The organism is Streptomyces sp. NPDC001717 (assembly GCF_042892775.1).
Classification (GTDB): Bacteria; Actinomycetota; Actinomycetes; order Streptomycetales; family Streptomycetaceae; genus Streptomyces.
The window spans coordinates 712,219-769,889 of the sequence record NZ_JBIAUK010000001.1 but is presented as its reverse complement, the minus strand read 5'-3'; the positions used below and the strand labels follow the sequence as shown (position 1 = coordinate 769,889).

Below are 57,671 nucleotides of genomic sequence, written 5' to 3'. Positions count from 1 at the left end.
CGAGAGACTCCGACCCTCAGGTTAAGGTCGCAGATGAGGCGGGGGGGCCGCCGAAGGAGGAAAGAGCAGGATGCTGCGACTGGGCAGGCGCGAGTTCGACACCCATGAACCGGTGATCATGGCCATCGTGAACCGCACCCCGGACTCCTTCTACGACCAGGGCGCGACGTTCCGCGACGAACCGGCCCTGGACCGGGTCGAGCAGGCGGTCGCCGAGGGCGCCGCGATCATCGACATCGGCGGGGTCAAGGCGGGCCCGGGCGAACACGTGGACGCGGCCGAGGAGGCCCGGCGCACGGTCGGCTTCGTCGCCGAGGTCCGCCGCCGCCACCCCGACGTGGTGATCAGCGTGGACACCTGGCGGCACGAGGTCGGCGAGGCGGTCTGCGAGGCCGGGGCGGACCTCCTGAACGACGCGTGGGGCGGGGTGGACCCCAAGCTGGCCGAAGTCGCGGCGCGCTACGGCGCCGGGTTGGTCTGCACCCACGCGGGCGGGGCGGAGCCGCGGACGCGGCCGCACCGCGTGGAGTACGAGGACGTCATGGCCGACATCCTGGAGGTCACGGTGGGCCTCGCGGAACGGGCCGCCTCGCTGGGCGTCCGGCGGGACGCGATCATGATCGACCCCGGCCACGACTTCGGGAAGAACACCCGCCACTCGCTGGAGGCCACGCGGCGGCTGGGCGAGATGACGGCGACGGGCTGGCCGGTCCTGGTCTCCCTGTCCAACAAGGACTTCGTCGGCGAGACGCTCGACCGGCCGGTCAAGGAACGGCTGTTGGGCACGCTGGCCACGACGGCCGTGTCGGCGTGGCTGGGGGCGCAGGTCTACCGCGTGCACGAGGTCGCCGAGACCCGGCAGATCCTCGACATGGTCGCGTCGATCCAGGGCCACCGCGCCCCGGCTGTGGCCCGCCGCGGCCTGGCCTGACCCCACCGCCCTTCCGGTCCCGCGGGGCGTCGAACGCCGGTGCTCGGCGAGGCGGGCCCACGCCCGTACCCCCGCGCCGTCGGGGTCGGGTGTGCGGCGGGGCGCCCCCGCAGGGCGTCGAACGCACCACGTCATACGTGTCCGCTGCCCCTGCCCGTTCGACGCCCGAGGAGGTGCCCCGGCGCGCGCCCGGCCCCGACGGCACCCCCCGTGGCCCGGCCCTGGCCGGGGTGCCGCTGCGCGGAGCCGTCCCCTACCCGCCCTTCCACCGTTCCCCGGGCTCCGCCCGGACCCGGTCCTCAAACGCCGGACGGGCTGAAAAGACCCGGGGCTCCGCCCCGGACCCCGCGCCTCAAACGCCGGCGAGGCTGAGATGGGCTGCGGCTACTTGCCCACTTCCTTCGTCACCAGGGCGATCGCCTCGTCCACGTCGTCCGTGACGTGGAAGAGGTACAGGTCCTTCTCCGAGGCCTTGCCCTGCGCGATCACCGTGTTCCTCAGCCAGTCGACCAGGCCGCTCCAGTACTCCGATCCGAACAGCACGATCGGGAAGCGGGTGATCTTCTGCGTCTGGACCAGGGTCAGTGCCTCGAACAGCTCGTCCAGGGTGCCGAGGCCGCCCGGAAGGACCACGAAGCCCTGGCTGTACTTCACGAACATCGTCTTGCGGACGAAGAAGTACCGGAAGTTCAGCCCCAGGTCGACGTGCTGGTTCAGGCCCTGCTCGAAGGGCAGCTCGATGCCGAGGCCGACCGAGATGCCGCCCGCCTCGCGGGCGCCCTTGTTGGCCGCTTCCATCGCGCCCGGCCCGCCGCCGGTGATCACCGCGAAGCCGGCGTCGACCAGCGCGCTGCCGATCCGCACGCCCGCCTCGTACTCGGGCGTGCCCGCGGCGGTGCGGGCCGAGCCGAACACGCTGATCGCGGGCGGCAGCTCGGCCAGCGTGCCGAAGCCCTCGATGAACTCCGACTGGATGCGCAGGACCCGCCAGGGATCGGTGTGCACCCACTCGGAGGGCCCGGCGGAGTCCAGCAGCCGCTGGTCCGTCGTGCTGCCCGCCTGCACCTGGCTCCGCCTCCTCAGCACCGGCCCGAGCTGCTGCTCCTCGGGCCGACGACGGGCGGAACTCTCGGGGTTGCCCATGATGTGCTCCCTCCTGCTGATCGTTGGATCAGGGTAGGCGCACGAAGGTGACGGGAAGCGGAATTCAGTCGGTCAGCCAGGCGCGGAGTCGTTCCTCGCAGTGCAGGATCGCCTTCGTCTCCACCCGCTCGTCGACCTTGTGGGCCAGCAGGGCGTCGCCCGGGCCGTAGTTGACGGCCGGGACGCCGAGCGCGCTGAAGCGGGAGACGTCCGTCCAGCCGAACTTCGGCATGGCGTGACCTCCGACGGCCTCCATGAAGGCCGCGGCGGCGGGGTGGGAGAGGCCCGGGAGGGCACCGGGGGACGAGTCGTCGATCACGAACTCGGCGATGTCGCAGTCCGCGAAGACCTCACGGACGTGTGCGACGGCGTCGGCCTCGCTGCGGTCCGGGGCGTAGCGGAAGTTGACCGTGACCGTGCACGCGTCGGGGATGACGTTGTTGGCTACGCCGCCCTCGATGCGGACCGCGCTGAGGCCCTCGTGGTACTCCAGGCCGTCGATGACCGGCTTGCGCGGCTCGTACGCGGCCAGCCGGGCCAGGATCGGGCCGGCGGCGTGGATGGCGTTGGAGCCCATCCAGCTGCGGGCGGAGTGGGCGCGCTCGCCGGTCGTGCGGAGCAGGACGCGCAGGGTGCCCTGGCAACCGCCCTCGACCTCGGCGTTGGAGGGCTCCAGCAGCACCGCGAAGTCACCGGTCAGCCAGTCGGGATGGGCTTCGGCGACCTTGCCGAGGCCGTTGAGGTCGGCGGCGACCTCTTCCTGGTCGTAGAAGACGAAGGTGAGGTCGCGGTTCGGCTCGGGCACGGTGGCCGCGATGCGCAGCTGCACGGCGACGCCGGACTTCATGTCGGTGGTGCCGCAGCCCCACAGCACGTCGTTCTCGTCGAGGCGGGACGGAACGTTGTCGGCGATCGGCACGGTGTCGAGGTGGCCGGCGAGTACGACGCGCTCGGAACGGCCGAGGTTCGTGCGGGCCACGACGTTGTTTCCGAAACGGTCCACGGTGAGGTGCGGCAGTGCGCGCAGCGCGTGTTCCACGAGGTCGGCGAGCACCTTCTCGTCGCCGCTCACGGACGGAATGTCGACGAGCCGGGCGGTCAGCTCGGCGGCGTCCAGGGTGAGGTCCAGCTCGGATTCGGACATGCCACTGACCCTAACGCCCCGGGGTGTGGCGAACCTTCCACGTCCGCCCGGTGGACGCGTCATGTGGCTCAAGTACGGTGGGCCGCGTGTCCCAGAGCGATCACTCCCGCCCCCGCCGCCGCCGCCGGCTGCTGCGGGCCGCCGCCGGCCTGCTCGTCCTGCTCGCGGTCATCGGCTACTTCGCCGTCCAGCAGGACTCCACGGGCGGCATGGGTGCGCCGCACTGCGTCGTCCGGGCCGCGGACGGAGGAGAGGGCGGAGGCGACGGCGCTTCGTACTCGATGACTCCCGAGCAGGCGGGGAACGCGGCGACGATCGCGGTGGTCGGCACGGGCAAGCCGATGCCGGAGCGGGCGGTGACGATAGCCATGGCCACCGCGATGCAGGAGTCGGCGCTGCGCAACCTCGACCACGGCGACCGGGACTCACTGGGCCTGTTCCAGCAGCGGCCCTCGCAGGGCTGGGGCACGCCCGCGCAGATCCAGGACCCCGTGTACTCGGCCGGGATCTTCTACGACCGGCTCAAGGAGGTCAGGGGGTGGGCCCGGCTGCCCCTGACGGAGGCGGCGCAGCAGGTCCAGCTCAGCGGCTTCCCGCAGGCGTACGCGAAGCACGAGCCGGACGCGACGCTGCTGGCGGCGGCGTTCACGGGCAGTGCGCCGGGGACGCTGACCTGCACCGGCCCCGCCCCGCAGCCCGGTTCGGGCGATCCGGAGAAGGTGAAGGCGGAGCTGACCCGGGTGTTCGGGCCCAAGGCGGCGCCGCAGCTCGGTCCGCCCGCGGCGTCGCTGGGCCGCTCGGGCCCGGCGGACGGGGCGGAGGTAGCCGTGCCGGTGAAGGACAAGAAGGGCACGGTCGACCGGCAGCGCGGCTGGGAGGTCGCGCACTGGGCCGTGGCGAACGCGGCGAAGCTGAACATCACGCGGGTCGGGTACGACGGCAAGGCGTGGGTCGCGGGCGAGAACAAGGGCCGCTGGATCGAGAAGCTGCCGGGCAAGTCGGGCTCCGGCGATCCGCTGGGCGCGGGGCCGGACGACGTACGGATCTTCACGGCCCGCTGAGTCGCTGGGACCGCTGGGCCGGTGTTCCGTGCCCCGGACCCGAACGGCCCGAGCCCTCCTGGACCGTCCCGGAGCGCCCGCCGGTACCGAGCCGCTGCGCGGGGCCTTTCCCCACCCCGCCCCTTCCCGAACCGGGGCGGAGCCCCGGGGAACGGTGGAAGGGCGGGTAGGGGACCCGGCCCCGCGCAGCGGCCCCACCCGCAGGCAGCGGGTGCCCGCGCACAGTGGTGGGCCGGGCCCGGTCAGGCGTCCGGGTCGTCACCCTCGCGGGGGTGAGCCGGTGGGTGGGCCGAGAGGGCCGGAGCCCGAAAGAAGCCCTGGTCGGTGCGCATTCAATGGGCTTTTCGCGGAAGCCGATTAAACGATGCGTTACCGATCCTTTACCCGGCGGCTCCGCAACTCATGGCCCCCCACGAGCGGTTGTACACGGCGTACTCAGCCGCTACCGCTTAGGAGCATCATGTCCCTCCCCCTGACCCGTCGGATCGCCCGTGCCGCGCTGCTCGTCGCAGCCGGGGCAGCGCCCGTGGTCGGTGCGGCCGGCGCGGCCAGTGCCGCCGGCCTGGAGCCCGTGCAGCAGCTGGGCGCCCTGACCGCCCCGGACGCCGCCGACGCCACCGCGTCGGCCGCCGAGACCGCGTCCACGGCCACGGGCACCGCCACCAAGGCCGTCCCGGCCGCCGACGTGGCCGGCCAGGCGGGCGGTCTGCTCGGCGGGCTGCCCGTGCCCGGCGCGCAGGAGCTGCCGCTCGGATCGCTGCCCGGCGGCCTGCCGGGTGGGCTGCCCGGTGGGCTGCCGCTCGGCTGATCGGCGTACGGACGCAGGAACGCGGGAACGCGAAGGGGCCGGGAGCACGAACTCCCGGCCCCTTCGGGCGTGGTGATCAGCCCGCGAGGCGCTTGACCGCCGCCTCCACGCGCTCGTCGGTGGCGGTGAACGCGACGCGCACGAAGCGGGCGCCGGCCTCGCCGTAGAAGTCGCCCGGCGCGACCAGGATGCCCAGCTGCGCGAGGTGGGCGACCGTGTCCCAGCACGGCTCGTCCCGGGTCACCCACAGGTACAGGCTGGCCTCGCTGTGCTCGACGCGGAAGCCGTGGGCCTCCAGCGCCGCGCGCAGGGCGGCGCGGCGGGCGGCGTAGCGGACCCGCTGCTCCTCCACGTGCGCGTCGTCGCCGAGCGCGGCGACGGTGGCGGCCTGGACGGGGGCCGGGGTCATCATGCCGCCGTGCTTGCGGATCTCCAGCAGTTCGCCGAGGACCGCCGCGTCGCCGGCGATGAAGGCCGCGCGGTAGCCGGCCAGGTTGGAGCGCTTGGAGAGGGAGTGGACGGAGACGATGCCCTCGTACGAGCCGCCGCAGACCTCGTCGTGGAGGACGGATACGGGTTCGGCCTCCCAGCCCAGCTCCAGGTAGCACTCGTCACTGAAGATCAGGATGCCGTGCTCGCGCGCCCAGGCCACGATCCGGATCAGCTCCTCCTTGGAGAGGACCTTCCCGGTGGGGTTGGACGGGGAGTTGAGCCACAGCAGCTTCACGCCGGCCGGGTCGAGCTCGGTCGGGTCGTCGTAGACGACGGCCTCGGCGCCGCAGAGCCGCGCGCCGACCTCGTACGTGGGGTAGGCGAGTCGCGGGTAGGCCACCTTGTCGCCCGCGCCCAGCCCGAGCTGGGTCGGCAGCCAGGCCACCAGTTCCTTGGAGCCGACGACGGGCAGGACGTTGCGGTGCCCGGCGGCGCTCGCGCCGAGGCGGCCGCGCACCCAGCCGGTGATCGCGTCGCGCAGGGCGGGCGTGCCCCACACCGTCGGGTAGCCCGGGGAGTCGGCGGCGCCGACCAGGGCGCTCTGGATCAGCGCCGGGACCGGGTCCACGGGGGTGCCGACCGACAGGTCGACGATGCCGTCCGCGTGGGCCGCAGCCGTGGCCTTATAGGGCTCCAGCTTGTCCCACGGGAAGGCGGGAAGACGGTCGGATACTGCGGCCACGGTGGTCTCTGCTCTCTCTCGGTACTGGCTGGTAGCGGGTCGGAAAACGCCTCGGTCCCGTGCGGCCGGCAGGCCGTACGGGACCGAGGGGCGCCTCTGACCGAAAGGTCAGTGCTCGCCGTTGATGCCGGCGGGCAGCGCAGCGATGAAGGGGTGATCGCGCTCGATCAGGCCCAGCTTGGAAGCGCCACCGGGCGAACCGAGCTCGTCGAAGAACTCGACGTTCGCCTTGTAGTAGTCCTTCCACTCCTCCGGGGTGTCGTCCTCGTAGAAGATGGCCTCGACCGGGCAGACCGGCTCACACGCACCACAGTCGACGCACTCGTCCGGGTGGATGTACAAGGACCGCTGGCCCTCGTAGATGCAGTCGACGGGGCACTCTTCGATGCATGCCTTGTCCTTGACGTCGACACAAGGCTCCGCGATGACGTAGGTCACGCTCTCGTTCCTCCTCGGTAGGGCTGTCCATATCGCGCGGGAGCGCGGCGTCGTCGATGCCCACACCTAGTATCTCCGTTCCCGGGCACGATCCGAACAGGAGGGGCGGACAGAGCTGTGGAATTCACTGCGGGCGGACTGCTGGAGGTCCGTATCACCCCGGCTGACGTGGGCAAACGAGTGTCCGTACGGCGGTCGGAGAGCGATCTGGGCGGATCACCCCAGTTCACGGACACGGTCGGAGTTCTCACATCCTGGGACCGGGGTGTGCTGCTGATCACACGAAAGAACGGCGAATCCGTCCGCATCGCGGAATCCTCGCTGGTCGCGGGCAAGGTCGTGCCCCCGGCGCCGGCCCGCAGACGGGGTCCGGCGACCTCCTTCGAGGAGCTTTCGCGGGTCGCGGCGCGGTCCTGGCCGCCGCTGGAGAGCGAGCCGCTCGGCGAGTGGACGCTGCGCGCGGCCGCGGGATTCACCCGACGGGCCAACTCCGTGTTGCCGCTCGGCGACCCGGGCATACCGCTGGACGATGCACTCGCCCGAGTGACCTCCTGGTACGCGGAACGTGACCTTCCGGCCTATGTGCAGGCCGCGACGGGCGCCGCCGGGACCCAGGAACTGCTGTGCGCGGAGCTGGAGCGGCGGGGCTGGGTGTCCGAGGTGTCGGCGGAGGTACGGATCGGGGCACTGGCGCCGGTGGCCGACGTCGAGGCGCCCGAGGCCGGGTCCGTACGCCTGACCCGCGTCCCGGACGAGGCGTGGCTCGGGCGCTACGGGAAGGTCTCCGACCCGGAGGTGGCGCGCCGGATGCTCGTCGAGGGGCCGTCGGTGTGGTTCGCGGCGCTTCCCGGGGGCCGGGCCATCGGCCGTCTGGTGGTCGACGGGCGCTGGGCGGGCTTCGCGGCGGTGACGGTGGATCCGGAGCACCGCAGGGAGGGCCTGGCGACGGCCGTGATGGCGGCGCTGGCGCGCCGGGCGCTGGAGGAGGGCGCGTCGGCGGCGTGGCTCCAGGTCGAGACGGACAATGCGCCGGCGCGGGCGCTGTACGACGGCCTCGGCTTCTCGACGCACCACACCTACCACCACTACCGGGCGGCGGGGTCGTGACCTCGCGGTGGCGCGAGCAGTTCGCGGCGGAGGCCCGGGCGGAGCGGCCCGATCTGGCGGTGCTGTGCCTGCTGCTGGCGGCGGAGGGCGACCCGGAGCTCGACGAACGCGTCATGGACTGGGCCCAGATCGAGCTGGACCGACTGGCCGGGATGCTGCCGTACGGGCTGCGGGGCGCGCGGGAGTGGGCCTCGGCGGTCACGGAACTGCTGGGCGGCCGGCTGGGCTTCCACGGCACCCCGGCGGACTACGACCGCCTCTCGTCCTCGCTGCTGCACGAGGTGCTGAGGCGCCGGCGCGGCCTGCCGATCCTGCTGTCCGTCGTCTGGCTGGAGGTCGCCCGGCGGGCGGGCGCGCCGGTGTACGGGCTGGGCCTGCCGGGGCACTTCGTGGTGGGCTTCGGGGACCCGGAGGAGGGCGTGGTGGTCGACCCGTTCGCGGGCGGCGCGTCGCTGGGGGCGGGTCCGGCGGAGCTGGCCTCGGGGCCGCGGACGCCCGCGCGGACGCTGGACATCGTGCTGCGGATCCTGAACAACATCCGCGCGTGGGCGTCGGCCCGTCCGGAGCACTCGGGGGTCGCGCTGTGGGCGCTGGAGCTGTCGCTGCTGTTGCCGTCGCATCCGGCGGCGCTGCGGTACGAGCGGGCGCGGCTGTTGGTGGAACGCGGTTCCTTCCGGGAGGGGGCGGCGGAGCTGGACGCCTACGCGGAGGTGGTGTCGGTGATCGACGCCGATGCGGCGGCCCGCATCCGCTCCGAGGCCTCGGCCGCCCGCGCCCTGCTGAACTGACCCCCTCCGCTGCGCGGGGCTGTCCCCTGCCCGCCCTTCCACCGTTCCCCGGGCGCTGCCCGGACCCGTCCCGGGGGCTCCGCCCCCAGACCCCCGCGCCTCGAACGCCGGCGGGGCTGGAGTTGCCCTGCGGGCAATCCAGCCACGCCGGCGGGGCTGGAGTTGCCCTGCGGGCAATCCAGCCGCGCCTGGCGGACGGCAGCGGCCGAAACCAGCCCCGCCGGCTAGAGCCAGCCCTTTTCGCGGGCCGTGCGGACCGCTTCCGCCCGGTTGCGGGCGGCCAGTTTTTGGATGGCCGTCGAGAGGTAGTTGCGGACCGTGCCCTGCGAGAGGTGGAGGCGGGTCGCCAGTTCGGCGTTGGTGGCGCCCGCCTCCGCCGCCCGCAGGACCTCCCGTTCCCGGTCCGTGAGGGGGTTCGCGCCCTCCGCGAGGGCCGCCGCCGCCAGGGTGGGGTCGATGACCCGCTCCCCGTCCAGGACCTTCCGTACGGCCGCCGCCAGCTGCGCGGCCGGCGCGTCCTTGACCAGGAACGCGGAGGCGCCCGCCTCCATCGCCCCGCGCAGGTATCCGGGCCGGCCGAAGGTGGTGAGGATGACGATGCGGATGTGCGGGAGCGCCGCGCGCAGCGCCGCGGCCGCCGCTATGCCCGTCATGCCCGGCATCTCGATGTCCAGCAGGGCCACGTTCACGTCGTGCGCGCGGGCCGCCTCGACCACTTCGTCTCCGCGGGCGACCTGCGCCAGTACCTCGATGTCCGGCTCCAGTCCGAGCAGCGCGGCGAGGGCCTCGCGGACCATCGACTGGTCCTCCGCCAACAGGATGCGGATGGGTCGTGGGCTCATGACCGCGATCCTAGGGGGACCCGGGCGACCAGTCGGAAGCCGGATGTGCCGGCCGGGCCGGCCGACAGGGTGCCGCCGACCGCCTCCAGGCGTTCCGTCAGGCCCGTGAGGCCGTTTCCGGGGGCGGCCTGGCCGCCCGCGCCGTCGTCCCGGACCACGAGCTCCACCACCGGGCCCTCCAGCGTCTGCGGCGTCTCCAGGCTGACCGCGCACCGCTTCGCGCCGCTGTGCCGGACCACGTTCGTGACCGCTTCGCGCAGCGACCAGGCCAGGGCGGACTCCTGTTCCTCGGTCAGTTCCCCGGGCAGGTCGGCGCACTCCCCCGCCGGGAGCTTCGCGACGACCCCGGCCGCGGCCAGCGCGGTCCGGGCGCCCGCGAGTTCGCCGGGCAGGGTGGGCCGCCGGTAGCCGCTCACGGCTTCGCGTACGTCGACGAGCGCCTGCCGGCTGACCTGCTCGATGTCCGCGACCTGCTGGGCGGCCCGGTCGGGGTGGTCGGGCAGCATCCGTCCGGCGAGCTCGCTCTTGAGCGTGATCAGGGACAGCGAGTGGCCCAGCAGGTCGTGCAGGTCGCGGGCCATCCGCAGGCGTTCCTCGTTCGCGGCGAGCTGGGCCACCGTGGCCCGTGCCTCCCGCAGTTCCATGGTGGTGCGGATCATCGCGCGGATGCCGACCATCGCGAATCCGCCCATCAGGGCCGGGATCAGCAGGCCCGCCAGGTAGGCGTCCCCGCCGGGTACCGCGTAGGCGGTGGCCGTCAGCAGCGCGGTGGCGGCCGGGACCGTCCAGCGGGAGACCTCGGTGGGCAGTGCGGCGCCGGAGGAGATGGACACGTAGACGAAGAGGACCAGCCATTCGCGGCCCAGCGACAGCGACAGGACCGTGGCCTGTGCGACGAGGACGGCCAGCGAGGCCAGGACCCGCGCCACGGACATCTGCCGGACGGTGCGGAAGACCAGCACCAGGTACCAGGCGACGAAGGCGGTCAGGCCCAGCGACCCGAGTACCCGGGCCCCGGTGGAGTGCCCGCCGCGGACCAGGTCGGTGACGGGCGCGCTCAGGTAGAACAGCCACATGCCGACCCACAGGGCCTTCACCAGCTGCTGGCGGAGGGTCAGCGGCTTCACGCCGATCCCGACCCCCCGGACCTCTTCGCCTTCCTTCGTCAGCGCCACGGCGTCACGCCTTCAGTGAGTCCTTGCGGTACAGCCAGGCGGCCGCACCGGTGAACAGTACGAAGTACACCGCGAGGATCGCCACGTCCTTCGCGTGGGGGGCGCCGCCGAGCTCGATGGCCTGGCCGAGGCCCGCGTAGGCGTGGGTGGGGAGCCATTCGCAGATGTTCTGGAGCCACTGCGGGAAGGCGGCGGTCGGCATCCACAGGCCGCCGAGGATGGAGAGGCCGAAGTAGACCAGCATCGTCAGGGGGCGGGCGGTGTCCCCGCCGGCCAGGTAGCCGAGGGCGACGCCGAGCGCGGCGAAGACCAGGCTGCCCGCCCAGATGGCACCGGTGAGGGCGAGCCACTGCCAGGCGTCGAACCGTACGTCCTTCACGGCGGCGGCCACGGCGAAGACGACGAGGATGGCCGGGAGGGACAGGACCCCGGCTCCGGCGGTCTTGGCGAGGACGTAGCCGCGGCCGGGGAGGGGGGTGAGCCGCAGCTGGCGGACCCAGCCCTTCTCGCGTTCCTTGGCGATGCGCTCGCTGTTGCCCATCAGGACGGCGGTCAGGGCGCCGAAGGAGGCCATGGCGACCATGTAGAAGGCGGGCATGGTCAGTTCGGTGCCCATGACCTTGGTGGTCCCGTTGAGGGTGCCGCCGAGCATCAGGAAGAGGGCGGCCGGGTAGAGGACCGTGAAGAAGAGGTACTTCTTGTTGCGCAGGGCGCGGACGATCTCGAGCTTGATGAGGGCGTTCACTTCGTGGCCTCCTCGGCCTCGGTGAGGGCGATGAAGGCCTGCTCCAGGCCGAGGCCCGCGACCTCCAGGTTGCGGGGGTAGAGCCCCAGCCCGTACAGGGCGTGGACGGTCGCGTCGGCGTCGCGGGACTGGAGCCGCACGGTGTTGCCGCGCTGCTCGAAGGAGGTCAGGAAGGGCAGCTCGCGCAGGTCGGCGGTGTCCGTCCCGTCGGTCACGTCGAAGGTGATCTTCCGGGCTCCGGCCTTCGCCTTGATCTCGGCGGCGGTGCCGTCCGCGAGGACGCGGCCCTTGGAGAGGACGATGACGCGGTCGGCGATCGCGTCGGCCTCCTCCAGGTAGTGGGTGGCGAAGAGGACGGTGCGGCCCTGGTCGGCCTGTTCCCGCATGGTGGCCCAGAAGGACTGGCGGGAGGTCACGTCCATGCCGGTGGTCGGCTCGTCGAGCACGATGAGGTCGCTGTCGCCGACGGTGGCGAGTGCGAAGCGCACCCGCTGTTCCTGGCCGCCGGAGAGCTTGTCGACCTTGCGGTCGGCGATCTTGTCGATGCCGGCGCGGGAGAGGACCTGGTCGATCGGGTGCGGCCGGGGGTGCAGGGCGCAGCCGAGCGCCACGATCTCCCGTACGGTCACCTCCTCCATGAGGCCGCCGCTCTGGAGCATCGCGCCGACGCGGCCGGCGGCGACCGCCTCGCGCGGGGTGGTGCCGAAGAGCCGGACGGAGCCGGAGTCGGCGGGGCGCAGGCCGAGGAGGAGGTCGAGGGTGGTGGATTTGCCGGCGCCGTTGGGGCCGAGGAGTGCGACGGTCTCGCCCGGGTGGAGTGCGAGGGAGAGGCCGTCGACCGCCCGGACCGTGCCGTAGCTCTTGGTCACGTTCTCGAAGCTCACCACGGTGTCGGTGGCGGGCTGCGCGGTGCGTGTCGCGGTCGTCGTCATGGGAAGAGCTTCGCCGTCGGGGGGTGCCGCGCGGCAGTGTCGCCCGTCGTGAGGGCCGCATGACGGATGTCATGCGGCGGACATGACGGTGCCCCGCCCGGGGTTCCGGACGGGGCACGGTCGTACGCCGTACGCCCTAGGCGGGGTTGGTGTCGACGACCACGGTGCGCTCGGCCGTGGTCTTGCCGCGCAGGGCCTTGGTGAGGGCTCCGGCCACGTCCTGGGGGGTGACCGGGGTCTTCTCGCCGGTGCCCCGGGTGATCAGGATCCCGTCCCAGGTGTTCCCGTACGTGGCCTTGAGCGCGTCGAGGTCGTACTTCTCGACCAGGTGGCCGTCCACGGGCTGCATGCTGAGGATCTTGGGCAGGGACTTGGCGCCGAAGGCGATGGGCTTGTTGCCGATCTTGACGATGGCGTTGGCGGACATCGCGGGCTCGGCGAACTCCTTCATCGCCCGGTCGATCTCGCCCTGCTCGATGGTCGGCGCCTTGGTGGTGACGGGCAGTTCGGGCGGGGCCGCCTTGCCGGTCGCGACCATGTCGCGGAAGGCCTTGGTGACGATGGCGACGGAGGCGTCGACGTCGAGGGTGGTGCCGGCCTTGCCGGGGACGGCGACGGCCTTGCCGGTGTCGAACTTGATCGTCGCCTCGGTGGCCGTGCCCGCGGTTCCGGCGATCTCCTGGAGGGCCGCCTGGAGCTTCTCCTCGTCGACCGGCATCACCGGGTCGGCGACGCGCTGGTTGCCGAGGAGCGAGCCGATGACGGTGATGGGGTTGTAGTCGCTGCCGGCGGCGTTGCGGACGGTGGTCTGGGCGTCGAGGCTCAGACCGGCCTTCTCGGGCTTCAGCTCGGCCTGCTTGCCGCCGACGCTGACCTGGAGCGGGGCGGCGGCGCGGGTGCCGAAGGCGGTCTGGAGCTTGGCCACGGCCTCGTCACGGCTGCCGCTGATGTCGGTGCCGAGGACGGTGGTGCCCTTGGGGACGTCGGAGTGGTTCAGGAGCAGGCCCGCCCCGTAGGCCACGCCGAACAGGAGGATGACGCCGCCGCCGATGAGGACCGTCTTGGAGCGGCCCTTCTTCTTGGCCGGGGCGGACTTCTCCTGCGCGGGGGCGGGGCGCGGTGCGGCCGGTCCGGGGGCCGGTACGCGGGCCGTGGACGGGGAGGGGGTGTCCAGGCCGGGACCGGGCCAGCCGTGCGCGTCCGCGCCGCCGGGACCGTTGCCGAGGCCGGGGCCGGCGGTGGGGCCGGCGGGGGCTCCGCCCTGCTCGGCCCGGAACGCCTGGAGGGGCTGCGTGGAGCCGACGCCGGGCGCGTCGGGGCCGGGAGCGCCGGGGACCAGCCCGCCGGGCACGGGACCCGCGGGCGCCGGGGCGCCGGGCACGGGGCCGGGGCCGAACCCGTGGGCGAGGTCCGACATCGGCGCGGCGGGCGTGGGCGGCTGGGGCGCGAAGCCGGCGCCGGGCACGGCCGGGTTCGGCGGCATCGGCGCCCGTCCGGGCACGGGGGCCGCCATCGGGCCGCCGGGGAGCGGAGCGCCGGGGAGCGAGGCGCCGGTGGGCCGGGTCGGCAGCTGCGGGGCGGGCCCGGGCGCCATGGCGCCGGCGGACCGGGTCGGCAGGGGCGCGGGCCCGGGGGCCGGAGCCGGCGCGGGCGGCGGTGTGGCTGCCTTGCGGGGGGCGAACCAGTTGCTGGACGGTGCCTCGGCTTCGGCGGCCGGCTCCGGCTCGGCCTGGATCCGGGTCGGCTGGGGCTTCGGCCGCTGCTCCAGGCGCGGCTCGGCCTGGGCGGGCGCGGCCGGCAGGGCCGGGCGCGACGCCTGCTCGGGGCCCTGCGGCGCGTCGGGGCCGTCGTCCGCCGAGCCGGAGTTGGCGCCCATCGGCGTGCGTACGACCACGGGCGGGATCGGCCGCGAACCCGGGATGTTGATCCGGATCCGGGTCGTCAGCGTCGTCTCGGTCTTGGGCCCGTCGGGATCGGGCGTAGACGGGTTCGAGGTCACAGGGTTCTCCTCCGGGGACTGGCCGGTTCCATACGGCGGCGTACCCGAGGGGTAGGCGGCTCCACCGGGCCCTTTGGACCCGGAGGACGAACTGGCGGTTTCACGACTCAAGGCAGGTTCTCCCGGTTGGCTCCGCCGCCCGTCATACCGTGCGCGGGCTGCTCGGCGGCCCGTCCACCATACTGGCCGCCGCCCGGACGCAACTGACCCCGGGGATTCAGGGGTTCCCCGGACCCCTCATCGAACCCCCGCGCGGGGGCCCGCGAGCCCCTCGTCCGCCCCCTCCCCGGATCCCTCTACGGAGTCCGACACCACGTCACTTGGCGGGCCGTCCGGCCGAAACCGGCCGATCCAGCGGGCCGCGCAGGGTGGCACACATCACAGCGAGCACCGTACCGCCCAAAAGGTAGGCGTACATGCCGATTCCGGACGAACTCAGCAGGAAGTCGCCCTCGGGGCGCGGGACACCGAGCATCACGTACGCGAGGAACCAGCCGACCACGGGTGCGCCCACGCCGAGTCCGGTCCCGAGGGCGATCCGGCCGCCGAGGAAGAGCCCGAAGAGGCCCGCCAGCCCGAGCAGCAGCCCGAGGGGGAACCACAGGTCCACCACGAGCCAGCCGGCGAGGCCGGTCAACGCGCCGAGCACCAGCAGGCCCAGGGCCGCGGCGATCCGCACCGGGGTGAGCGTCGCGGTCATGCCCCGACCCCCGCGAACAGGTCGTGCTCGCGCTCGCCCGCCGGGGCACCCGGCTCGCCTTCGACGAGTTCGTAGTACTCGCGGACGAACAGCGGCTGCCCGAGGTCGTTGGAGAGCGCGAAGAAGGGCCCGTCCACGGCGATCTGGGTGACGTGGGCGCGCATCGCGGCCGCCTTCGCCGCCGCGAGTTCCGCGGGCACCTCGATCTCGGCGGTGATCCGCTCGTCCGCGACGACCCCGGGCACGTCCTTCGGGGAGGCGATCCCCGGGAAGGGCGACTCGGTCCCGGTCGCGCGCAGTTCGGCGAAGCCCTCCTCGACCACGGAGAGCGGGACGCGGTTCCAGTAGACCTTCGCGATCCGGTGCGGCTCGCCGAGGTCGCGACGGTAGGCGCCCTCCGCGGCCAGTTCGGCGGCGCGCGTGGCGACCCGGTGGGCCTGGATGTGGTCGGGGTGCCCGTATCCGCCGTCGGGGTCGTAGGTGACGAGCACCTGCGGGCGCACCTCGCGGATCACCTCGACGAGGTAGGCGGCGGCCTCGTCCACGTCGGCGGACCAGAAGGCCTCGGGACGGTCGTTCTGCGGGGCGCCCATCATCCCGGAGTCCCGGAAGCGGCCGGGGCCGCCGAGGAACCGGTGGTCGGTGACGCCGAGTTCCGCCATGGCGTCGGCGAGCTCGCCGACGCGGTGGGCGCCGAGGGAGTCGTCGCGGTCGGCCGTGAGGTGCGCGAGGGCGGGCGGGATGACCTCGCCCTCCTCGCCGAGGGTGCAGGTGACCAGCGTGACGTGGGCGCCCTCGGCCGCGTACTTGGCCATGGTGACGCCGTTGTTGATCGACTCGTCGTCCGGGTGCGCGTGCACCAGGAGCAGCCGACGGGCGGGGAGACCGTTCATGGGCCCAGCCTAGGGCCTGTCTTTTCGATCAGGCCGGACCCGGGGAGGCGCCCCCGCGGGGCGGCCTCAGAACTTGAGGCCGCTGATCATGCTCGCCACGTTGGAGGTGAGCTGGCTGAGGGTCGGAGCGATCGTGGAGCTCGCCAGATAGAAGCCGAGCAGTACGCAGACCACCGCGTGTCCCGCTTTCAGGCCCGACCTGCGGACCAGCAGGAAGACGACGATCGCCAGCAGCACCACGGCCGAGATCGAGAGTGCCACGGCGGTTCACCTCCACGTCGAGCGGACATCGGTAAGCGCATTCGTGCTCGGTAGGACTCATACCCACCGTGCGCTACGGATCATAACTATCCGTACCAGCGCATCGATCGAATTCCGGCAGCACGAGGGGCGCACGCCGCGCATGGGCTGGGTCACACCAGAGGCCGACCGGAGGGGTTCTGGCCCCCTCCGGTCGGCTGTCGGCACCCGCACGGCCGCACGTCACACAGGCTGCATGCCCCGGATCTCGGGGCAGAAACGGTCAAGTTGCCTACATGTTAACCGAGTTGCTCGCACGCTCGGCCATCCCGAACGGTCGGCCGGACGGCTTCGGGCGTGGCCGGAAATGATCGACCCTTCGGCATGTCCGGCGCGGCGGGGCGCACTGGGCCGGAACGGCCCGACCGTGCGCCCCGAACGGGCGCCCTGCGCCGGGTCATACGCCCCCGCCGCCCAGGGTCTTGCCGGCCGCACCGCCCTCCGGCGGGGACGGGGGCACCACCTGCTTCTCCGCCGCGAAGTGGCAGGCCGAGGGGTGGGCCGCCGGGCCCGAGGGGAAGGCCGCGGGGACGGCCAGCAGCGGGACCTCGGTCGTGCAGCGGGGCTGCGCCTTCCAGCAGCGGGTGCGGAAGCGGCAACCCGACGGCGGGTTGGCCGGGGAGGGCACGTCGCCGCTGAGGATGATCCGCTCGCGGTGGGCGCGGGCCTCCGGGTCCGGGACGGGCACCGCCGAGAGCAGGGCCTGGGTGTACGGGTGCGTCGGGTGGTCGTAGATCTCGGCGTCGGAGCCGATCTCCACGATCCGGCCCAGGTACATCACGCCGACCCGGTCGGAGATGTGCCGCACGATCGACAGGTCGTGCGCGATGAACACGTAGCTCAGGTCGAACTCGTTCTGGAGCCGCTCCAGCAGGTTGATCACCTGGGCCTGGACGGAGACGTCGAGCGCGGACACCGGCTCGTCGGCGACGATGATCTCGGGCCGCAGGGCGAGGCCGCGGGCGATGCCGATGCGCTGGCGCTGGCCGCCGGAGAACTGGTGCGGGTAGCGGTTGACGTACTCGGGGTTGAGGCCGACCACGTCGAGGAGTTCCTGGACCTTGCGCCGCCGGTCGCCCTTCGGGGCCACCTCGGGGTGGATCTCGTACGGCTCGCCGATGATGTCGCCGACCGTCATGCGCGGGTTGAGCGAGGTGTACGGGTCCTGGAAGACCATCTGGATGTTGCGGCGGACGGCCTTGAGGGCCCTGCCCGACAGCTTGGTGATGTCCTCGCCCTTGTACGAGATCGCGCCCGCGGTCGGGCGTTCCAGGTTCACCAGCATCTTGGCGACGGTGGACTTGCCGCAGCCGGATTCGCCGACGATGCCGAGGGTTTCGCCGGCCCGCAGCGCGAAGGAGACCCCGTCCACGGCCTTGACCGCGCCGACCTGTTTGCGGAAGACGATGCCCTGGGTCAGGGGGTAGTACTTGACCAGGTCCTTGACTTCGAGAAGGGACTCAGCCATGGAGGCACTCCTTCCAGAAGTGGCAGGCGCTGGTCCGCGCCTCGGGCGTCCCGGTCACCCCGTACAGCGGCGGGACGTCGGTGCGGCACACGGCCTGCGCCATCGGGCAGCGCGGGTTGAAGGCGCAGCCGGACGGGATGGCCAGCAGGTTGGGCGGCAGGCCCTTGATGGCGTAGAGCTCCTGGCCCTTCTGGTCCAGGCGCGGGATCGAGTCCAGCAGGCCGCGGGTGTAGGGGTGGGCCGGGGCCTTGTAGATGGCGTGGACGGGGGCCGCCTCGACGATCCGGCCCGCGTACATGACGGCGATCTTGTCGGCCACGTCGGCGACCACGCCGAGGTCGTGGGTGATCAGGATGAGACCCATGTGCAGTTCGCGCTGGAGCTCGGCCAGCAGGTCCATCACCTGCGCCTGGACGGTGACGTCGAGGGCGGTGGTCGGCTCGTCGGCGATGATCAGCGAGGGCTCCAGGGCCAGCGCCATGGCGATCATGATGCGTTGGCGCATGCCGCCGGAGAACTGGTGCGGGTAGTCTCCCACCCGCTCCCTGGCGGCGGGGATCTTCACCCGGTCCATCAGCTCGACGGCCATGCCCCTGGCGTCCTTGCGGGACATCCCGCGGTGCACCTCGTACATCTCGCCGAGCTGCGCGCCGACGCTCAGCACGGGGTTCAGGGAGGACAGCGCGTCCTGGAAGATCATGGCCATGCCGGCGCCGCGGACCTTGCGCCGTTCGTCCTCCTTCATCTTCAGGAGGTCCTTGCCGTTGAACAGGATCTCGCCGCTCGTGATGCGGCCCGGCGGCATGTCCAGGATCCCCATCACGGCCTGGGCGGTCACCGACTTGCCGGAGCCGGACTCGCCGAGCACGGCGAGGGTCTCGCCCGCGTCCACCGAGTAGTCGACTCCGTTGACCGCCTTCGCGACTCCGTCGCGCGTCTTGAATTCCACGTGCAGGTCGCGGACTTCGAGCAGCATGTGCGGGGCTCCTCAGCGCAGCTTGGGGTCGAGGGCGTCGCGCACCGCGTCGCCGAGCATGATGAAGGCGAGCACCGTGATGCTCAGCGCGGCCGCCGGCCAGAGCAGCATGTGCGGGGCGTTGCGGATCTGCGAGGCGGCGTTGGAGATGTCGATGCCCCAGGAGACGGTGGGCGGGCGCAGGCCCACGCCGAGGAAGGACAGGGTGGCCTCCAGGGCGACGTACGTGCCGAGCGCGATCGTGGCGACGACGATGACGGGGGCGACGGCGTTGGGCGCCACGTGCCGCAGCAGCATCCGGCCGTTGCCGGCGCCCAGGGCGCGGGCGGCCTGGACGTAGTCGTTCTGCTTGGCGGTGATCACCGAGCCGCGGGCGATGCGGGCGATCTGCGGCCAGCCGAGCAGCACGATGAAGCCGACCACGGGCCAGACGGTGGTGCCGGTGACGACCGACAGGAAGACCAGGCCGCCGAGGATGACGGGGATGCCGAAGAAGATGTCGGCGACCCGGGAGACCAGGGAGTCGCCCCAGCCGCCGAAGAACCCGGCGAGGCCGCCGAGGGCGGAGCCGAGCAGGGCGGCGCCGAGGGTGGCGCAGACGCCGACGGTGATGGAGGCGCGGGCTCCGTAGACGGTGCGGGTGTAGACGTCGCAGCCCTGGGTGTCGTAGCCGAAGGGGTGGCCCGGTGCGGAGCCCTCCTGGGACTTGGACAGGTCGCACTGGAGGGGGTCGCCGCTCGCGATGAGCTGCGGCCAGATCGAGATGACGACGAGGAAGAGGATCACCAGCGCGGAGAGGATGAAGACGGGGTTGCGGCGCAGTTGGTGCCAGGCGTCGGACCACAGGGAGCGGGCCTTGTCCTTCGGGCCGGTGGCGTCCGGACCGGCGGTCTTCTCGATGCCTTCCACGCTTTCGGCCTCGTCCAGCGCGAGATCCATGGGTCCCCCCTGGCCCGTGGGGGAGACGGCCTCCTTGGGGCGGGGGCCCACCGGGTCGTAGCCGCCCGGTTCGGGGCGCTCGGGATCAGGCATAACGGATCCTCGGGTCCAGGACCGCGTAGAGCAGGTCGACGAGCAGGTTCGCCAGCAGGAAGACGATGACGAGGATGGTCACGAAGCCGACCACGGTGGGCGCGTTGTTGCGCAGGATGCCCTGGTAGAGCTGGTAGCCGACGCCTCGGATGTTGAAGATCCGCTCGGTGATGATGGCCCCGCCCATGAGGGCGCCGATGTCGGTGCCGATGAAGGTGACCACCGGGATCAGGGAGTTGCGCAGCAGGTGGCGGGTGACGATCCTGCGGCGCGGCAGACCCTTGGCGACGGCGGTGCGGATGTAGTCGGCCTTGACGTTCTCGGCGATGGAGGTGCGCGTGAGCCGGGTGACGTACGCCAGGGAGACCAGGGCGAGCACGAGGCCGGGCAGGATCAGCTCGTTGAAGGGGACGTCCGGGGAGACGGTGGGCCGCACCCACTGGAGTTTGACGCCGAAGACGAACTGGAGGACGTAGCCCGTCACGAAGGTGGGCACGGAGATGACCACGAGGGTCAGCACCAGCAGGGAGGTGTCGGTGGCCTTGCCCCGGCGCAGTCCGCTGATCACGCCGAGGGTGATGCCGATGACGATCTCGAAGAAGATCGCGACCAGGGTCAGGCGCAGGGTGACGGGGAACGCCGAGGCCATCAGCTCGGTGACGGACTGGCCGTTGAAGGCCGTGCCGAAGTCGCCCTGGAAGATCTGCCCCATGTAGTGGAGGTACTGCTGCCACAGGGGGCGGTCGAGGTAGAGGTCCTTGCGGATGCGCGCGGCGGTGGCCGGGTCGGGGGCCTTGTCTCCGAAGAGGGCGGCGACCGGGTCACCGAGCGCGTACACCATGAAGAAGATCAGGAACGTGCTGCCGATGAACACGGGGATCATCTGGAGCAGCCGCCGGATCACATAACGTCCCATGGACTGCTCCAGGTTCGATCCGGTGGGTGGTCAGCTGACCTTGATCTGGTCGTACACGGGGACGCTGAACTGGTTGAGCGTCACGTCCGAGAGCCGCTCGGAGTAGCCGGCGCTGCCGTTCTGGTACCAGAGGGGGATGGACGGCATCTGCTGGGCGAGGACCTTCTCGGCGTCCTGGAACTTGGCGATGGCCTTGGCGGAGTCGCTCTCCCGGTTCGCCTCGTCGACGAGCTTGTCGAAGTCGGCGTTGCTGAACTTCCCGTAGTTGGAGGAGGCGCCGGTGTAGTACAGCGGCTGGAGGAAGTTCTGGATGAGCGGGTAGTCGGCCTGCCAGCCGGAGCGGAACGGGCCGGTCAGCTTGTAACTGCTCTGCTGGTTGCGGAAGTCGGCGAAGGTGCCGACCGGGTTGACCGTGCAGACGGGGCCCTCGCCCAGCGCGTTGTTGATGCTGTTGCAGACGGCGTCCATCCATTCCCGGTGCGAGCCGGTGTCCACGTTGGAGGTCAGCGTGACCTTGCCGCCGGGCAGGCCACCGCCCTCCTGGATGAGCTTCTTGGCCTCGGCCGGGTCGAAGACGCACGCGTCGCCGCAGATCGTCGCGGAGAAGCCGCCCTTCTCGCCGAGGGCCGGGGAGGTCCAGTCCTTGGCGGGGGTGCGGGTCTCGCGGAAGATCTGCTTGGTGATCTCGTCGCGGTTGATGGCCCGCGAGATGCCCAGGCGGACCTTCTCCGATCCCTCCTTGTTCCACTGGGGGTCGTACAGCGGGAAGGTGAGGGTCTGGATGATCAGGGCCGGCTGGTTGATGTAGCGGTCGCCCAGGTCGTTCTTGACGTTCTTCAGCTGCTGCGCCGGGACGTCGTCGACGAGGTCGAGGTTGCCGGAGATCAGGTCGGTGTAGGCGGTGTTGTTGTCGGTGTAGACCTTGAGGTCGACCCCGTTGTTCTGCGCCTTGTCCGGGCCGCCGTAGGCGTCCCACTTGCGCAGCTGCATCCCGGTGCCCTTGGTGTACGAGTTCACCGTGTAGGGGCCGTTGCCCACGGGCTTGTTCAGCCAGCCGGAGTGGTCGGTGAAGAAGGACTTGGGCAGCGGGGAGAAGGCCTGGTAGCCGAGGGTCTCGGGCCAGGTGGAGAACTTGTCCTTCAGGGCGACCGTGAAGACGGTGGGGCTCTTGACGACCAGCCCGGACATCGTCTTGGCCTTGGGCTCGCCGCTCGTCGGGTGCACGTCCGCGTAGCCGACGATGTCGGAGAAGAACGGCGAGTTGTTCTGCTTGTTGCGCACGTCCGCGCCGTAGTTCCAGGCGTCCACGAAGGACTGGGCGGTGACGGGCTCGCCGTTGCTGAACTTCCAGCCGTCCTTCAGTGTGATCGTGAAGTTCTGACTGTCCGTCGTCTCGATCTTCTCGGCGACCATGTTGTTCGCCTGGCCGGTCTTCGGGTCGTACCGCTTGAGGCCGCGGAAGAGCATGTCGAGGACCTTGCCGCCCTGCACCTCGTTGGTGTTGGCCGGCTCCAACGGGTTCTGCGGGTCGCCCCAGGAGGAACTGACGATTCCGGAGCCACCGCCTCCACCGCTGTCACCGCCCCCGCCGCAGGCCGTCGCCGTGAGGGCGACGGCCACCGCACATGCGGCCCATTTGGCGTGGGTGGCTCCGCGCATGAAGTGCCTCCTATTGGCTCCCAAGACTCACTTAGGGCCCAATGTCACCCTATGTGGGGGCCGCGACACTCCTCGTTGGACCGATTGCACCCTCGCGTCCCGCGCCTGTCACCCGCGCGAGTGCAAACTCAGCTCCCAGGTGTCCACCGCGTGGTGCGGGCGCATGCCGTGCGCCTCGTAGAACGCGAGGGCGCCGGTCTCGTTGCGGGTGTCGACGTCGAGGCCGACGGTGGCCCGACCGCGGGCCGCGTAGGCGGCGAAGGCGTGGCGCAGGAGGAATCCGCCGATGCCCCGGCCCCGCAGGTCGGTGCGGACGCCGAGGTAGTGGAGCCAGGCCATGCTGGTGCGGTCGTCGCGGGTCAGCAGGACGCCCGCGTCCCCGGTGCCCGGCAGACCGGCGATCCAGACCAGCGACCAGTCGAGGCCGCGTGCGTCGAGATGGTCCAGCCATGCCTCGTACGGGCGGCGCACATGGCCGAAGTGGGCGGCGAAGGCCTCCTCCACGAGGGCGTGGGCGCGGCGGCGGTCGGCCTCGTCGGCGGCGCAGTCACGCAGGACGAGCCCTTCGGGAGGGGTGGGCGGCGGGTCGGCGGCCGGGGACAGGGCCCGGGTCATCACCTGGTGGCGGCGTACGGACCGGTAGCCGCGGCCGGGCAGCACGTCGGCGTCGAGGACCGGCTCCACGCCCAGCCGGAGCCGCAGGACGGCGTCCCCCTCCCCCGCGGCCAGCTCACGGGCCCGGGCCTCCATCAGCTCCAGCAGCCGGACGGCGGCCGCGCGGTGGCCGGGCAGTACACAGTGGTCGGAGTCGATCCTGCCGGGCCCGGAGTCGTGCCACACCTGGGCGTAGGACACGAGCCGGCCGCCCTCGAAGGCGAGCCAGGAGTCCTTGGCCAGGTCGGTGCCGGGGTGGTGGAGGTCGGCCTCGACGGCGGCGAGGTCGGTCTGCGGTCTGCCGATCTCGATGACGTCGACGGCGTTGAGCAGGGCGCAGATGTCGGGGGCGTCCCCGGGCCCGGCGGGCCGTACGGTCGTCGTGCGCCGCCTGCGGCGGTCGTACGGTGTCGCGATCACCCGCCCACTGTCCGCTCGTCGGCGGGGCCCCCGCAACTTCCCGCGGCGCGGACCCCCCGACGGGGTGTCAGTCGAGCTCGACGTGTGCGAGGTCCATCCGGCCCTGGCCGTCGACCGCGACGTTCTTCACGGACTTGGAGTGGGCCACGGCCGACATGTAGGTGAAGACCGGGATGTACGGAAGGTCCCTGATGACGATGTCGTCGGCCCGCTGGTAGAGCTTCAGGCTCTCGGCCGGGTCGGTCGCCCGGTCGGCGGCGGCGAGGACGGCCTCGAACTCGTCGTTCGCGTACCGCCCGAAGTTGGAGCCGTTCGCGATGGCCTCCTTCGAGAAGACCGGGCGCAGGTAGTTCTCGGCCGCCGGGTAGTCCATGGCCCATCCCATCCGGAAGGCGCCCTTGAACCTCTGGGACTTCACGTCGTCGGTGAGGGCGCCGGCGCTCTGGTACGGCTTGGTGGTGACGTCGAGGCCGAGGTTCGCCTTCAGCTGGGCGGCGACGGCCTCGATCCACTCCCGGTGGCCGCCGTCGTCGTTGTAGCCGAGCTCCAGCTTGTTGCCGGGTATGCCGCCGGCCTGCTGGAACAGCGCCTTCGCCTTGATCGGGTTGTAGGTGCCGGCCTCGCCCAGGGCGCCGCGGCGGTAGCCGGGGACGACCGGGCTGATGAAGTCGTCGGCCACCTTGCGGGTGCCGTGGAAGATCTTCTTGGAGATGGTGTCCCGGTCGATGGCCATGGAGATCGCCCTGCGGATCTCGACCTTGCCGAAGGCCTCGGGGTTGGCGGCCAGCGGGAGGCCGAGGTAGCCGACGGACGCCTCCGGCTTGTAGATGTAGCGGTCGCCGAACTCCTCGGAGACCGTGCCGAGCGCGGAGACCGGCAGCTTGTCGGTGATCTGCAGGGCGTTCTTGCGCAGGTCGCCGTAGGCGGTGTCCAGGTCGTCGTAGATCTTGAAGGTCACGGCGTCGAGCTTCGCGCGCCCCTCGGCCGGGTACTTGTCGTACTTCTTGACCTTGATCTGCTTGTCGTGCTCCCAGACGCCGTCCATGCGGAACGGGCCGTTTCCGATCGGGGACTGGCCGAACGCCTTCGGGTCGGCCTCGAACGCCTTGGGCAGCGGGTAGAAGGCGCTGTAACCGAGCATGGTCCGGAACTGGGAGAACGGCGCCTTGAGGGTGACCGTGAACGTCCGGTCGTCGATGACCCGCAGGCCCTTCAGCTCCTTGGCGGTGGGCTTCCCGCCCTTGCCGGGGGCCAACTGCTCCGAGCCCTCGATCTTCGAGAAGAAGCCCATCGCCTCGGCGCCGTTCTCCTGGTCGGCACCCCAGTTCCAGGCGCGGACGAAGGACTGCGCGTCGACCTTCTCGCCGTTGTGGAACGTGAACCCGTCCTTGATCCTGATCGTCCAGGTCTTGGAATCCGGGCTGTCGATGGACTCGGCGATCGCCAGCATGGGCTCGTTGCTCTTCGTGTCGTACTCGACCAGGCCGGTGAACAGCGCGTGGAGGACCTCCGCGCCCTCGGTCTCGACGGTCTCCTGCCCCACCAGTCCCTGCTGCGGCTCGCCGAGGGCCACGGTGATGTGCCCGCCGGTCTTGCGGGACCTCGCGTCCTCGCCGGCTCCGCACGCGGTGGCGGTCAGCGCCAGGACGACGGCACCGGCGATCCACTGGGTGCCCGCTGTGCGCATGGGGGGTGCCTCCTGGGGGGTCGCTTTCGGCGGTGCGGGAAAGCGGACGGGGCCCAGCCGGGATCGGCTGGGCCCCGTCCGTCGTTCCGGGGGGATCAAATGGCCAGGACGGCCTTCTCCTCCGCGAAGTGGCACGCCGACTCGTGCGCGGCCAGGGAGTCGCTGCCCTGGAAGCGCGTCGGGATGGCCAGCAGCGGCTCCTCCGTGGAGCAGCGGTCCTCGGCCTTCCAGCAGCGGGTGCGGAAGCGGCAGCCCGACGGCGGGTTGGCCGGGGAGGGGACGTCACCGGTGAGGATGATCCGCTCGCGGTGGGCGCGGGCCTCCGGGTCCGGGACCGGGACGGCCGACAGCAGCGCCTGCGTGTACGGGTGCGTCGGGTGGTCGTAGATCTGGGTGTCCGTGCCGATCTCGGCCATCTTGCCCAGGTACATGACGCCCACGCGGTCCGAGATGTGCCGGACGATCGAGAGGTCGTGCGCGATGAAGATGTAGGAGAGGTTGAACTCCTCCTGCAGCTTCTCCATCAGGTTGATGACCTGCGCCTGCACCGACACGTCGAGCGCGGAGACCGGCTCGTCGCAGATGATGATCTCCGGGTTGAGCGCGAGGCCGCGGGCGATGCCGATGCGCTGGCGCTGACCGCCGGAGAACTGGTGCGGGTAGCGGTTGATGTACTCGGGGTTGAGGCCCACGACGTCCAGGAGTTCCTGGACCTTGCGGCGCCGGTCGCCCTTGGGAGCCACCTCGGGGTGGATCTCGTACGTCTCGCCGATGATGTCGCCGACCGTCATGCGCGGGTTCAGCGAGGTGTACGGGTCCTGGAACACCATCTGGATGTTGCGGCGGACGGCCTTCAGGGCGCGCCCGGACAGCTTGGTGATGTCCTGGCCCTTGTAGAAGACCTCGCCGGCGGTGGCCCGCTCCAGGTTCATCAGCAGCTTGGCGACGGTGGACTTGCCACAGCCGGACTCGCCGACGATGCCGAGCGTCTCGCCCTGGTACAGGTCGAAGCTGACGCCGTCGACGGCCTTGACCGCGCCGACCTGCTTCTTGAACAGGATGCCCTGGGTCAGCGGGAAGTGCTTGACCAGGTTGCGGACCTGGAGGATCGGCTCGCGCTCCGGGGCGTTCTTGGTGAGCTCAGCCATGGAGCTGCTCCTTCCAGAAGTGGCAGGCGCTGGCGCGGCCGGGCAGCTCGGAGCCGTCCTGCTCGCTGACCACCTGGAGCAGGGGGACGTCGGTACGGCAGACGTCCTGCGCGGCGGTGCAGCGCGGGTTGAACGAGCAGCCGGTCGGCAGCCGCAGGAGGTTGGGCGGCAGGCCCTTGATCGCGAAGAGCTCCTGGCCCTTCTGGTCCAGGCGCGGGATCGAGTCCAGCAGACCGCGGGTGTACGGGTGCGCCGGGCGCTTGTAGATCTCGTGCACCGGGGCCGTCTCGACGATCCGGCCGGCGTACATGACCGCGATCTTGTCCGCGACGTCGGCGACGACGCCGAGGTCGTGGGTGATCAGGATCAGACCCATGTTGAGCTCGCGCTGGAGTTCCGCGAGCAGGTCCATGACCTGGGCCTGGACGGTCACGTCGAGGGCCGTGGTCGGCTCGTCGGCGATGATCAGGTCCGGCTCCAGCGCGATCGCCATGGCGATCATGATGCGCTGGCGCATACCGCCGGAGAAGTGGTGCGGGTAGTCGTCCACACGCTCCTTCGCCGCCGGGATCTTGACCTTGTCCATCAGCTCGATGGCCTTGAGGCGGGCTTCCTTCTTCGACAGCCCCTGGTGGACGCGGAACATCTCGCCCAGCTGGTAGCCGACGGAGAGCACCGGGTTCAGCGAGGACAGCGCGTCCTGGAAGATCATGGCGATCTTCCGGCCGCGGAGCTGGCGGCGCTCCTCGAAGCTCATCTTGAGCATGTCCTGGCCGCGGAAGAAAATCTCGCCCTGCGGGATCTTGCCGGGGGGCATGTCGAGGATGCCCATGATGGCCTGCGCCGTCACGGACTTGCCGGAGCCGGACTCGCCGAGGACGGCGAGGGTCTCGCCGGCGGCCACGCTGTAGTTGACGCCGTTGACGGCCTTGGCCACGCCGTCGCGGGTGTGGAACTCGACGTGCAGGTCGCGCACTTCGAGGAGCGGCGCCTGGTCGTTCCCGTCACGCGGGGCGGGGACGCGGGAGGTGTTGTCCATGGTGATCACTTACGCCCTCCTCAGCGCAGCTTGGGGTCGAGGGCGTTGCGGACCGCTTCGCCGAGCATGATGAAGGCGAGGACGGTGATGCTCAGCATGATCGAGGGGTACAGCAGGATGTGCTGCGCCACTCGGATCTGCGCGGCACCGGCGGAGATGTCCACACCCCACGAGATGGTCGGGGACGCGAGACCCAGACCCAGGTAGGACAGGGTGGCCTCGGCCGCGATGTAGCCGCCGAGCGCGATCGTCGACACCACGATCACCGGGGCCATGGCGTTCGGCAGGATGTGCCGGAACAGGATCCGGGAGGTGCCGGCGCCCAGCGCCTTCGCGGCGTGCACGTAGTCGGCCTGCTTCACGGTGATGACCGAACCGCGCATGACGCGGGTGATCTGCGTCCAGCCCAGGAAGGCCAGGGCGCCCACGACCGTCCACACCGTGCGGTCGGTGAAGGCCTGGAGGACGACCATCGAGCCGAGCAGGAAGGGGATGCCGAAGAAGATGTTGGTGACCCCGGAGATCAGCGTGTCCGTGAGGCCGCCGAAGTAACCGGCGATCATGCCCGTGATGCCGCCGACGAGGGTGACGATCAGGGTCACGCAGGTGGCGACGATGATCGAGGCCCGGGTGCCGTAGATCAGGCGGGCGTAGACGCTGCGGCCCTGGCCGTCGTAACCGAGCCAGTCCGGCGAACCGACCTGGGCGAGTTCCGGCTTGCCGAGGAAGTGGTGGACCAGGTCGCCCTTGGTGGGGTCGGCGCTGGTGAACCAGCCCGGGAAGGCCGCGATCACGAGGAGCACGAGGATCAGCGCCGCGGAGACCACGAAGTACGGGTTGCGACGAAGGTCGGACCAGGCGTCGCCCCAGAGGCTGCGCGCCTTCTCCTGGGTGGCGGGCGCGATCGCGTCGACGGGGGCGAGGGCGCCCTCGGTCGAGACGGCTTCGGTCTTGGTCATGTCAGGCATACCGGATCCTCGGGTCCATGACCGCGTAGAGGAGGTCGACGAGCAGGCTGGCTATGAGGTAGACGACGACCAGGACGGTGACGACACCGACGACGGTCAGTCCCTCGCGGCGGACGACCGAGTCGTAGATCAGACCGCCGACGCCCTTGACGTTGAAGATGCCCTCGGTGACGACGGCGCCGCCCATGAGCGCACCGATGTCGGTGCCCAGGAAGGTCACGACGGGGATCATCGAGTTGCGCATCAGGTGGACGCCGATGACGCGCCGCTTGGGCAGGCCCTTGGCGACGGCCGTGCGCATGTAGTCCGAGCGCAGGTTCTCCGCCATCGAGGTGCGGGTCAGGCGGGCCACGTAGGCGAGCGACAACGATCCGAGCACGATGGCCGGCGCGATGAGTTCGCCCCACGTCTCCTTGTTGCTGACGTTGGGGTCGATCCAGCCGAGCTGGAAGGCGAACACCGACTTGACGATGAAGCCGAGCACGAAGACCGGCATCGAGATGATCAGCAGCGTCAGGATCAGGACCAGGTTGTCCACCAGCTTGCCGGCCTTGAGGCCGGCGACGATCCCCAGGGCCAGACCCAGGACGATCTCGATCGCGAAGGCCAGGAAGGCCAGTCGCAGCGTGACCGGGAAAGCCGAACCGATGACGTCCGTGATCTCACGTCCGCTTCGGATCTGCTTGCCGAAGTCGAAGTGGACCAGGATGTCGTACATGTAGTTGAAGTACTGCTGCCACACCGGCAGGTCGAGCCCGTGTTCGTGCCTGAGTGCGGCGAGCGTGGCCGGGTCTGTTCCCTTGTCACCGAAGAGCCCGGCCACGGGGTCGCCGGGCAGGCTGTAGACCATCAAGAAGATGAGCGCGGTCGTCCCGAAGAAGACCGGAATCATCTGGAGCAGTCGTCGTGCGACATAGCGCCCCATCATGCCTCCGTAGAAGATGCGGCAGAGGCAGCCGGACGGGCCCTTTCGCCACGCACGCGCGTGACGAACCGTCACTGCGTCGCGAAAGGGCCCCCCGGGGCTCTGCATTTAGGCCCGGATGCGGGCCGGCTCCCCGCCGGCCCGCATCCGTCGAGCGGAATTACGCTGTGGGACTTACTTCTTGACCTCGACGCCTTCGAGGATCGGGTCGCCGTCCTGGGCGTACTTCACGTTCTGGACCTTCTCCGAGAAGCCCGCGTTGACCTTGTAGTACCAGAGCGGGATCGACGGCATGTAGTTCACCAGGTCCTTCTCGACGGCCTGGTAGGCCTTCACCGACTCGTCGAGGGACGCGGCGGTGTCGGCAGCGGCGATCTTGGCGTCCAGGTCGGCGTTGGAGAAGCCACCCTGGTTGCCGCCCGCGCCGGTGCGGAACAGGTCGCTGATGAAGTTGGCGTTGACCGGGTAGTCGAGGACCCAGCCGGAGCGGTAGATCGACTTGACCTGCTTGGACTTACGGGCCTGGAGGTCGGCCTGGAAGTCCGGCTTGGCGTCGCCGGTGCACTTGACCTGGGTGGCCTGGGTGATGCTGTTGCAGACAGCGTCGACCCATTCCTTGTGACCGCCATCCGAGTTGAACTGGATGAAGATCTCGTTGTTCGGAACGCCACCGCCCGCGGCGATGAGCTCCTTGGCCTTGGCCGGGTTGAACTTGGTGACGTCACCGGTCGCGTTCGGCGTGTAGCCGAGGACGCCCTTGGCGACCCAGCCCGTGGCGGGCTCGCGGGTGCCCTGGAGCACGGTCTTGGTGATGGTGTCACGGTCGATCGCCATCGACAGGCCCTGGATGACCTTCGGGTCGACCGGCTTCGGGGTCTTCCACTGGTCGGCGTAGAAGGCGATGGCCAGGGTCTGGATCGCGGAGTACGCCTGGTCCACGGCGCGGTCGCCGAGGTCGTTGCGGTAGACCGGGAGGTCCTTCGGGCCGATCTGACGCAGGACGTCGACGTTGCCCGACTTCAGGTCCTCGTAGGCGGTTTCGAGGGTGGAGTAGTTCTTGAGGATCACACCACCGTTCTTCGCCTTGTTCTCGCCCTTGTAGTCGTCGTAGCGCGCGAGCTCGATCTGCTTCTTGTGCTCCCACGACTTGAACTTGTACGGGCCGTTGCCGACCGGCTTCTCACCGGCGGCCTTCGGGTCCTTGTAGAAGGACTCGGGCAGCGGGGAGAAGACCTCGTAGCCGAGCTTGTACGCGAAGTACGGAACGGCGTTGGCGAGCTCGATGGTGAAGGTGTTCTCGTCGACGACCTTCAGGCCCTCCATCGCCTGGGCGGTGGGCTTGGCGCCCTCGGCCTCGGGGTGGAGCGCCTCGAAGCCCTTGATGTCCGCGAACCAGGACGCGTTGCCCTGCTTGTTCTCGATGTTCGCGGCCCAGTTCCAGGCCTTGACGTACGAGTCGGCGGTCACCTTGGTGCCGTCGTGGAAGGTCCAGCCCGGCTTGAGCTTGACGGTCCAGAGCTTGCTGTCCTTGGACTCGACCGACTCGGCGTTGACCATGGTCAGCTTGCCGTCGGCGTCGTAGTCGACGAGCTGCGAGAACAGCCCGGACATGACGATCGAGCCGTTGGACTCCATCGTGTCGGCCGGCTGGAGGAGCTTCTCGGGCTCGCCCACCTCGACGGAGTAGATGCCGTTCGGGTCAACCTCACCCTTGCCGGCGGCGTCGCCCTTGTCGTTGCCACCGCAGGCGGTCGCAGCCAGGGCGACGACGATCGCGCCCGCTACCCACTTGGCGCTCTTGGCACCGCGCATGGGTTTCCTCCTCATGAGTCCACTGTTTGATGTGCGGGACACATGGACGTTTCGCCGACACCCCTGACGGCGAGTTGAACAGTGCCCCGAGTGTGCTCGTGAGTCGGCGCTCCCCACAGCGCGTGACCCATTGACCCGAGCTCAATGGAGCCAATCCTCGGGGACGGCCTGACCGTAAACCACACTTAAGTGGTCTCGTTTTCACAACATCACCGCATGGCGAAAACCCGAAATCCGGACAAACGGATAGGAGACAGACACGTGCGAAACGGACGGTTGATCCATCTTCCGGAGTGTCACGGTCGCTATACGGACACCGCGGACACTGGAACGCAACAATCCGGTTGACAAACGCCAACAGCCCCTCCCCACGAAACGTGGTGGAGGGGCTGTTCGGTGACGCCTCGGCCCGTCAGGACCGACGTGCCGTTACTTCGCGGACTTGGCGCGCGAAGCGGTGCGCGAGCGCTCCTTCTGGTCCAGGACGACCTTGCGGATGCGGACGGCCTCGGGGGTCACCTCGACGCACTCGTCGTCGCGGCAGAACTCCAGGGACTGCTCCAGCGAGAGCTTACGGGGCGGGACGATCGCCTCGAAGGTGTCCGCGGAGGAGGAGCGCATGTTCGTGAGCTTCTTCTCCTTGGTGATGTTCACGTCCATGTCGTCGGCGCGGGAGTTCTCGCCGACGATCATGCCCTCGTACACCTCGGTGCCGGGGTCGGTGAACAGGACACCGCGCTCCTGGAGGTTGGTCATCGCGAACGCGGTGACCGCACCGGCGCGGTCGGCGACCAGGGAGCCGTTGTTGCGGGTGACCAGCTGGCCGAACCACGGCTCGTGGCCCTCGTGGATCGAGTGGCCGATGCCGGTGCCGCGGGTCTGGGTCAGGAACTCCGTACGGAAGCCGATGAGGCCGCGGGACGGAACGACGAACTCCATGCGGACCCAGCCGGAGCCGTGGTTCGACATGTTGTCCATGCGGCCCTTGCGGACACCCATGAGCTGCGTGACGGCGCCCATGTGCTCCTCGGGCACGTCGATCGTCATGCGCTCGACCGGCTCGTGGACCTTGCCGTCGACCTCGCGGGTGACGACCTGCGGCTTGCCGATGGTCAGCTCGAAGCCCTCGCGGCGCATCTGCTCGACCAGGATGGCGAGCGCGAGCTCACCACGGCCCTGGACCTCCCAGGCGTCCGGACGCTCGGTGTCGAGGACGCGCAGCGAGACGTTACCGATCAGCTCGCGGTCCAGACGGTCCTTGACCTGGCGGGCGGTGACCTTGCGGTCCTTGACCGCGGCCTTGGCGTCCGCGCCCTTGCCGGAGCCGCCGCGGCCGACCATCGGGGAGGTGTTGGTGCCGATGACCATGGAGATGGCCGGCTCGTCCACCGTGATCAGCGGCAGCGCGATCGGGTTCTCCGGGTCGGCCAGGGTCTCACCGATCATGATCTCGGGGATACCGGCGACCGCGCAGATGTCACCGGGGCCGGCGACCTCGGCGGGCTTGCGGGTGAGTGCCTCGGTCATCATCAGCTCGGTGATGCGGACGTTCGAGATCGTGCCGTCACGCTTGATCCACGCGACCGTCTGACCCTTGCGCAGCTCGCCCTGCTCGACGCGGAGCAGCGCGATGCGGCCGAGGAAGTTGTCGGCGTCCAGGTTGGTGACGTGGGCCTGGAGGGGGGCCTCTTCGTCGTAGGTCGGGGCCGGGACGTGCTCCAGGATGGTGGAGAAGAACGGCTCCAGGTTCTCGCTGTCGGCGGGGACGGTGCCGTCCTCCGGCTTGGTCAGCGAGGCGATGCCGTCACGGCCGCAGGCGTAGACGATCGGGAACTCGATCTGGTCCTCGTCGGCGTCCAGGTCCAGGAACAGGTCGTACGTCTCGTTGACGACCTCGTCGATCCGGGAGTCCGGGCGGTCCGTCTTGTTGATGCAGAGGATGACCGGCTTGCGCTGCTGGAGGGCCTTGCGGAGCACGAAGCGGGTCTGGGGCAGCGGACCCTCGGAGGCGTCCACCAGCAGGACGACGGCGTCCACCATCGACAGACCGCGCTCGACCTCACCACCGAAGTCGGCGTGGCCGGGGGTGTCGATGATGTTGATCGTGATCGGGGCCCCGCCGTCCTTGGGGTGGTACTTCACCGCCGTGTTCTTGGCGAGGATCGTGATGCCCTTCTCACGCTCCAGGTCGTTCGAGTCCATCATGCGGTCGTCGAGCTGCTGGTGGGCGGCGAAGGCACCGGCCTGCTTGAGCATGGCATCGACGATGGTCGTCTTGCCATGGTCGACGTGGGCGACGATGGCGACGTTACGGATGTCGTGGCGCGTGGGCACTTCGGCGCTTCTCCCGGGATAAGTGGATGGCGTCGCGTACGGTCCGGCACGCTCGCCTCGGCCGGGCGAAAACCTGCCACGGCCTTACCCCATGGTACGTCGCGCAGCGGGAACCGCCTGCCGGGGGGTCTGTCAAGAGGCCGGACGCATGAGCGCGGCCGAGTGCGGGGTGGGGTGCCTCGGCCGCCGGTCCTGCCGGTAATCACGCGGGTCAACGGGCAGATCAGTGGGTGTGCCAAGACCTTGCCCGCCGGGGATCCGGCGGGCAAGGGACTTGAGTCACATCTGAGGTTGCCACCCTCCGGTCAACCGGACAGGCACCTTTTTGTCACCACTTCTTGGGCCGGCCTTCGTGGACCGCGCTTGGTGGGCCGGGTCACTTCTTCTTGTCCTTGGCGGTCGGCGGCTTCTTCCAGCCGATGTCCTGGAAGCGGGGTGCGCCGAGACCGAAGGCACCGGCGTTGACCAGGCCCGGCTTGACCGCCACCAGCTCGGGGCGCTGGTAGAGCGGGATGGAGCCGGCCGCGGCCCAGATCCGGGCGTCCGCCTTGCGGATCAGGTCGCGGGACTCGTCCTCGTCCAGGGAACCGAGCGCCTGGTCGAAGAGCTGGTCGATCTGGTCGGTGCCGACCCGGGTGTAGTTCTGTTCGACGAGCAGCGAGCCGTCCGCGGCCGGCTCCGGCTTGGCGAAGATGGGTCGGGCGTCGGTGGCGGGGTAGGCGGTGGCCGGCCAGGAGTAGAGGGCCAGGTCGTACTGACCGGACGCGATGTGGTCCTTGAAGAAGCTCTCGTCGGCGACCTTGGTGATCTCGGTGTTCACGCCGATCTTCCGGAGCTCCTGGGAGATCCGCTCGCCCACCGTGCGCAGGGACTCCGAGCCCGCGCCCGCCGGGACCACGAAGCGCAGGGTCAGCGGCTTGCCGTCCTTGGCCAGCACGGAGCCGGAATTGCGCACGGCCTGCTTGGCCGGGGCCGGGGAGCCCTGGGCCGGGGGCTCGGCGGCCTCCGCGTCACGGGCCGGGCCGCGCTTGCCGTCCTCGACGGCGGTCATCCCGGCGGCCTGGGCGAGCAGGGACTTCTCCTGCTGGGCCCGGAAGGGGGCGGGGGCCAGCACCGGGGAGGGCCGGACCCCGGCCGCGCCCGGGGCGAAGACGTCGGCGTCGACGATCTCCCCGTCGGGGCCGTACCCGGCGGCGTCCGCGGCCAGGGCTCCGTCGCCGCTGTGGCCCTCGGGGCCCTCGGGGCGGCTGCCGAGCGTGCCCTGGTGCTCCCGGCGGGCGGCGGAGGTGGTCACCGCCCGCAGGTCGGAGGCGGCCGAGTGGAGCTCGCCGTTGTTCTGGTCGTCCTGGCCCACGATGTAGAGGCCGTCGTTGCCGGTGCCCGGACCCGAGGCGGTCGAGGGCGTCGCGGGGGTCGCGGGGGTCTTGGAGTCGTCCTGCTTCTCGCTCTCGGGGCCGGCCTTGGCGCCGGCCGGCTCGGTGATCTTCCCGCCGAGGCGCCAGCCGGCGTCCGCGAGCAGGGCCTGGGCCGCCTTGGTGTCCAGGCCGCCGAGGGAGTCGCTGTTGTCCTCGTACGCCCGCTGCCCGGCCAGCGCCACGTGGCTGCCCACCGGCTTCGCGGGCAGGCCGAGCGGCTTGAGCACCAGCTCGGCGATCTGCTTGCGGTCCAGGGCCCGGGCGACCGCCCGGCGCACCCGCTCGTCGGCGAGCGGGCCGGAGGCCCCGTTCATGGCGAGCTGCGTGTAGGCGGGCTCCAGGGACTTGCGGACGGTGAAGGTCCGCAGGGCCGTCTGCTCACCGGCGTACCGTTTCACCGCCTCGGCGTGCTTCTGCCGGTTCTCCTTCTCGGCCGCGGCCTTGGCCTCGTCCGCGCCGAAGGCGTTCGCCCACGACAGGGTGGCCTGCGCCGGGGTCAGCGCCGCGGCCGGGCCGTGCGCCGGGGCCCCGCCGGCGCCGGTCTCGGCCGCGGTGCCCTCGGCGGGGGCGCCGTTGCCGGAGCCGCCCTTGCCGGCGGCCTCCTCGGCGGCGGCCTCCTTCTGGGCCAGGGCGATCCGGTCGGCGCCCGCCCGGTCGATCTCGGCCAGATCGAGCTTGCCCTCGGCCAGCGCCGCGGGCCGGTCCGCCCGGGGCACGGCCGTCAGCACCAGGGAGTCCAGCTTGGTCGGGGCTCCCCACCAGCGCGGGTTGCGGGTCAGGGCCACCGTGCCCGTCTTCTTGTCGACCGCGCCCAGCGCGAAGGGCCCGGCGGTCGCCTTGAGCGTGCCCCGGGCGCTCTCGTTGAAGGCGTCCGGGGTGCCCGTGACCTGCTTGGGGTAGAGCGGGGTGAACAGGGAGCGCCAGTCCGCGTACGGCTTGACGAAGGTGACCTTGACCTCCAGGTCGGTCTTGCCCCGTTCGATCTTCTCGATCCGCTCGTAGCCGGCGTTGCGGGCGGTCCAGTACGCCGAGTCCTTGCCGTTCAGGGCCCGCCACTGCGCCACGAAGTCCGCCGCGCCGATCTCGCGGCCGTCGCTCCACACGGCCTGCTGGTTCAGCTTGTACAGGACGACCTGCTTGGGCTCCCGCTCGACGACCTCGGCCTTCTCCAGGTAGTCGGGATTGGCCACCGGACGCCCCCTGGCGTCCAGGACGAACAGCTGCGGCAGCACCGCCCCGGCGATCCGGGTGGTGGTGGCGTCGGCATCGGCCTGGAAGGAGTTCAGGGTGTCCGGGATGCGGTCCACCGCCCAGCGCAGGGTTCCGCCGTCGGCGACCTGGTCGCGCTTGGTCGCGGCGATGTCCTGTCCGGCGGCGGCCGGGCCGCCCTCGTCGTCCCCCGCACCGCAGCCCGCGAGCAGCGGCAGCGCGAGGACTCCCGAGGTCAGCAGCGCCAAGGACCTGCGCCTTCTCTGGGACATGGGTGGTACCTCCGGGGGCGGGACGTGGGGGGACGCATGATCACGTTCGGCGGTATATGGAGCTGATCACACCGGTTGCCGAAAACCACTGAAATCGACATCCCGCCACACCCCTCGCACCGGCCCCTCGCCACGCCGCGAACCCCACCCGTGCGGACCAATGCGGTTTGCGCGCCGAAGGAGCGTTCGCCCGGCAGAGGGATGAGAATGGGGGGCAGGGAGGGGCGCACAGTTCACGCCTGCGCGCCCGCAATCGCTGCACGTCCCTTCACAACCGGGGACGCGAAGCGCGACACTCGCAGGCGCACATGAGCGTTGCCATTGCCACCGCACTCTGCGGAAGTGAGGTCACATCATGTCCCTGCAAGACGATCTGACCGCCGTACGACGCAACCTGGACGAGCTGACCCGCAAGGTCGAGCAGCTCGAGCAGCAGGCCCGGCGCCAGAAGCCCGGGAGTTCGACGCCGGCGACCGCTCCGGACCCGTCCCGCATGGTGACGGTCCCGGACACCCCGTACGACGCGACGCTGTGGCAGGACGTCGACGACGAGGGCCTCGGCGCCCGCGACCGCCGCGCCCCCTGACCACCCGCATCCCCCGCACACGACACCCCATCTGGCCCGGCCGCCCCGCGGCCGGGCCTCCTGGGCCACCCCTCATCACTCCACCCGGAGTCACCCTTGGCCACAGGCACGGAACCACCCCAGCAGCGGCGGCCCGCCGGCGTCCACGACGTCTCGCGGGCCGCGATCTCTGCCCGGCACCTGCGCACCGACCGGTGGTGGCTGGCCCCCGCCGGCACCGCGGCCGGGCTGCTCGCCTTCATCGTCTACTCGACGTGGCGGGCCTTCTCGAACGCCGACTACTACGCGGCCCCGTACGTCTCGCCCTTCTACTCCCCGTGTCTCGCGGAGAACTGCCAGGAGATGAGCGGCGGCCCGAACTGGGACCTCTTCGGCAGCTGGTGGGTCCTCTCCCCCGCCCTGCTGATCCTGATCTTCCCGCTCGGCTTCCGGCTGACCTGCTACTACTACCGCAAGGCCTACTACCGGGGCTTCTGGGCCTCGCCACCGGCCTGCGCCGTCGCGGAACCGCACGCGAAGTACACGGGCGAGACCCGCTTCCCGCTGATCCTGCAGAACGCGCACCGCTACTTCTTCTACACGGCGCTCCCGGTCGCGGGCATCCTCACCTACGACACCGCGCTGACCTTCCGCGACGAGAACCACGAGTGGGGCCACATGGGCCTCGGGACCGTGCTGTTCCTGGTCAACATCACGCTGATCTGGGCCTACACGCTGTCCTGCCACTCCTGCCGGCACATCATGGGCGGCCGCCTCAAGCACTTCTCCAAGCATCCGGTGCGCTACCGGCTGTGGGGCTGGGTCAGCCGGCTCAACACCCGCCACATGCAGCTCGCGTGGGCCTCCCTGATCAGCGTGGCCCTGTGCGACTTCTACGTGTACCTGCTCGCCACCGGCGCCTTCACAGACCCGAGGTTTTTCTGACATGGCTCAAGTCGACCGGCAGCAGTGGGACGTGGTCGTGGTCGGCGCGGGTGGCGCCGGGCTGCGGGCCGCGATCGAGGCGCGCGAGCGGGGCGCCCGTACGGCCGTGATCTGCAAGTCCCTGTTCGGCAAGGCCCACACGGTGATGGCGGAGGGCGGGATCGCCGCCTCCATGGCCAACGTCAACGAGCACGACAACTGGCAGGTGCACTTCCGCGACACCATGCGCGGGGGCAAGTTCCTCAACCAGTGGCGGATGGCCGAGCTGCACGCGAAGGAGGCCCCGGACCGGGTCTGGGAGCTGGAGACCTGGGGCGCGCTCTTCGACCGCACGCCCGACGGGAAGATCTCGCAGCGCAACTTCGGCGGGCACGAGTACCCGCGCCTCGCGCACGTGGGCGACCGTACGGGCCTGGAGCTGATCCGCACCCTCCAGCAGAAGGTCGTCCAGCTCCAGCAGGAGGACTTCAAGGAGTACGGGGACTACGAGGCCCGGCTCAAGGTCTTCCAGGAGTGCACGGTCACGCGGGTTTTGAAGGATCGCAGCCTGAAGGACGGAGAGAGGGTCTCGGGGACCTTCTGCTACGAACGCGAGTCCGGCCGCTTCTTCGTGCTGGAGGCCCCCGCGGTGGTCCTGGCCACGGGCGGCATCGGCAAGTCCTTCAAGACCACCTCGAACTCCTGGGAGTACACCGGCGACGGCCACGCACTGGCCCTGCTCGCGGGCGCGCCCCTGCTGAACATGGAGTTCGTGCAGTTCCACCCGACGGGCATGGTCTGGCCGCCCTCCGTGAAGGGCATCCTCGTCACGGAGTCGGTCCGCGGTGACGGCGGGGTGCTGCGCAACTCCGAGGGCAAGCGGTTCATGTTCGACTACGTCCCCGACGTGTTCAAGGAGAAGTACGCCGAGTCGGAGGAGGAGGGCGACCGCTGGTACGAGGACCCGGACAACAACCGGCGTCCGCCCGAGCTGCTGCCGCGCGACGAGGTGGCGCGGGCCATCAACTCGGAGGTGAAGGCGGGCCGCGGCTCTCCTCACGGCGGGGTCTTCCTCGACGTGTCGACGCGGATGCCCGCCGAGAAGATCAGGCGGCGGCTGCCGTCCATGTACCACCAGTTCAAGGAGCTGGCGGACGTGGACATCACGGCGGAGCCGATGGAGGTCGGCCCGACCTGCCATTACGTGATGGGCGGGATCGCCGTCGACTCCGAGAGCGCCGCCACCCTCGGCGTGCCCGGTCTCTTCGCGGCGGGCGAGGTCGCCGGCGGGATGCACGGCTCGAACCGGCTGGGCGGCAACTCCCTGTCCGACCTGCTGGTCTTCGGCCGCCGGGCCGGGCTGCACGCGGCGGAGCACGCCGCGGCCGCCGGTGACGCCCGCCCCACCGTCTCCCAGGAGGGCATCGACGCGGCGGCCGCCGAGGCGCTGGCCCCGTTCCACGCCGCCGACGGCGCGGAGAACCCGTACACGCTCCACCAGGAGCTCCAGACGACCATGAACGACCTGGTCGGCATCATCCGGCGGGCGGGCGAGATGTCCGAGGCCCTGGAGAAGCTGGCGGGCCTGCGCGAGCGGGCCTCCCGGGCCGGGGTGGAGGGGCACCGGCAGTTCAACCCGGGCTGGCACCTCGCGCTGGACCTGCGCAACATGCTGCTGGTCAGCGAGTGCGTGGCCCGCGCCGCCCTGGAACGCACCGAGAGCCGGGGCGGGCACACCCGCGAGGACTGCCCGACGATGGAGCGGAGCTGGCGCCCGGTGAACCTGCTGTGCCGGCCGGTCGACCCGGTGCCCGAGGATCCCGCGGCCGACCGGATCGAACTGACCCGGGTGCGCACCGAGCCCATCCGTCCCGACCTGCTCGGGCTCTTCGAGAAGGAAGAGCTGGCCAAGTACCTCGCCGAAGAGGAGCTCACCGAATGAGTACGTACGACGCGAGCTTCCGGGTCTGGCGGGGCGACGCGGAGGGCGGGGAACTGCGGGACTTCACCGTCGAGGTGCACGACGGGGAGGTGGTCCTCGACATCGTCCACCGGCTGCAGGCCACCCAGGTCTCGGACCTCGCCGTGCGCTGGAACTGCAAGGCCGGCAAGTGCGGCTCGTGCAGCGCGGAGATCAACGGCCGACCGCGGCTGATGTGCATGACGCGCATGTCGACCTTCGAGCGGTCCGAGACGATCACGATCACACCGCTGCGCGCCTTCCCGGTCGTCCGGGACCTGGTCACGGACGTGTCCTTCAACTACCGGAAGGCCAGGGAGGTCCCGGCCTTCGTGCCGCCGGAGGGGGTGGCCCCGGGGGCGTACCGGATGCAGCAGATCGACGTGGAGCGCTCGCAGGAGTTCCGCAAGTGCATCGAGTGCTTCCTGTGCCAGGACACCTGCCACGTGGTGCGTGACCACGAGGAGAACAAGCCCGCCTTCGCCGGCCCGCGCTTCCTGATGCGGGTGGCGGAGCTGGACATGCACCCCCTGGACGCGGCGGCGGAGGCGGGACTGGACCGCAAGCGCACCGCGCAGGAGGAACACGGGCTCGGCTACTGCAACATCACCAAGTGCTGCACGGAGGTCTGCCCCGAAGGCATCAAGATCACCGACAACGCGCTGATCCCGCTGAAGGAGCGGGCGGTGGACCGCAAGTACGACCCGCTGGTGTGGCTCGGCAGCAGGATCCGGCGGCGTTCCGATCCGCAGTAGCCTCCGCGAGGTACACAATGCCCCCTGGGAGAGCGTCGATTGACGTGATGTCAGGGGGCTTCGCGGTGCGTGTTGGGGATCAGCTGGGTGGCCGGTACCGACTGGACCGGCGGCTCGGGCAGGGCGGCATGGGCGAGGTGTGGCGCGGCCACGACCTGCAGCTGGGCCGGTCCGTCGCGGTCAAGGTGCTGCTGGAGGCGGCGAGGGGCGAGGAGTACGTCGCCCGGTTCCGGCGCGAGGCCACCATCGGGGCCCGGCTCCAGCACCCGGGGATCACGGTGGTGCACGACGTGGGGCAGGAGGACGGGCGGCTCTTCATCGTCATGGAGCTCCTGTCCGGCGAGGACCTCGGGAGCGTGCTGGCCCGCGAGCGGGGCGGGCTGCCGGTCGACACGGCTCTCGGCCTGGCCGCCCAGGCGGCGGAGGCCCTGGCCACCGCGCACGAGCAGGCCGTGGTGCACCGGGACCTGAAGCCCGCGAACCTCTTCCTGCTGCCCGGCGGCCGGATCAAGATCTGCGACTTCGGCATCGCGCACTCCGCCGACGCCACGGCGGGCTGGACCGTCACCGGGCAGGCGATGGGCACCATCCCCTACATGGCACCCGAGCAGTGCCTGGGCCGGCACGTGGACGCCCGCTGCGACCTGTACGCCCTGGGGTGCGTGCTGTACGCCCTCCTGAGCGGGGAGCCGCCGTTCGGCACGGACGGGTCCCCGTTCGTGCTGATGCGCCGGCACGTCGACGATCCGCCGCCACCGCTCGCCGTGGCCCCCGCGGTGGCCGGGCTGGTGCGGGCCCTGCTGGAGAAGGACCCGGCGGATCGGCCGGCGTCGGCGAAGGCCGTGGCCGACGCCCTGCGGGCGGTGGAGGGCGCGAGTACCGCCACCGCCACCGTCACCTCCACCGCCACCGCCCGGTACGTGCGGGAGGCGGTCGACGCCGGGACACCGGCCGGAGCGACCCGGTGGTCCAACCCGGTGAGGTCGGCCTCCCTGCGCCCGGCCGGGGACGGCGTGGCCTGGCGGACGGGGAACGAGGTGGGCTTCGTGCGGGCCGACTCCGGGACGCCCCTCTGGACGGCGGACGCGGACGCGGGGGTACGGGCGCCGGCACTGACCGGGCGGACCACGGTGGCCCTGGCGGCGGACCCCGCGGACGGCTCCGTGTTCGTCGCGGTGGAGCGGCGGGAGGGGCGGGGCGTCCGGCTGCTGGCGCGGGACCCGGCCGACGGGCGGGTGCGCTGGTGGCGGGACTTGCCCGAGGAGACGGCCGTGGGCCCTCTCGCGCACCAGGACTCCCTCGCGCCGTTCGTGGTGGCGGCGGGGCTCGTTCTGTACGGGGGCCGAACGGTGGTGAAGGCCCTGAGCGCGGCCTCGGGAGAGGAGGTCTGGAGCCGTCGTGGGCAGTACGACGACTCGCTGACGCTGGCCACGGGTCCGGACTCGCTGGTACTCGTGGAACGGAACCGGATGACGGGCCTGCAGTTGCGGAGCGGCGGGCTCCTGTGGTCGGGGCCGCCCGGCGCGGACGCCACGGTGGCGCCGGCGGGCCCGGACGTGCCCCTCGGGCCGGTCCACGTGTTGTCCGGAGGCAGGGTGCGCACCCTGCACCAGCGCGACGGCCGGACGCTGTGGCAGTTCGACCTCGGCATCCCGGCCCGGGGCCTCCTGGTCCAGCCGGGGGTGGTGTACGCGGCCGGGTCGTCCCAGAAGAGGCCGGGGGACGCGGTGTTCGCCATCGAGGCCGAGTCCGGCCGGCTGATCTGGCAGACGGACGTCCTCCGGCGGTACCACACCGAAAGATGTGTCCTCGACCTGCTCGGCATCCGCGGGGAACTGCTGTACGTGAAGTGTGCGCTGGCCGCCCCTCGTCAGAACAACGGGTCCGAGCACCCCTTCGTGACCGCGCTCGACCTCGCCACGGGTCGGCCGCGGTGGCGCTGGGATCACCCCTGGATCCGGCGCCACGACGCGGTCCTGCACGGGGATTCCGTCGTCCTCCCGGTGCCCGGGCTCACGGCGGTCGCCCTGCCGTGATCCCTCCGGGTGCGGAGCCGCGAAACGGCCCATACCCTCCCAAATGTGATCCCGCCGAAGAGCAAGCCCGCGAGCACGCCCACAAGCGAGATATCCGTACGGGCCCTGATCGTCCTGGCCGCCGCGCTGCTGGCCCTCGGCGGCTGGGGCGTGGTGCGGGCTCCGGTCGCGCGGGCGGAGGATCCCGTCACCCTTGCGCAGCAGGGGCAGATCACCGATCGCGTCGGCGCGCTGGGCGACCGGAAGGCGGCCGTGACCGCGGCGCTGGACAAGCTGTACGCGGACCGGAAGATCCAGCTCTTCGTCACCTACGTGCACGACTTCTCCGGGCGCTCCGCGCAGGGCTGGGCCGACGCCACCGCCGAGAAGAACGGCCTCGGACAGGACGACGTCCTGCTGGCCGTGGCCACCGGGGCCCGCCAGTACGCCTATTCGGCCGCCGTCGACTCCGGTTTCACCGAGCAGCAGCTCGCGGAGGTGGCGCGCACCGCCATCGAGCCGCCGCTCAGGCAGAACGACTGGGCAGGGGCGGCGATCGGTGCGGCAAACGGCTACGACGCGGTGCTCGGCGGGCAGCCCGTACCGACGCCGACCATCACCCCCGGCCCCGCCGACCCCGGGGGCGGGGAGAGCGGCGCGAGCGGCGCCGGGGACTTCGTGCTCCCGGTGGTCGTGGTCGGCGCGGCCGGTGCGCTCGGGGTGTACGCGTACACCCGCCGCAAGCGCGGGACGTCGGGCCAGGCGGGCCGGGGGACGACGACCGGGCCGGGCTGGCCCGAGGGTGCGCCGGACCGGCTCCCGCTGCCGGAACTGGACGGCCGTGCCAAGGCGCTGTTGGTGGAGACCGACGACGCGGTCCGTACGAGCACCGAGGAACTCGGCTTCGCCTCGGCCCAGTTCGGCGACGAGGCGGTCGGCCCCTTCACGGAGGCCGTTCAGTACGCGAAGGGCGAGCTGACCAGCGCCTTCCGGCTGCGCCAGCAGCTCGACGACGCGTACCCGGAGGACGACGCGACCCGGCGGCGGATGCTCGACGAGATCGTCGCCCGCTGCACCGAGGCGAACCGGCGGCTGGACGCCGAGTCGGCGGACTTCGACCGGCTGCGGGACCTGGAGAAGAACGCCCCGCAGGCCCTGGCGACGGTGGAGGAGCACTACCTGAACCTGACCGGGCGCACCGTCACCGCCGAGGCGACGCTGACCGCGCTGACGCGGCGGTACGCGGACTCGGCGTCCGCGCCCGTGGCCTCCAACGCCGAACAGGCCAAGGACCGGCAGGTGTTCGCGGCGACCAACCTGGGCCTGGCCCACGCGGCCCTCGACGCGGGCGACAACGGCAAGGCGGCCGTGCACATCAGGGCCGCCGAGGGCGCGGTCGACCAGGCGGCGACCCTCGTCGACGCGGTCGAGCGGCGGGCGCAGGAGCTGGCGGAGGCGGCCGGGAAGCTGCCGGGCGCGCTGAGCGAGACGGAGACCGACCTGGCGGACGCGCGCGGGCTGCTGTCCGGCACCGCGGAGGGCACGTCCACGGCCGACCTGCGCGGCCGGATCGGCCGGGCGGAGGCCGTACTGGCCGACGTGCACAAGGAGCAGGAGGCCGGCCGGTACGACCCGATCGACGCGCTGCGCCGGATCGAGGAGGCCGACGCGGCCCTCGACGCGGCGTTGGCCGGGGCGCGGGAGCGGGAGTCGGGCCGGCAGCGGGCGGCGGCCCTGCTCGACCAGGCCATGCTCTCGGCCCGCAGCGCGATCGGCGCGGCGACGGACTACGTCACCACCACCCGGGGCGCGGTCGGCAGCCGGGCCCGCACCCGGCTGGCGGAGGCGGGCCGGCACCTGGAGCGGGCCTCGGCCCTGGCCCCGTCGGACCCGGCGGGGGCGCTGGCGGAGGCGCAGCAGGCGGACTCACTGGCCCGGCAGGCGCAGGAGCTCGCGGAGGCGGACGTACGGGCGTACCAGGATCCGTACGCGGGCCGCCCCGGCGGGGGCGGCGGCAGGGGCGGCGCGGTGCTCGGCGGGATCATCCTCGGCGAGATCCTGCGGGGCGGGGGCGGGGGCTTCGGCGGCGGGGGCGGGGGCGGGGGTTTCGGCGGCTTCGGCGGCGGGGGCAACGGCCCGGGCTCCTTCGGCGGCGGCGGGACCCGCGGCCGCATGGGCGGCGGTGGCCGCTTCTGACCTCGCGTTCGGCACCGGCAAAGGACCATCACCCTCAGCCAGGAGAGAACCAGATGAGCAAGCAGACCATCCTCGGCCGCGTCACCCAGCTCGCCAAGGCCAACATCAACGCCCTGCTGGACCAGGCCGAGGACCCGCAGAAGATGCTGGACCAGCTGATCCGCGACTACACGAACAACATCTCGGAGGCGGAGCAGGCCGTCGCGACGACGATCGGCAACCTCCGGATGCTGGAGGCGGACCACGCGGAGGACGTGGGTGCCGCCGCCGAGTGGGGCGCCAAGGCCCTCGCGGCGAGCAAGAAGGCCGACGAACTGCGGGCCGGGGGCGCGGCGGCGGACGCCGACAAGTTCGACAACCTCGCGAAGGTGGCGCTGGGCCGGCAGATCCAGTCGGAGAAGGAGGCGAAGACCGCGGAGCCGACGATCGCCGCCCAGACGGAGGTCGTGGACAAGCTCAAGGCGGGCCTGGACTCGATGAAGAACAAGCTGACGGAGCTCCAGGCGAAGCGGGACGAGCTGGTGGCGCGGGCCAGGACCGCGCAGGCGCAGAACACGATGATGGACGCGGTGAAGAACATCGACGTGATGGACCCGACGAGCGATCTGCACCGCTTCGAGGAGAAGGTGCGGCGGGAGGAGGCGATGGCGTTGGGCAAGCAGGAACTGGCCGCGTCCTCCCTGGACGCGCAGTTCGAGTCCCTGGAGGACCTGGGCAAGACGTCGGAGATCGAGGCCAGGCTCGCTGCACTCAAGCAGTCCCGAGCGGCCTGACCCTCCCGGTGGGGGCGGGGCCGCCGCTGCGCGGGGCCCGTCCCCTACCGTCCCCCAGACTCCGTCCGGGGGACCCCTCTTCCACCGTTCCCGGGGGCAGCGCCCCGGCAGCGGCGGTCAGCCACGGGGACCGGCCAGGCGGACGGCGGCGGCCGTGCGGACCTCGGGGGACTCCATCGGGTCGTCCCGCAGGACCTCGATCCGGGCCACGTTCTCCCGGCCGCCCGGCGCCCGCGCGATGGCCGACAGCCGCGCCTCCTCCTCGCAGTCCCAAAGCGACTCGGTGTGCGTGTAATCCAGGCCGTCCGGGTCGATGGCGGCGAGCGCCTCCAGATAGGCGGGCCGTTCCCAGGAGTGCGGGGTGTGCAGCCAGAACCGCCGCAGCACCGGCACGGCCCCGGCCGCGTCCGGACCGAAGCGGGCAAGCTGCTTCGCGGTCCTGTCGGGGCCGCACCAGGTCCGCTCCCGCCACTGCTCCGCCAGTTCCGCCACGAGCTGCGGGATCACCTCGGGGCCGAGGTGATCGCGCAGTACGTCCGCCCCCAGCCCGGCCAACCACTCCCGCCCGTCCTGGGCCCACCTCCGCGCGGCGGGCACGGCGAGGGCGCCGAGACCCTCGACGGCGCGGGCGAGGACGGGCAGCGGTCGTCGGCCGTCCGAGGTGCCGAGCCCGGGCACGAGCGGGATCAGTCCTTCGTTCGGGGTACGTCGGGCAAGTTCGCGCAGCACGGCCACCTTGTCGCCGTCGGCACCACGGGGGTCGGCCAGCAGGCCGAGCAGTTGTTCGTCGCTCCGGTCACCGAAGTCCGCCGCGGGCAGGGCCCGGAAGACCTGCGTCTCGATCCCGAAGCGGATCCACGGCTCGCACGGCCATGGCGGCTGCGCTTCCCGGCCCATCCGGGACCGGGCGACCTCGCCCAGGTCCTCCCACCACTCGACGGGCCAGACGTCGGCGACCGATTCCAGTACGTCGATCCAGTGCGCGCCCTCCCGTACGTGGGCCCGCAGCCCGTCCCTCGCCTCCTCGGATCCCGCGACGGCGAGCAGTTCCAGCACTTCGATCGCGAGCACGCAGTCGCCCCCGTCTGCGGCCGTGAGCTGCGCCACCACCGGTGCGGGGGACAGCCCGAGGTCCCGGAGCAGTCGTGCGTGGTAGAGCGCGCGGTGGTCGCTCCCGTCCCAGCGCCAGTCCCGCCGGATCACCTCGTAGACGTGCGGCGCGGCCGCCGCCGGGTCCTGGACGGCCCGTACGGCGCCCAGGCCGCGGCCTCGCTGGAGCAGCCCGCGCAGCGAGTCGTGGTGGGCGTACGGGGTCGTGTCTTCGTCACTCATCGCCCCGTACCCTGCCCGCCGCGGCGCGGCACCCGCCACTCGTTATCCGTACATGTTCAGGAGCTGCTCCGCCGAGAGTTCCGCCACCGCCTCCGCCGTCGCCCCCGGCAGGGGGAGTTCGAACCACACCGTCTTGCCCCGGTGGGTCCGCCGCGTGCCCCAGCCCGCCGACAACAGGCCGACCAGTTGCAGGCCCCGGCCGCCCTCGTCCGTGTCGCGGGCCCGGCGCCGCCTGGGTTGGACCAGGTTCGCGTCCCAGACCTCGCACACCAGGGTGCGGTCGAGGAGCAGGCGGAGTCTGATCTCGCCCTCTCCGTAGCGCAGGGCGTTGGTGACGAGTTCACTGACCAGGAGTTCGGTGGTGTCCAGCAGACCCTCCAGGCCCCACGCCGGCAGTTTCGCCCGGGCCAGTTCCCGGGCGCGGCCCACCGAGCGGGCCTCCCTCGGCAGCTGCCAGTCGCCGACGGCGTCGATCGGCAGGCCCTGCACCCGAGCCATGAGGAGGGCGATGTCGTCCTCGCCGTGCCGGGTGTCGAGGGTGTTCAGGACGTGGTCGCAGACGTCCTCCAGCGGGCGGACCGGGTCGGCGAGGGCCTCGCGCAGGCCCCGCAGGCCCTCCTCCAGGGGGTGGTCGCGGGATTCGACCAGGCCGTCGGTGTAGAGGGCCAACAACGCGCCCTCGGGGAGTTCCACCTCGACCTCCTCGAAGGGCTCGCCGCCCACCCCGAGCGGCATGCCCGGCGGTACTTCCAGCAGCAGCGCCGGCCTCGGCTTGCCGGCCTCGTCCGGGGGCTCCACCAGCACCGGCGGCATGTGGCCCGCGTTGGCGATGGTGCAGCGCCGGGTCACCGGGTCGTAGACGGCGTACACGCAGGTGGCGAGGTACACCTCGGAGCGGTCGGCGTCCCGCGAGTGCAGCGCGGCACGGGAGGCCTGCTGGGATCCGCCGGGGGCGCCGAGGCCGCGCGCGATCTCGTCGAGCGCTGCCAGCACCTCCGCCGGTTCGAGGTCCAGCAGCGCGAGGGTCCGTACGGCGGTCCGCAGTTCGCCCATCGCGACCGCGGCCCGCAGGCCGCGGCCCATGACGTCGCCGACGACGAGCGCGGTGCGGTGGCCGGGCAGTTCGATGACGTCGAACCAGTCCCCGCCGACCTCGGTGGCCGCGTTGCCGGGCAGGTAGCGGCAGGCGATGTCCAGGCCGGCGGCCTCCGGGTCGCCGGGGGGCAGCAGGCTGCGCTGGAGTATCAACGCCCGCTCGTGCTCGCGCCGGTAGAGCCGTGCGTTGTCTATGCACACGGCGGCCCGGGCGGCGAGTTCCACCGCGACCGCCCGGTCCCGTTCGCCGAAGGGTTCGCTGCCCTTGGTACGGGAGAACTGCGCGAGCCCGACCACCGTGTCGTGGGCGACCAGCGGCACGACCAGCGTGGACTGCACGAGGTCGTCCGCCCCGCCGCCCTCGATCAGCCGGGGCCGCGCGGTGCGCAGGGCGAGCGCGCCCGGCGAGGCCGCCGGGTAGCGGTGGATCTCCCCCACGGAGACCAGCGCGCCCGGCCCGGACAGCGGCGCGTCCGAGACCGCCGAGGCGAAGGCGACCCGGCGCAGGGCCGCGGACGGGGCACGGCCCGGCCCCTGGCCGGGCAGGCTGGGCACGCCGGGGCCCTGCGGCCGGGCGGGGCGGTCGTCGTCGCCGAGCAGCAGCGCCTGGTAGAGGTCGACGGCGGCCAGGTCGCAGAAGCCGGGGACGGTGACGTCGAGGAGTTCGCGGGCGGTGGTCTCCAGGTCGAGGGAGTTGCCGATGCGGTGCCCGGCCTCGTTGAGCAGGGCGAGGTTGCGGCGTACTCCGGCGGCCTCGCGGGCCGCGAGGTGGCGGCGGGTGACGTCGGTGCCGATGCCGGCGACCCCGATGGGCCGGCCGCTGCCGCCGTGCACCCGGTAGAGGTTGATGGACCAGTGGCGGTTCTCCCGGCTGCCGGGGGCCGCTCCGGTGATCCGCAGGTCGGTGACGGAGTCCCCCGTCTCCAGGACGCGGCGCAGTGCCTCGGCCATCCGGTCGGCCTCGTCGCGGGGCAGGTAGTCGTGGACGGTCCGGCCCCGGTGCTCCTCGGCCGCGCCCCCGAAGACGGTGGCGAAGCGGCGGTTGGCGCGCTGCACGGTGAGGTCGGTGCCGAAGAGGAGGAAACCGAAAGGAGATTGGCCGAAAATCGCCTGAGAAGCCGCAAGATCGGATTCGATGCGCCGCAGCGCGCGTACGTCCACGACGACGCACAGCGCGGCCCGCTCGTCGGTTTCGGTCTGGGTCGGCATCACGTAGATCTCCGCGACCCCGTGTGCGCCGCCGCCGCCCGGGATCCGGAACGGGATCAGGCCGGTCCACTCTTTGCCGTCGAGGATTTCGGACACCCTGCGGTGGGCGTCGGCCCGGAGCTCGGGCGGCATGAAGGCGTCGACCGGGTCCCGGCCGACGGCCTGGGAAGCGGGCAGCCCGAAGAGTTCCTCGGCACGCAGGCTCCACTGTTCGATGAGCCCGTCCGGCCCGATCGAGAACGATGCGACCTTTATGTAGTCATATATCGAGCCAGGTGGACTGCTGTGCCACAGGGCGTCGTGCCATGTCTCGCGAGGCATGTTGGTCTGATGTGCCTGCGCAGGTATCTCGCTCACGCGACCGTCCCCTCCAGCTCACCGCAACCGGACCGGCCATGACCGCAGTATTCAGCACCACGGCCCTGCTCGGCACGGCGTTCACGATCACAAAAAGGTCCCGTTAGTTTCGAGCCACGTCACGTGATCTCACCTTGTTACTCACCAGGAAGAGCCAACTCGAACCACACGGTCTTGCCCGATTTCCCGTGACGGGTCCCCCAACGCTGCGAGGAGGCGGCGACGAGGTGCAGGCCGCGGCCCCCTTCGTCGTCGGGTTGCGCGACCCGTTCCCGGGGCGGATCCGGAAGCGGATCGGAAACCTCCACGAGCAGCGCGGGCCCGCCCGCCGGGCCGGCGGCGGCTTGATCCTGTCGTACCAGCCGGACCCCGATGGGGCCGGAGGCGTACCGGAGGGAGTTGGTGACGAGTTCGCTGACCAGCAGGACGGTCACGTCGCCCACGGATTCCAGACCCCAGTCGCGGAGCGTGCCGCGCACGGCGTGACGGGCGGTGCGGACGGCACCGGGCTCGGCGGGGAAGGCCCATTCGGCACGCTCACCGTCTGTGTCGATCACGCCGATCACTTCCCGGGCCATCAGCGACCCCAGTCCGGTTCGTCTGTGACGAAAGAGGGACGAGATAGGGACTAATAGCGACATACCCGATATTTGAGGCGTCGTACCACCCGACCCCCGCCCACCGGCGCACTGTGGCGCGGACGGCCCAGTGCGTGAGCGTCATGCGCCCCCGTCGCGCCCGTCGCCGACCCCCGCCGGGTCTCCGGCCCCCTCGCCGCTCACGCCCCGCAACCGGCGGCCGGCCTCGGCGACCGCGGGCCGGTCCTGGTCGAGCCAGTCCACCGACTCCAGCTCCTGCGGCCCGAGCCAGCGCAGTTCGTCGTGGTCCTCCAGCGGCGCGGGCACCCCGGCGAGCAACCTGGCCGTCCACACGTGCAGTACGAGGCCGGGCTTCAGCGGCCACTCCCCCGGGATCCGCTCCAGCGGCTCGACCTCGACGCCGAGCTCCTCGCGCAGTTCGCGCACCAGCGCCTCGGGGACGGACTCACCCGGCTCGGCCTTGCCTCCGGGCAGCTCCCAGCGCCCGGCGAGCTCCGGTGGCGCGCTGCGTCGGGCGGCCAGCAGGCGCCCCTCATGACAAAGGGCTCCGCCCACGACCACTCGTACAGTCATGGGCGGAGCCTATGCCGGCGCCGTGGGTACCGACGCTCGCGCTCGGTATGTGCTCGGTACGTGCTCAGTTCGTCGTGGCGGTCTGGCCGATCCGCTCGACCCAGTAGAGCTGCTTGTGTCCTCGGTCGTCGAGGCTGTCGGCGACCTTCTGGGCCTCGGCCCGGGTGGGGTACCGGCCCACCCGGTAGCGGTTGCCGTTGTCGTCCTGACGTATGACCAGCCATGGGAGCAGGGCACCGCTGTCGTTCATCGCGTTTCACCCTCCGCCGACGTATCTGCCCGGGAAACCGCATTGCGCATATGCCCGAGCTTACGCCCGACCTTTACCGAGCGGATACGGATTTTCACGAAGAGGTACCTGGCGGGCGTACGCATCCGGCCATGTGTACGAGTGGGCCGTGCGCGCCGGTTCAGACGGGGCGCGCGGGCGGCACGGAGGGCATCGGCAGGATCACCGCGCCACCCGCCGTCCCCTTGCGGCAGACGTCACCGCAGGTCGCGTCGAGGGAGCAGCAGAGGGAGCAGATCGGGCCCGTCTGCACGGGGCAGTCCGCGATGTCGGGGAGTTCGTACGCCGTCTCGCAGACGGCGCATACGTGCGTGGCGGTGACGTCCTCGACCGTCACGTCCGGCCCGTTCACGGTGTTCGGCCGGGCCAGGTAGTACTTCCCCCTGGTCATCCAGGCGATCAGCGGGCACAGCAGGAGGGCCAGCCCGGCCGCGATGAAGGTGGAGAAGGCCTCGGCGTACGTACCGAACAATCCGAAGAACGCGAGGATCGAGACGGTGGAGGCGATCACCATCGCGCCGAAACCCGCCGGGTTGACGGCGTACAGGTACGCGCGCTTGAACTCGATGTACGGCGGGCTGATTCCGAGCCGCTTGTTGATGACGAGGTCGGCGGCGACCGCCGCGATCCAGGCGATGCCCACGTTGGAGTAGAAGCCCAGCAGCTTGCCCAGCATCGCGAACATGTTCAGCTCCATCAGCGTCAGCGCGATGCCGAGGTTGAGGAAGATGTACCAGACCCGGCCCGGGTGGCGGTGGGTGACGCGGGAGAAGAAGTTCGACCAGGACAGCGAGCCGCTGTAGGCGTTCGTGACGTTGATCTTGATCTGCGAGACGATCACGAAGAGCGCGGCGGCGGGCAGCGCGAGGCCGCCGAGCCAGGGGCGCAGGGCCTCGATCTGCGGGGCGATCGGCTCCAGCGCGTGCGTCCGGCCGACCGCTTCCAGGGCGACGAAGGCGAGGAACGCGCCGCCGAGCTGCTTGGCGGCGCCGATGATCACCCAGCCGGGTCCGGCGGCGAGCACGGCGAGGTTCCACCGGCGGCTGTTGGCGGGGGTCTTGGCGGGCATGAACCGCAGGTAGTCGGCCTGCTCCCCGATCTGCGCGATGAGGGAGAGCGCGATGCCGGTCCCGAACCCGAAGCCGATCCACGAGAACCCGGACCCGGCGCCCTGCGTCCCGCCGAAGTCGGCGAAGGCGCCCCACGCGTCGGGCGCGTGGAAGGCGAGCACCACGAAGGGCAGCACGAGCCCGATCAGCCAGACGGGCTGGGTCCAGGCCTGCACCTTGGCGAGCGCGCCCATGCCCTTGAACACGATCGGGATCACCACGAGGGTGGTGAGGAGGTACCCGACCTCCAGCGGGAGGCCGACCGCCTGGTGCATGGCCTGGGCCATGATCGAGCCTTCGAGGGCGAAGAAGATGAAGGTGAACGAGGCGTAGATGAGCGAGGTCAGGGTGGACCCGAAGTACCCGAAGCCGGCGCCGCGGGTGACGAGGTCCATGTCCAGGCCGTACGTGGCGCACGCGCGGGCGATCGGGATGCCGGTCAGGAAGATGACCACGGCGGCGGCCAGGATCGCGGCGGCGCCGCTGGTGAATCCGTACGCGAAGACGATGGACGCGCCGATGGCGAAGTCGGCGAGGTAGGCGATCCCGCCGAGGGCGGTGCCGGCGACGGTGCCGGGGCCCCAGCGGCGGAAGGAGTGGGGCGCGTATCTGAGGGAGTAGTCCTCCCGGCTCTCGTCGGCGGCGAGCTTGGCGTAGTGGCGGGCCGCCGGCTTCTCGGGGGCGGGGGTGGTGGCGGTGTCGGTCATACCGCCGGAAGGTAGGCCGCCCATGTGACGATCCATCACTCTTGCGCGTTGCCCGTGGGTTACACCCCCCGAATGCCCTGTCCGCTGTCCGGGGCAGAGCCCCGGCAGCGGCGCCGCACCCTCGCGCGGCGGCCCACCCGAGCGGGAGCGTCACCGCACCGGCAAGTGGTACGACAGCCGGTACCGGTCCGCCGGGACCACCACGTCCGCGGTCTCCACCGCACGGCCCGACGCGTAGTACGTGCGGCCGATCACCAGCACCACGTGCCCGGGGACGCCTCCCAGCAGTTGGATCTCCTCGGCCAGGCCCGGCCGTGCGCCGACCTCCTCGAGCACGTTGTCCACGACCACGTCGATCGCGGCCATCCGGTCCACCACCCCCGAGCCGCCCAGCGGCCCCTCCTCGGGGAGCATCACCGGGGTCCGGCCGGTCACGGCGAGCGGCTCCCAGGAGGTGGACAGCATCATCGTCTCCCCCGCGTCGCGGAAGACGTACCGGGTCCGCATCACCCGCTCGCCCGGCTCGATGCCCAGCCTCTTCGCGATCTCCGTCGGTGCGCCCGTCTGCTCGCTGTTCGACTCCCACGTGCCCCGCGCGGCCGCGTCCGCCTGCTCCTGGCGGAACGGCGTCGACGCGCCGCCCGTCCGGTAGCCGGAGCGGGCGACCCGCCGCGGGACCGGCTGTTCTCGCACGTACGTACCGGACCCGGACCGGCCCTCGACCAGGCCCTCCGCCATGAGGACCTTGCGCGCCTCCAGCGCCACGGTGTCGGAGACCCCGTACTCCTCGCGGATGCGGGCCTGCGAGGGGAGCCGGGCGTGCGGGGGCAGGGAACCGTCGACGATCTTCTGTCGCAGATCCCCGGCCACGCGCAGATAGGCCGGCTGCTCACCGAAAGTCACTGGCCACTCCCATCAGGTTGACAGACAGCCACACCCTGGCAACCGACGGTTGAATACCGCAAGCAAGGGCCAGAGTTTCACCCGAAGTGATGAAGCCTGGTCACCCAAACCCGTTACCGCGCGTTACCGAAGAAGGCCTCGAACCCGCCCGCGCCCCGCACCCCGCACCGGCTACACCGACTGGTGCGACGGCCCCCGGCCGACCGATTCGGACCCCGAGTCGTCCGGGTCCTCCTCCAGCCACGGCGGGATCCGCGTCGACAGCCCGTACGCCCCGCGCAGCGCCCGCTCGGTCTCCGGCAGCATCGCCCCCGCCGCCGCGTCCCACTGCTTGTAGAACTCCGGCACCGTCTTCGCCTGCGCGGCGCGCTGCCACGCGGCACGCGCCGCCTCGATCTCCCCCAGCTGCGCTCGGGCGGCCTTGTCCATCCCCGGCAGCGCCGCGTGGCCCTCGACCACCTTGGCCTCCTCACCCAGCGCCGAGGACACCTCCCCCGCCCACGCCCGGTGCTCGGCGAGGGCCTCCTCGACCTCCTCGTCAGGGGGCCTGCTCAGGACGAACTCGACGGCGTTCGCCGCCCGCAGGAAGGCCGCCTGCTCGGGTTTCAGCGTTCCGGCGTCCTGGCGCAGGCTGCCCCGGTGGTCCTCCTCCGTCGTCCCGATCACGCACAGCAGCCGCCGGTCGCCCAGCCGCCAGGACTCGCGCGAGGGCGCGAAGTAGAACATCTCCGCGTAGGCGGGCAGGGCCCAGCTGTCCATCGCGTACGCGTCCTGCGCCTTCCAGCACTCGTCCTCGAAGGCCAGGTCCGCCTCGGCCGACTCGATGGGCGCCTTCGGGTCCATCGCCTTCGACTCGGTGACCTCGCCGTGGTGCACCAGCGCGCAGTCGGTCTTGTACGTCAGGGGGTGGTCCTCCATCAGGTCCCCGCCCGGGACGTTGAAGCAGTCACCCGCCCGCAGGTCGTCGAAGTCCGTGAGCTCGCCCTCCACGTCGGTGAGCTCGTTCACCGCCGCCAGCCGGTCGCGGAACGCCGTCGCGACCCGGTCCGCGGAGAGGACCACGACGCCCGTCATCAGCACCGACACCACCAGGCCGACGATCGCCAGGGCCTTGCCCTTCTCACCCTTCTTCGAGATCTGCACGAGGGCCACGACACCGAAGACGATGCCGAGCGGCGGCAGGCACAGCAGGCCGACGAGGAGCGAGGCGAGCGCGAATCCGTTGAGTCGCGGCGGCTGTTGCCCGTACCCGGGCGGCAGGCCCCAGCCCGGCTGCGGGGAGGGCGGGGCCCAGGGGTTGCCCGGTCCGGGCGGCGGTATCGGCGGGGTGCTCACAGGGGCGGACTCCATCACGGGGGGGGCGCGAACGACGCGCGCATAGTACGCAGCGGGGGCGACCGGCCCTCCGGTCGCCCCCGCCCCGCTCACCGCTCACGCACCTGCCGAGCTCCGGTTCCTCAGAACTGGAGCGCCCAGGAGTCGATCTTCCCGGTGTCGATGTTCGCGTTGTCGCTCACCCGGAGCTTCCAGACGCCGTTGGCGACCTCCGACGAGGCGTTCACGGTGAAGGTCTGGATGATGTTGTCCGCGCTGCCGCCGGCCCGGTTGTGCAGGTTGTAGACGCTGCCGTCGGGTGCGATCAGGTCGACCTTGAGGTCACCGATGTAGGTGTGCTTGATGTCGACCGGGACGCTCAGCGTCGCCGGGGCGTTGCCGGAGACCCCGCTGACGGTGATCGGCGACTCGACGGTGGCGTTGTCGTTGATCGCGTAGTCGGCGGTGTTCTCGAACCGCGGGCCGGGCGGGACGGTGCCGCCGGTGCCGACGTAGAGCAGCCGGTTCGGGGAGCCCGTTCCGGGGCCCGTCACCACGTTCGGGGTGGCCGCGTTCACCAGGCCGTCACGGACCTGCGCCGGGGTGCTCGCCGGGTTCTGCGACAGGTACAGCGCGGCCGCGCCCACGACGTGCGGCGTGGCCATCGAGGTGCCGGAGATGGTGTTGGTGGCGGTGTCCCCGGTGCCCCACGAGGAGGTGATCGAGGAGCCCGGAGCGAAGATGTCCAGGATGCTGCCGTAGTTGGAGTAACTGGCCTTCGCGTCGGTGTTGGTGGTCGCGCCGACCGTGATGGCCTCGGCGACGCGCGCCGGGGACTTGGTGGAGGCGTCGGTGGACTCGTTGCCCGCCGCGACGCCGTAGGTGATGCCGGAGGCTATGGAGTTGCGTACGGCGGTGTCGAGCGCGGAGTCGGCGCCGCCGCCCAGCGACATGTTGGCCACGGCAGGCTTGACGGCGTTCCGCGTCACCCAGTCGATGCCGGCGACGACCTGCGCGGTCGTACCGGAGCCGTTGTTGTCGAGGACGCGGACCCCGACGATCTTGGCCTTCTTCGCCACGCCGTACGTGTTGCCCGCGACGGTGCCGGCGACGTGCGTGCCGTGGCCGTGGCCGTCCTGGGCGGTGTTGTCGTTGTCGATGGCGTCGTAGCCGTAGGAGGCTCGGCCGCCGAGGTCCTGGTGGGTGATGCGGACACCGGTGTCGATGATGTACGCGGTGACGCCCTCGCCGGCCTTGTCCGGGTAGGTGTAGCTCTGGTTCAGCGGGAGCGCGCGCTGGTCGATGCGGTCCAGGCCCCAGGACGGCGGGCTGGGCTGGGTGCCCTCGGCGCCGTCGATGGTGAAGACGCGGTTCTGCACGACCGACTTGACCGCCGGGTCCGCGGCGAGCTTCCTGGCCTGGGTCTCGGACACCTCGACGGAGTAGCCGTTGAGGGCGGCGCTGTAGGTCCGGTCGATCCGGGCCCCGTACCGCTTGGCGACGGCCTTGCCGCTGTCGGCGGTCGAGCGGGCGGCGGAGTCCTTCAGGGTCACGATGTAGCTGCCGGACACGGAGCCGGGGGCGCCCGCGTTCTCGATGACGCCGAGCGCGCCGCTGTCCGCCGCCGAGGCGGGTAACGCGGCGGCGGCGCCGAGCGCGAGGGCCGCCAAGGCGGTCACGCTGAGGCCGGCGAGCTTCCGGCGGGTGTGACGCACGGACATTGAGGGTCCTCCTCGTCGGTGGTGCGTTGCGGGGGGTGGGGCACGCGGCCGCCGTCGGAACGAGCCGCAAGAATTCCCATTCCAGCCATGCTCATGACAAAGCATTCGGCCCAACGGGCTGTCGCCACCGAAAGGTTGACCCACCTCCGCAGCACCCACAAGAGGACTGCGGAGACGTAACATCCGTGCCATACGCATGCCATGAACGAGCAAAGGCGCTCCGCACATGACCCACGCACTACCCGGTTACGTCTGCCCCGAGGACGGCACGCGCGCCGACGCCCGGACGGCACCCTGGTGCTGCCCGGCGTGCGACGGCCCGTGGGACCTCGACTTCGCACCTGATCCGGCCGGCCCGCTGGAACCGGCCTCCGGACCGAACTCGCTGTGGCGGTACGGCGCCGTGCTCCCCCTGCCGGGGGCGTTCTCCGTCTCGCTGGCGGAGGGGCACACTCCGCTGGTGCCGCTGGCGGAACGGGTTCACGCCAAACTCGACTTCCTGATGCCGACCCTGTCGTTCAAGGACCGGGGCGCCGTGATGCTCGCGGAACTGGCCAGGAGACTGGCCCCGGAACGGGTCGTGGCGGACAGCAGCGGCAACGCGGGGACGTCGGTGGCGGCGTACTGCGCGCGGGCCGGACTCGATTGTGAAGTTTTCGTGCCCGAGGGCACTTCGGAGAAGAAGACGGAACAGATGCGGGCGCACGGAGCGGCCGTACGGGTGGTCCCGGGCGGCCGGGAGGCCGCGGCGGAGGCCGCGCGGAGCGCCGCCGACCGGCCGGGCGTCTTCTACGCGAGCCACGTCTTCAACCCCTACTTCCTGCACGGCACGAAGACGTACGTGTACGAGATCTGGGAGGAGCTCGGCGGCCGCCTCCCGGACGCGCTGGTCGTCCCCGTCGGCAACGGCACCCTCCTGCTGGGGGCGGCGCTGGCGGTGGAGGAGCTGGCCGCGCGGGGCGTACGGCCGCCGGCGCTGATCGCGGTCCAGTCGGCGGCGGTGGCCCCGCTGGCGGCGGCCTTCGCGGCGGGTGCGGAGGAGGCGGCGCCGGTGCCGCAGCTCCCCACCCTGGCGGAGGGGATCGCGATCCCCGCGCCGCCGCGGGCCCGGCAGATCCTGGCGGCGGTCCGCACGTCAGGGGGCACGTTCCTGACGGTCCC

General features: G+C 71.4%; 48 protein-coding genes (1 of these 48 running past the window's edge). 13 read left to right on the top strand and 35 right to left on the bottom strand.

The features are described 5' to 3' along the window. The first annotated feature begins 70 nt into the window (after nt 1-70). Nucleotides 71-931 carry a dihydropteroate synthase gene (gene folP / locus ACFYZL_RS03700; protein WP_384753910.1) on the top strand — a complete coding sequence of 287 codons (861 nt, stop codon included), beginning with the start codon at nt 71-73 and terminating at the stop codon, nt 929-931. Between the two features lie 384 nt (nt 932-1,315). On the opposite strand, the gene ACFYZL_RS03695 is transcribed toward folP, so the two are convergent. After that, nucleotides 1,316-2,074, bottom strand: a complete 759-nt coding sequence (locus ACFYZL_RS03695) for a TIGR00730 family Rossman fold protein (protein ID WP_384745251.1) — start codon at nt 2,072-2,074, stop codon at nt 1,316-1,318. Between the two features lie 64 nt (nt 2,075-2,138). Continuing rightward, nucleotides 2,139-3,218 (bottom strand): succinyl-diaminopimelate desuccinylase, encoded by a 1,080-nt coding sequence (gene dapE, locus ACFYZL_RS03690; protein ID WP_384745249.1) that lies wholly within the window; start codon nt 3,216-3,218, stop codon nt 2,139-2,141. Nucleotides 3,219-3,295: 77 nt separating this feature from the next. On the opposite strand from dapE, the gene ACFYZL_RS03685 reads away from it, so the two are divergent. After that, the gene (locus ACFYZL_RS03685) at nt 3,296-4,279 is read left to right on the top strand and encodes a hypothetical protein (RefSeq protein ID WP_388675644.1); all 984 of its coding nucleotides are present in this window, start codon (nt 3,296-3,298) and stop codon (nt 4,277-4,279) included. Between the two features lie 460 nt (nt 4,280-4,739). Continuing rightward, on the top strand, nt 4,740-5,087 hold the full coding sequence (locus ACFYZL_RS03680; protein ID WP_384583282.1) for an ATP-binding protein: 348 nt from the start codon (nt 4,740-4,742) through the stop codon (nt 5,085-5,087). Nucleotides 5,088-5,163: 76 nt separating this feature from the next. Here ACFYZL_RS03680 and dapC read toward each other — a convergent pair whose 3' ends face one another. Continuing rightward, nucleotides 5,164-6,261 (bottom strand): succinyldiaminopimelate transaminase, encoded by a 1,098-nt coding sequence (gene dapC, locus ACFYZL_RS03675; RefSeq protein WP_384758913.1) that lies wholly within the window; start codon nt 6,259-6,261, stop codon nt 5,164-5,166. A 108-nt stretch (nt 6,262-6,369) separates the two neighbouring features. Then, nucleotides 6,370-6,699, bottom strand: a complete 330-nt coding sequence (gene fdxA / locus ACFYZL_RS03670; RefSeq protein WP_030713714.1) for a ferredoxin — start codon at nt 6,697-6,699, stop codon at nt 6,370-6,372. Between the two features lie 117 nt (nt 6,700-6,816). Here fdxA and ACFYZL_RS03665 point away from each other — a divergent pair, with 117 nt between their 5' ends. Beyond that, on the top strand, nt 6,817-7,806 hold the full coding sequence (locus ACFYZL_RS03665) for a GNAT family N-acetyltransferase (protein ID WP_384758910.1): 990 nt from the start codon (nt 6,817-6,819) through the stop codon (nt 7,804-7,806). Continuing rightward, on the top strand, nt 7,803-8,594 hold the full coding sequence (locus tag ACFYZL_RS03660; protein ID WP_384758907.1) for a tetratricopeptide repeat protein: 792 nt from the start codon (nt 7,803-7,805) through the stop codon (nt 8,592-8,594). The genes ACFYZL_RS03665 and ACFYZL_RS03660 overlap by 4 nt, the downstream gene beginning before the upstream one ends. A 224-nt stretch (nt 8,595-8,818) precedes the next feature. On the opposite strand, the gene ACFYZL_RS03655 is transcribed toward ACFYZL_RS03660, so the two are convergent. From ACFYZL_RS03655 to ACFYZL_RS03550, 22 genes are all read right to left on the bottom strand, one after another. Then, a complete protein-coding gene (locus ACFYZL_RS03655; protein ID WP_384744462.1) occupies nt 8,819-9,436 on the bottom strand; it encodes a DNA-binding response regulator in 618 nt (205 codons plus the stop codon). Beyond that, nucleotides 9,433-10,611 (bottom strand): sensor histidine kinase, encoded by a 1,179-nt coding sequence (locus ACFYZL_RS03650; RefSeq protein ID WP_384744460.1) that lies wholly within the window; start codon nt 10,609-10,611, stop codon nt 9,433-9,435. Before ACFYZL_RS03650 ends, ACFYZL_RS03655 begins: the two co-directional genes overlap by 4 nt. Before the next feature lie 4 nt (nt 10,612-10,615). Beyond that, nucleotides 10,616-11,356: an ABC transporter permease gene (locus ACFYZL_RS03645; RefSeq protein ID WP_384744459.1), complete on the bottom strand. Its 741-nt coding sequence runs from the start codon at nt 11,354-11,356 to the stop codon at nt 10,616-10,618. Beyond that, a complete protein-coding gene (locus tag ACFYZL_RS03640; protein WP_384744457.1) occupies nt 11,353-12,288 on the bottom strand; it encodes an ABC transporter ATP-binding protein in 936 nt (311 codons plus the stop codon). The genes ACFYZL_RS03645 and ACFYZL_RS03640 overlap by 4 nt, the downstream gene beginning before the upstream one ends. Nucleotides 12,289-12,424: 136 nt before the next feature. Further along, nucleotides 12,425-14,287, bottom strand: a complete 1,863-nt coding sequence (locus tag ACFYZL_RS03635; protein ID WP_384744455.1) for a peptidoglycan binding domain-containing protein — start codon at nt 14,285-14,287, stop codon at nt 12,425-12,427. A 316-nt stretch (nt 14,288-14,603) separates the two neighbouring features. After that, entirely contained in the window at nt 14,604-14,987 is a 384-nt protein-coding gene (locus ACFYZL_RS03630; protein ID WP_384744453.1) for a DUF6113 family protein, read from the bottom strand. Beyond that, the gene (mshB, locus tag ACFYZL_RS03625) at nt 14,984-15,880 is read right to left on the bottom strand and encodes an N-acetyl-1-D-myo-inositol-2-amino-2-deoxy-alpha-D-glucopyranoside deacetylase (RefSeq protein ID WP_384744452.1); all 897 of its coding nucleotides are present in this window, start codon (nt 15,878-15,880) and stop codon (nt 14,984-14,986) included. The genes ACFYZL_RS03630 and mshB overlap by 4 nt, the downstream gene beginning before the upstream one ends. A gap of 66 nt (nt 15,881-15,946) precedes the next feature. Beyond that, the gene (locus ACFYZL_RS03620; RefSeq protein WP_053677094.1) at nt 15,947-16,141 is read right to left on the bottom strand and encodes a hypothetical protein; all 195 of its coding nucleotides are present in this window, start codon (nt 16,139-16,141) and stop codon (nt 15,947-15,949) included. Nucleotides 16,142-16,577: 436 nt separating this feature from the next. Beyond that, complete coding sequence (locus ACFYZL_RS03615) at nt 16,578-17,648, bottom strand: ABC transporter ATP-binding protein (protein ID WP_384744450.1); 1,071 nt, start codon at nt 17,646-17,648, stop codon at nt 16,578-16,580. Then, nucleotides 17,641-18,624 (bottom strand): ABC transporter ATP-binding protein, encoded by a 984-nt coding sequence (locus ACFYZL_RS03610; RefSeq protein WP_388675633.1) that lies wholly within the window; start codon nt 18,622-18,624, stop codon nt 17,641-17,643. Before ACFYZL_RS03610 ends, ACFYZL_RS03615 begins: the two co-directional genes overlap by 8 nt. 12 nt (nt 18,625-18,636) lie before the next feature. Next, entirely contained in the window at nt 18,637-19,563 is a 927-nt protein-coding gene (locus ACFYZL_RS03605; RefSeq protein ID WP_384744473.1) for an ABC transporter permease, read from the bottom strand. Between the two features lie 85 nt (nt 19,564-19,648). Next, entirely contained in the window at nt 19,649-20,572 is a 924-nt protein-coding gene (locus ACFYZL_RS03600; RefSeq protein ID WP_384744446.1) for an ABC transporter permease, read from the bottom strand. A gap of 30 nt (nt 20,573-20,602) precedes the next feature. Beyond that, nucleotides 20,603-22,231 carry an ABC transporter substrate-binding protein gene (locus ACFYZL_RS03595; protein WP_384583322.1) on the bottom strand — a complete coding sequence of 543 codons (1,629 nt, stop codon included), beginning with the start codon at nt 22,229-22,231 and terminating at the stop codon, nt 20,603-20,605. A 108-nt stretch (nt 22,232-22,339) separates the two neighbouring features. After that, a complete protein-coding gene (locus ACFYZL_RS03590; protein ID WP_388675628.1) occupies nt 22,340-23,305 on the bottom strand; it encodes a GNAT family N-acetyltransferase in 966 nt (321 codons plus the stop codon). A gap of 67 nt (nt 23,306-23,372) precedes the next feature. After that, on the bottom strand, nt 23,373-24,992 hold the full coding sequence (locus ACFYZL_RS03585) for an ABC transporter substrate-binding protein (protein WP_384744442.1): 1,620 nt from the start codon (nt 24,990-24,992) through the stop codon (nt 23,373-23,375). A gap of 95 nt (nt 24,993-25,087) precedes the next feature. Continuing rightward, a complete protein-coding gene (locus ACFYZL_RS03580) occupies nt 25,088-26,140 on the bottom strand; it encodes an ABC transporter ATP-binding protein (RefSeq protein WP_384744441.1) in 1,053 nt (350 codons plus the stop codon). Next, nucleotides 26,133-27,179 carry an ABC transporter ATP-binding protein gene (locus tag ACFYZL_RS03575; RefSeq protein WP_384744471.1) on the bottom strand — a complete coding sequence of 349 codons (1,047 nt, stop codon included), beginning with the start codon at nt 27,177-27,179 and terminating at the stop codon, nt 26,133-26,135. Before ACFYZL_RS03575 ends, ACFYZL_RS03580 begins: the two co-directional genes overlap by 8 nt. Before the next feature lie 20 nt (nt 27,180-27,199). Continuing rightward, entirely contained in the window at nt 27,200-28,147 is a 948-nt protein-coding gene (locus ACFYZL_RS03570; protein ID WP_384744439.1) for an ABC transporter permease, read from the bottom strand. Next, the gene (locus tag ACFYZL_RS03565; RefSeq protein ID WP_384583392.1) at nt 28,140-29,072 is read right to left on the bottom strand and encodes an ABC transporter permease; all 933 of its coding nucleotides are present in this window, start codon (nt 29,070-29,072) and stop codon (nt 28,140-28,142) included. Before ACFYZL_RS03565 ends, ACFYZL_RS03570 begins: the two co-directional genes overlap by 8 nt. A gap of 174 nt (nt 29,073-29,246) precedes the next feature. Continuing rightward, complete coding sequence (locus tag ACFYZL_RS03560) at nt 29,247-30,884, bottom strand: ABC transporter substrate-binding protein (RefSeq protein ID WP_384744438.1); 1,638 nt, start codon at nt 30,882-30,884, stop codon at nt 29,247-29,249. A gap of 429 nt (nt 30,885-31,313) precedes the next feature. Then, complete coding sequence (gene typA, locus ACFYZL_RS03555; RefSeq protein ID WP_384744436.1) at nt 31,314-33,218, bottom strand: translational GTPase TypA; 1,905 nt, start codon at nt 33,216-33,218, stop codon at nt 31,314-31,316. 376 nt (nt 33,219-33,594) lie between these two features. Then, nucleotides 33,595-36,114 carry an ABC transporter family substrate-binding protein gene (locus ACFYZL_RS03550; RefSeq protein ID WP_384744434.1) on the bottom strand — a complete coding sequence of 840 codons (2,520 nt, stop codon included), beginning with the start codon at nt 36,112-36,114 and terminating at the stop codon, nt 33,595-33,597. A gap of 355 nt (nt 36,115-36,469) precedes the next feature. Between ACFYZL_RS03550 and ACFYZL_RS03545 the strand changes: the two genes are divergently transcribed. The 7 genes from ACFYZL_RS03545 to ACFYZL_RS03515 all read left to right on the top strand — a co-directional run bounded on the left by ACFYZL_RS03545 (nt 36,470) and on the right by ACFYZL_RS03515 (nt 45,302). Continuing rightward, the gene (locus tag ACFYZL_RS03545) at nt 36,470-36,700 is read left to right on the top strand and encodes a hypothetical protein (protein WP_384744433.1); all 231 of its coding nucleotides are present in this window, start codon (nt 36,470-36,472) and stop codon (nt 36,698-36,700) included. 96 nt (nt 36,701-36,796) lie between these two features. Further along, entirely contained in the window at nt 36,797-37,624 is an 828-nt protein-coding gene (locus tag ACFYZL_RS03540) for a hypothetical protein (protein ID WP_384744431.1), read from the top strand. Between the two features lies 1 nt (nt 37,625). Beyond that, nucleotides 37,626-39,545, top strand: coding sequence for a fumarate reductase/succinate dehydrogenase flavoprotein subunit (locus ACFYZL_RS03535; protein ID WP_388675620.1), 1,920 nt, complete (start codon nt 37,626-37,628; stop codon nt 39,543-39,545). Continuing rightward, nucleotides 39,542-40,318: a succinate dehydrogenase/fumarate reductase iron-sulfur subunit gene (locus ACFYZL_RS03530; RefSeq protein WP_388675617.1), complete on the top strand. Its 777-nt coding sequence runs from the start codon at nt 39,542-39,544 to the stop codon at nt 40,316-40,318. Before ACFYZL_RS03535 ends, ACFYZL_RS03530 begins: the two co-directional genes overlap by 4 nt. A gap of 65 nt (nt 40,319-40,383) precedes the next feature. After that, nucleotides 40,384-42,354 (top strand): protein kinase, encoded by a 1,971-nt coding sequence (locus ACFYZL_RS03525; protein ID WP_388675614.1) that lies wholly within the window; start codon nt 40,384-40,386, stop codon nt 42,352-42,354. Between the two features lie 90 nt (nt 42,355-42,444). Beyond that, nucleotides 42,445-44,529 carry a TPM domain-containing protein gene (locus ACFYZL_RS03520; RefSeq protein WP_388675875.1) on the top strand — a complete coding sequence of 695 codons (2,085 nt, stop codon included), beginning with the start codon at nt 42,445-42,447 and terminating at the stop codon, nt 44,527-44,529. A 53-nt stretch (nt 44,530-44,582) separates the two neighbouring features. Next, a complete protein-coding gene (locus ACFYZL_RS03515) occupies nt 44,583-45,302 on the top strand; it encodes a PspA/IM30 family protein (RefSeq protein WP_384744425.1) in 720 nt (239 codons plus the stop codon). A 117-nt stretch (nt 45,303-45,419) separates the two neighbouring features. Here the strand turns inward: ACFYZL_RS03515 and ACFYZL_RS03510 are convergent, their stop codons facing one another. The 9 genes from ACFYZL_RS03510 to ACFYZL_RS03470 form a co-directional block, all read right to left on the bottom strand. Continuing rightward, a complete protein-coding gene (locus ACFYZL_RS03510) occupies nt 45,420-46,634 on the bottom strand; it encodes a hypothetical protein (protein ID WP_384744424.1) in 1,215 nt (404 codons plus the stop codon). Nucleotides 46,635-46,676: 42 nt separating this feature from the next. Next, nucleotides 46,677-49,259: a SpoIIE family protein phosphatase gene (locus tag ACFYZL_RS03505; RefSeq protein ID WP_388675872.1), complete on the bottom strand. Its 2,583-nt coding sequence runs from the start codon at nt 49,257-49,259 to the stop codon at nt 46,677-46,679. A 173-nt stretch (nt 49,260-49,432) separates the two neighbouring features. Then, nucleotides 49,433-49,861 (bottom strand): ATP-binding protein, encoded by a 429-nt coding sequence (locus ACFYZL_RS03500; RefSeq protein WP_376659338.1) that lies wholly within the window; start codon nt 49,859-49,861, stop codon nt 49,433-49,435. Between the two features lie 153 nt (nt 49,862-50,014). Further along, a complete protein-coding gene (locus ACFYZL_RS03495; RefSeq protein WP_384744422.1) occupies nt 50,015-50,467 on the bottom strand; it encodes a (deoxy)nucleoside triphosphate pyrophosphohydrolase in 453 nt (150 codons plus the stop codon). Nucleotides 50,468-50,531: 64 nt separating this feature from the next. After that, nucleotides 50,532-50,717 carry an SPOR domain-containing protein gene (locus tag ACFYZL_RS03490; RefSeq protein WP_360900784.1) on the bottom strand — a complete coding sequence of 62 codons (186 nt, stop codon included), beginning with the start codon at nt 50,715-50,717 and terminating at the stop codon, nt 50,532-50,534. Between the two features lie 160 nt (nt 50,718-50,877). After that, on the bottom strand, nt 50,878-52,572 hold the full coding sequence (locus tag ACFYZL_RS03485) for a purine-cytosine permease family protein (RefSeq protein ID WP_388675609.1): 1,695 nt from the start codon (nt 52,570-52,572) through the stop codon (nt 50,878-50,880). Between the two features lie 150 nt (nt 52,573-52,722). Further along, nucleotides 52,723-53,475: a GntR family transcriptional regulator gene (locus ACFYZL_RS03480; protein ID WP_388675606.1), complete on the bottom strand. Its 753-nt coding sequence runs from the start codon at nt 53,473-53,475 to the stop codon at nt 52,723-52,725. A 171-nt stretch (nt 53,476-53,646) separates the two neighbouring features. Next, on the bottom strand, nt 53,647-54,810 hold the full coding sequence (locus ACFYZL_RS03475) for a DUF4190 domain-containing protein (RefSeq protein ID WP_388675603.1): 1,164 nt from the start codon (nt 54,808-54,810) through the stop codon (nt 53,647-53,649). A 122-nt stretch (nt 54,811-54,932) separates the two neighbouring features. After that, on the bottom strand, nt 54,933-56,510 hold the full coding sequence (locus tag ACFYZL_RS03470; protein ID WP_384744417.1) for a S8 family peptidase: 1,578 nt from the start codon (nt 56,508-56,510) through the stop codon (nt 54,933-54,935). 226 nt (nt 56,511-56,736) lie between these two features. On the opposite strand from ACFYZL_RS03470, the gene ACFYZL_RS03465 reads away from it, so the two are divergent. Then, on the top strand, nt 56,737-57,671 hold the 5' portion of the coding sequence (locus tag ACFYZL_RS03465) for a pyridoxal-phosphate dependent enzyme (protein WP_384744416.1). The gene runs 178 nt beyond the window's last position; only the first 935 of its 1,113 coding nucleotides appear in the window; the start codon lies at nt 56,737-56,739; its stop codon lies off the right edge, out of view.

Bases quoted from the DNA above. Each gene is read 5' to 3' on its own strand.
- ACFYZL_RS03510 (WP_384744424.1), bottom strand. From the start codon at position 46,634: ATGAGTGACGAAGACACGACCCCGTACGCCCACCACGACTCGCTGCGC.
- ACFYZL_RS03530 (WP_388675617.1), top strand. From the start codon at position 39,542: ATGAGTACGTACGACGCGAGCTTCCGGGTCTGGCGGGGCGACGCGGAG.
- ACFYZL_RS03615 (WP_384744450.1), bottom strand. From the start codon at position 17,648: ATGGCTGAGTCCCTTCTCGAAGTCAAGGACCTGGTCAAGTACTACCCC.
- ACFYZL_RS03640 (WP_384744457.1), bottom strand. From the start codon at position 12,288: ATGACGACGACCGCGACACGCACCGCGCAGCCCGCCACCGACACCGTG.
- ACFYZL_RS03485 (WP_388675609.1), bottom strand. From the start codon at position 52,572: ATGACCGACACCGCCACCACCCCCGCCCCCGAGAAGCCGGCGGCCCGC.
- ACFYZL_RS03495 (WP_384744422.1), bottom strand. From the start codon at position 50,467: ATGACTGTACGAGTGGTCGTGGGCGGAGCCCTTTGTCATGAGGGGCGC.
- ACFYZL_RS03575 (WP_384744471.1), bottom strand. From the start codon at position 27,179: ATGGACAACACCTCCCGCGTCCCCGCCCCGCGTGACGGGAACGACCAG.
- folP (WP_384753910.1), top strand. From the start codon at position 71: ATGCTGCGACTGGGCAGGCGCGAGTTCGACACCCATGAACCGGTGATC.
- ACFYZL_RS03560 (WP_384744438.1), bottom strand. From the start codon at position 30,884: ATGCGCGGTGCCAAGAGCGCCAAGTGGGTAGCGGGCGCGATCGTCGTC.
- ACFYZL_RS03550 (WP_384744434.1), bottom strand. From the start codon at position 36,114: ATGTCCCAGAGAAGGCGCAGGTCCTTGGCGCTGCTGACCTCGGGAGTC.
- ACFYZL_RS03680 (WP_384583282.1), top strand. From the start codon at position 4,740: ATGTCCCTCCCCCTGACCCGTCGGATCGCCCGTGCCGCGCTGCTCGTC.
- mshB (WP_384744452.1), bottom strand. From the start codon at position 15,880: ATGAACGGTCTCCCCGCCCGTCGGCTGCTCCTGGTGCACGCGCACCCG.
- ACFYZL_RS03565 (WP_384583392.1), bottom strand. From the start codon at position 29,072: ATGGGGCGCTATGTCGCACGACGACTGCTCCAGATGATTCCGGTCTTC.
- ACFYZL_RS03545 (WP_384744433.1), top strand. From the start codon at position 36,470: ATGTCCCTGCAAGACGATCTGACCGCCGTACGACGCAACCTGGACGAG.
- ACFYZL_RS03655 (WP_384744462.1), bottom strand. From the start codon at position 9,436: ATGAGCCCACGACCCATCCGCATCCTGTTGGCGGAGGACCAGTCGATG.
- ACFYZL_RS03470 (WP_384744417.1), bottom strand. From the start codon at position 56,510: ATGTCCGTGCGTCACACCCGCCGGAAGCTCGCCGGCCTCAGCGTGACC.
- ACFYZL_RS03630 (WP_384744453.1), bottom strand. From the start codon at position 14,987: ATGACCGCGACGCTCACCCCGGTGCGGATCGCCGCGGCCCTGGGCCTG.
- dapE (WP_384745249.1), bottom strand. From the start codon at position 3,218: ATGTCCGAATCCGAGCTGGACCTCACCCTGGACGCCGCCGAGCTGACC.
- ACFYZL_RS03580 (WP_384744441.1), bottom strand. From the start codon at position 26,140: ATGGCTGAGCTCACCAAGAACGCCCCGGAGCGCGAGCCGATCCTCCAG.
- ACFYZL_RS03570 (WP_384744439.1), bottom strand. From the start codon at position 28,147: ATGCCTGACATGACCAAGACCGAAGCCGTCTCGACCGAGGGCGCCCTC.
- ACFYZL_RS03610 (WP_388675633.1), bottom strand. From the start codon at position 18,624: ATGCTGCTCGAAGTCCGCGACCTGCACGTGGAATTCAAGACGCGCGAC.
- ACFYZL_RS03490 (WP_360900784.1), bottom strand. From the start codon at position 50,717: ATGAACGACAGCGGTGCCCTGCTCCCATGGCTGGTCATACGTCAGGAC.
- ACFYZL_RS03600 (WP_384744446.1), bottom strand. From the start codon at position 20,572: ATGGGACGTTATGTGATCCGGCGGCTGCTCCAGATGATCCCCGTGTTC.
- ACFYZL_RS03535 (WP_388675620.1), top strand. From the start codon at position 37,626: ATGGCTCAAGTCGACCGGCAGCAGTGGGACGTGGTCGTGGTCGGCGCG.
- ACFYZL_RS03515 (WP_384744425.1), top strand. From the start codon at position 44,583: ATGAGCAAGCAGACCATCCTCGGCCGCGTCACCCAGCTCGCCAAGGCC.
- ACFYZL_RS03585 (WP_384744442.1), bottom strand. From the start codon at position 24,992: ATGCGCACAGCGGGCACCCAGTGGATCGCCGGTGCCGTCGTCCTGGCG.
- ACFYZL_RS03595 (WP_384583322.1), bottom strand. From the start codon at position 22,231: ATGCGCGGAGCCACCCACGCCAAATGGGCCGCATGTGCGGTGGCCGTC.
- ACFYZL_RS03605 (WP_384744473.1), bottom strand. From the start codon at position 19,563: ATGGATCTCGCGCTGGACGAGGCCGAAAGCGTGGAAGGCATCGAGAAG.
- ACFYZL_RS03505 (WP_388675872.1), bottom strand. From the start codon at position 49,259: ATGCCTCGCGAGACATGGCACGACGCCCTGTGGCACAGCAGTCCACCT.
- ACFYZL_RS03695 (WP_384745251.1), bottom strand. From the start codon at position 2,074: ATGGGCAACCCCGAGAGTTCCGCCCGTCGTCGGCCCGAGGAGCAGCAG.